Genomic DNA, 55395 nt, shown 5'->3' on the forward strand with positions numbered 1-55395 from the left:
GCGCCTGCTTCAAATTCTCGACATGTTCGTTAAGGCCCGCCGCAGCCTCCCAGTACTCGTCCATGTACTTCTCCTTCGTAGGGTGCAATTCGCTCAATCGTGTTCCTGAGCCAGATCGATCAGTTCACTCTCGAAAAGGTTGCGCAGCATCTGCAGGGAAAGGGGTTCAACGATCTCTCCCACATGGTGGGTAATTCGCACGCTGGCCCCCGAACGTTCCAGCACTTGCACCAGATTCAGCAGCCTCTTCTGCTGTGAAAGTACCCCGTCTTCGTCGGACATTTCTAGCGAAAAATCTTGTGTGTCGACATGGACCACAGGCTCTGTAGTACCGATCCTACGAATTAACACCGATATGCTTTCTTCTGAAAAACCTCGCAACAGTTTGACAATGCTTGGCGTGTGGTCGGCGTGGGTGATGGCAATGGCGTACTCGGACATGCGCACTTAACTCGCTGGTGTAAACGTGATTTCAAAATAGTGGCAGAAAGCCTTGAACCCCTGGCGCGTGCCACGGTCCCACCCCAAGCCTGTTACCCTTGGCGGCTAACTCTCTCGTTTTGCCATAGGAACAGCGGGGCTATCAGACCATTGCACGTCGACGCGTGCCAGCAATCAAAGGAGCATTTCGTGGGAAGAACCCCATCCAATGAAACACCCGGGCATTCTCAGCCAGTGACCATCGATGGCATTCCAGCTCCAAGCGGTGAAGTAAACCTGATCGACACCGACTATGTCGTCGGCCAGGACAATTTCAAGGGCGAGTTTTCCTTCTCGCTGGATATCCACGGCAAGGTGTTCCTCATCTCGGCCGCCACCATCTTCCTGTTCGTCATCCTCACCCTGGCGCTGCAGAACGAGGTCGAGCCGATCTTCAGCGCCATGCGCAGCTGGCTCACCGCCAACCTGGCCTGGTTCTTCATGAGCACCGCCAATATCTTCGTGGTGCTGTGCCTGGGGCTGATCGTGTCGCCCTTGGGTAAAGTGCGCCTGGGCGGTCGCGAAGCGGTGCCGGACCACTCCTATGTGGGCTGGTTCTCGATGCTGTTCGCCGCCGGCATGGGCATCGGCCTGATGTTCTACGGCGTCGCCGAACCCATGTCGCACTTCTCGGCGGCCATGGGCGGGGTGAACCTCGATGCGGCCGGTGTGCGCACCGACTGGGCGCCGCTGGGCGGTGCTGCGGGCAACCCGCAGGTGGCGGCAGACATGGCCATGGCCGCGACCATCTACCACTGGGGCCTGCACCCGTGGGCGATCTACGCCATCGTGGCGCTGTCGCTGGCCTTGTTCACCTACAACAAGGGCTTGCCGCTGTCGATCCGTTCGGTGTTCTACCCGCTGCTGGGTGAGCGGGTGTGGGGCTGGCCGGGGCATATCATCGATATCCTGGCGGTGTTCGCCACGCTGTTCGGCCTGGCCACGTCGCTGGGCATCGGCGCCGAGCAGGCGGCGGCGGGGCTGGAGTACCTGTTCGGGATCCCCTCCACCAATGTCAGCAAGGTGCTGTTGATCATCGGCATCAGCATCATCGCCCTGGGGTCGGTGCTGGCCGGCATGGACAAGGGTGTGAAGATGCTGTCCCAGGTGAACATGGCCCTGGCGCTGCTGCTGTTGGTGTTCATCATCGTGGTGGGGCCGACGCTGGCGATCTTCACCGGCTTCTTCAGGAACCTGACCTCGTACCTGCAGTACCTGCCGGCGCTGTCCAACCCGGTAGGGCGCGAAGACGCCGAATTTACCCAGGGCTGGACCGCCTTCTACTGGGCCTGGTGGATCAGCTGGTCGCCGTTCGTGGGCATGTTCATCGCCCGTGTCAGCCGTGGGCGCACTGTGCGCGAGTTCCTGATTGCGGTGCTGCTGGTGCCGTCGCTGGTGTCGGTGCTGTGGATGACCACGTTCGGTGGCACCGCCATCGATCAGACCGTGACGCAGCAGTTCAGTGGTGTGACGGATGCGGTGCTGGAACTCAAGTTGTTCGCGATGCTCAGTGGTCTGCCGCTCAAGGAAATCACTTCGTTTATCGGGATCGTGCTGGTGGCGGTGTTCTTCATCACCTCGTCCGACTCCGGTTCCCTGGTGATCGATACCATTACCGCAGGCGGCAAGGTCGATGCACCGGTGCCACAACGTGTGTTCTGGGCAGTGATGCAGGGGGTGATCGCGATTGCCCTGCTGCTGGGCGGCGGGTTGATTGCGTTGCAGGCCATGGCGGTGTCGACCGGCCTGCCGTTCGCCCTCGTGCTGCTGCTGGGTTGCGTGTCGCTGGTCAAGGGGCTGATGTCCGAGCCGCGGGGGTGACGCGCTACCTCACGTAGCGGTCAATCCCACAACCGGCCCACTTCAACCCCGGCCTCTGACCGATGCGCCACCTGTGCCTGCAACAGCTCGGCTGTTGCCAGTGCATCGGTGAGCGCGTGGTGCGCATGGTAGGGCGGCAGGTGATAGCGCGCGCGGCTGTCGGCCAGGCGAATCGACACCGGCGCGCGGCGCAGCAGCCGGTCCATCCAGCTGCGACCATTGCGGTGCACCAGCGCCTCGAGCTGCATGGTGTCGATCACCGGAAACTGCAGGCCTTCACCCAGGTGGCGGCGCACCGCATGCTCAAGAAAACCACGCTCCAGGTTGCGGTAATGCACCACCATCACCTTGCCGGCCATGGCGCTGAGCAGGGCCTTGAGCACATGCGGCAGGGCCGGTGCATGGCGGATGTCGCTGTGGGTGATGTGGTGGAAGGTGATCGACGTTTCGCTCAGTTCGGCACGCGGCTTGACCACCCAGTAACGCGCCTCGCCACAGCGGATACGCTGCAGGCTGAAGGGCATCAGGCCGATACTCACGATGCCGTCCTTTTCGGCATCCAGGCCGGTGGTCTCGACGTCCAGCGCCAGCAACGGCACCTCTTGCAGGGGCGTCTGTGCTGCCACCGCGCCGGCTGCGTAGAACCCTTGCAGCAACGGATGGCGCGCCTGCTGCGCCAACGCCTGGAAACGTGCCCGCCAGTCGATGCGTTCGCTATCGCGCAGCATCATCGTGTGTGCCGCACGATGCCGGGGTAGCGAAAGCGCAGGAATTTCTGCGCATGGCTCAGCACCTGGAACGCCTCCTTGAGGTTGTGCCGCTCACTGCTGGAGAAGCGCTCGGGCTCTATGTAGTTGTCTGGTTGCTGTCCCTGTTCAATCGCATCGGCCTGGTGACGGATACGCACCATCGACAGGAATTCCAGCGCATAGCGCAAATGTTCGATGGCCGCCGGTTGCATCAGCTTGGTCGCACTGATCGCCTCCAGCCGGTCAACCGAGTTCTGCGCCGTACTGGCGCAGGCCAGCGCATGCACGCGGATCAGGTCGGTGAGCGGCGCGGTGCCGCGGCCCTTGAGGTTGATGATCTGTTTCTGGCGCCCATCGGTCTCCATCACGAAGGTGCGAAAGAACCCCAGCGGCGGCGTACGGTTCAAGGCATTGCGCGCCATGGCGGTCAGGAATGCCGGGCTGGCACTGGACTTCTGCGCGCAGAGTGTCTGTAGCGCCTGCACCAGTTCCAGCTCGCCGTACACGCCGTCAAGGTCGAAAAAGATGCTGCTGTTCAGCAGCGTGGCCGCGTTGGGCTTGTCGATCCACTGGGTGAAATAGGCCTTCCACACGCGCAGCGGCTGGCGCCACTGGTTGTTGGTGGCCATGATCCCGCCTTTGCAGTAGCTGTAGCCGCAGGCGGCCAGCCCGTCGCTGACAAAGGTCGCGAGCTTGAGGAAGTAGCCGTCGTGCTGCACCGGGTCGAAGCTGTCGTCGAGCACCAGGGCGTTGTCCTGGTCGGTGACCAGCAGTTGTTCGTCCCGCGCCATCGACCCCAGCGCCATGAAGCAGTAGGGCACCGGTGGCGGGCCCAGGTCGCGTTCGGCCAGTTCCAGCAGGCGTTGGGTGAAGGCGCGCCCGATGCCGGAAATCGCACTGCCGATCATGTGCGCGGTGGCGCCGTCGCGCACCATGCGGATGTAGGTGCCGCGCAGGTCGCGCAGCAACGAGCGCAACCCGGCCACGCTGTGCTGGTTGGAAATGCTGTTGACCAGGTACAGGCTGCTCTGGGATTCGTGGCGGATGATGTCCGACAGGTTGATCAGGCCCAGGGTGCGCCCCTTGTGCAGCACCGGCAGGTGGTGGATGTTGCGCCGCAGCATGCTCAGCATGGCTTCGAACACCGAGTCGTTGGCCTGGATCACCACCGGCTCGCACGACATCACCGTACTGATGGGCAGGCTGCTGCTGAGGTCGGCGGCCAGCACGCGGGTGCGCAGGTCGCGGTCGGTGACCAGGCCCAGCAGTCTGTCGGGGGCGTCGGGCACGGGTTCCAGCACGGCCACGCACGACACGCTTTCGGCTGCCATCAGGCGTGCGGCGTCCAGGATCGAGGTGTCCTGACTGACCGACACCAGGCTGCGCGACAGCAGTGTGCGCGCCTTGAGCTGGATCAGTTCGCTGGCTCTGCCCTGGCTTTCGACTGCGGACTTGAGGCGCGAATGCCCCTCGGCTTCGACGAATTCGGCAAAGCTGTCGTGCTGTTCGCACAGCTCGGCAAACAGGTCGGCGGGGATGAAGTAGATCAGGCTGTCTTCCAGCGCCTTGGCCGGGAAGCGCACCTTGTTACTGCGCAGCAGCCCGGCCTGGCCGAAGATGTCGCCTTCGCCCAGGCGGTTGTAGAGCTCGCCGTTGCGCCGGTAGATCTCCACCGCGCCGCTGCGCACGTAATGCAGGTCCTGGATGCTGCTACCGGCCTCCAGAATGCTGCTGCCGGCCTTGAAGTAGCTGACCTGGATACGCTGCGCAATGCTGCCCAGGGTCTCCTCGGGCAAGGCGTCGAAAGGGGCGAAACGGTGGAGGTGATCGCGAACCTCCAGAAGCTCGATCTGCATGCTGCCTCGTTGTTGGTGTGAACGTCAGGGGTATGGAGCTCAGGGGCGCATCAACGGTTCGATGCCAATCCAGGATTTTTTCGGGTGATGGCACAGCGTCAGCGGCGCCACAGTAACCGACTGGCCTTCGATTTCCAACGTGCCCAGGTTGATCGTCCAGCGGCTGTCAGCATTGAAGTCAGGGGTGTTGAACGCGACGTAGACCGAGCCATAGCGGCTGTTGTTGGTGATCTTGGGGATACGCCGGTGGACCTCGTCGCTGTTGATGTCGAAGGGTGAAGGGCGCACGTACGCCGGGCCGGAGAGCGGGACGTCATTGTTGAGGGCGCCCAGGTAGACATCCGGTCGAGCCGCCAGGCGCGTGCCGTTTTCGAAGGTGAGGTAGGCGGTACGGCTGTCATACAGCATCGGCACCGGTGGTTCACCCGAACGCCCAGGCTTGAGCGGTTGCTGGCGGTCTTTGTTGAAGCCGATCAGTTGGACATAAAATTCGCGGTCTGGCGCGTCATGCGCGCTGAAATGGCCCTGCACATAGGGGCGCTCACCCCAGGTCAGCGCATGGTCGTACAGGTAGGCGTACAGGTAGAAGGTCTTGATGCCGTGTGCCGTCGGCACCTCCAGTACCTGGCGTTGCTGGCACAGGTCGGCGTAGGCCGGGCGTTCGCGCGGGTAGGGCACGCAGGCGCCGAGCAGGGCACACAGCGTCAGCGCAATGGGCAGGCCGTTGAGGGGGCGGCGTAGTGGCAGCATGACGGGCATCCTTTCCTTCAATGTGTGCAATCGGTATCTAAGCACAGACCCGACCGAGGCCGCACGTTTGTGCGCCGCGCTTGCTCACGACGAAGCAATCCCCCTAAAATGATAATACTTCCCATTCATGTCGATGAGCTTACGCCATGTCGAGCCACGATCCTGTACTGCACGAGCAGGTCAGCAGAATCTACCAGGAGCAGCACCGCTGGTTGCGCAGCTGGTTGCGCCCGCGGGTGGACTGCCAGCACCTGGCCGCCGACCTGGTGCAGGACGTGTTCGTGCGCATCCTCGGTACCCAGGATGCGTCGAGCAAGCTGCGCTCGGTGCGCGAGCCGCGTGGCTACCTGGCGACCATTGCGCGGCGCATGATGATCGATCACTTTCGGCGCCAACGTCTGGAACGTGCCTGGCTCAAGGCGTTGGCCGAGCGCCCGGAAGCCGAGGACATTTCTCCCGAGACGCGCCTGATGCTGCTCGACACCCTGTGCGAGCTGGATGCGATGCTGGGCGCGCTGGGCGAGAACGTGCGCAAGGCGTTCCTGCTCTCGCAACTGGACGGCATGACGTACAAGGCGATTGCCCAGGCACTCGGGATCTCGCTGATGAGCGTCAACCGTTATATCGCCAAGGCTGTGCAGCACTGCATGGTCTACAGCCTGCAGCACGAGCTCTGACATGGCCAGCCTGACTGCCGAGCAACTGGCCGCACTGGAGCAGGCGGCACACTGGTACACGCGGCTCAACGACACAGACGCCACTGCCCATGACCGCGAGGCCTGGCAAGCCTGGCTCGGTGCTGCGCCCACGCATGCCTGGGCCTGGCAGCAGGCCGAACGCCTGCAGCAACGCCTGCACCGGTTACCGGGCGCGTTGGCCGAACGCACCCTGGGCCTGGCTGGTGAGGAACGTCGCGCCAAGCGGCGCAGCGTGCTCAAGGGCCTGGCGCTGTTGCTGGGTAGCGGCACGCTGGGCTGGGGGGGTTACCGTGAGGCGAAGCAGGGGCCGTGGTTTGCCGATTACCGCAGTGCAGTGGGCGAGCGTCTGCCGGTGACCCTGGCCGATGGCAGCCAGTTGCTGCTCAACACCGACACGGCCGTGGATGTGATCTTCGATGCGGGGCAGCGCCGCGTGCTGCTCAGGCAGGGCGAGGTGATGGTGACCACGGCGGCGGACCCGCAGCGCAGGCCGTTCAGCGTGCACACCACGCAGGGCACTGTGCGCGCACTGGGTACGCGGTTTTCGGTGCGCGACGCAGGCGCCTGGGCCCAGGTCGCGGTGTTCGAACATGCGGTACAGATCACACCCGAGCACGGCTCGGCGCAGCGGGTCGAGGCCGGGCAGGGTTGTCGCTTCGATCGCCAGCAGTTGCAGGCGCCGCAGGCCCTGGACTACGCCAGCGGTGCGTGGAGCCGTGGCCTGCTGATCGCCAACGACCAGCGCCTGGATGATTTTGTCGCCGAGCTGGGGCGCTACCGCCAAGGCTGGTTGCGTTGCGATCCGGCGGTGGGGCACCTGCGTATCAGCGGTACCTTCGCGCTCGGCGACAGCGAGCAGATCCTGCAGGCGCTGGTGGACGCCTTGCCGATTCGGGCGCAGCGGCGTACACGGTTCTGGGTGACCCTGACTGCGGCATAGTGCTATTGCGAAAAATAATCGACAGCAGCTGGTATTTATTCCCGATCTCGTTCGACTCATGGGAAGTGGCCTATCTGTGCGGCCTGGCAACCAGACGAGAACGACATCATGACGTACCACCTTTTGCCCCGACCCAGCCCCTTGTGCGCGATGCTGGGTAGAACCTTGCTGTGCTCGGCGTTGATACTGCCGGCGCTGTTGCCCGCCAGCGTCAACGCCGAGCCTGCAGTCACGCAGCGCTTTGACCTGGCCCCGGATGACCTGGGCAGGGCGCTCACGCGCTTTGCTGCCGAAGCCGGGGTGGTGCTGTCATTCGATGCCAGCCTTACCCGCGGCCGCCAAAGCGCCGGGCTGCACGGCCACTACGCTGTGGCGGCCGGCCTGAGCCAACTGTTGCAGGGCAGCGGCCTGCACGCCGTGCGAGACGGCAGCGGGCGCTATCAGCTGGTGCCGGTCAGCGCGGCCGCTGGCGCGGTGGCGCTAGGCGCCACCACCGTCAATGCCGAGCACCTGGGTGCCAGCACCGAAGACACCGGTTCCTACACCACGGGTACCATGCCGAGCGCCACCAAGCTGGCCCTGACGGCGCGTCAGACCCCCCAGTCGGTCTCGGTGATTACCCGCCAGCGCATGGACGACCGGGGCATGCAGACCTTGCACGATGTGGTCAAGGACACCCCGGGCCTGACCCTGGCCAACGACGGTCCGGAACGGCCGACCTATTACGCCCGTGGCTTCACGGTCGACAACATTCTGTATGACGGCCTGCCCACCACCGTGTCGAGCTACACCGCCCGCGACACCATTGCCGCTGCAGACACCGCGATGCTCGACCACGTCGAAGTGGTGCGCGGTGCCACTGGCCTGATGACAGGCTCCGGCAGCCCGTCGGCCGCGATCAACCTGGTGCGCAAGCGCCCTACGCGCGATCCCCAGGCCAGCATCAGCCTGGGCGCCGGCAGCTGGAACAACTACCGTGGCGAGCTGGATGCCTCCAGCGCCCTCAACGACAGTGGCAGTGTGCGCGGGCGGGTGGTCAGCAGCTATCAGGTCAAGGACAGCTTCCAGGACGTGGTCAACAAGGAGCACAGCCTGTTCTACGCGATCACCGAAGCCGACCTGAGCGATTCGACCACCCTGACCCTGGGCGCGTCCAACCAGAACCTGAACAACAACACCGCCTGGGGCGGCGTGCCCACGGGGGCGGACGGGCGCGACCTCAAGTTGTCGCGTTCGACCTACCTGGGCAACGACTGGGGCCGCTGGGACCAGGACAACAACACGCTGTTCACCGAGCTGGAGCAGCGTTTCGACAACGACTGGAAGCTGCGCCTGGCCGCTACCAAGCGCTGGTCGAAGCTGGACCTGTTCGCCTCCTATGCCAGCGCCGGCATGGGCGATACGTTCAATCAGATGACCGGCAAGTTCCGTTACGAAAACGACCAGACCAGCTACGACCTGTATGCCAGCGGGCCGTTCCAGTTGCTTGAGCGCGAGCATGAACTGGTGGTCGGGGCCAGCAATCGTCGCGAGACGTTCGAGGGCTATGGCACCACGGTGCTGACGGCGTCGGCGATCGACATCCACAACTGGAACCCGCACATCACGCCCAAGCCTGCGGTCGACATGGGCGCCTGGCAGCAGCAGAGCGAGACCGAACAGACCGGTGCCTACCTGACCGGGCGTTTCAGCCTGGCAGACCCGCTGCACCTGATCCTGGGTGGGCGTCTGGACTGGTATGACTACCAGATCGAAAGCAAGGGCAGCCCCAGGCAGACCGACAAGGTTACCCGTAATGTCACGCGTTATGCCGGCCTGGTCTACGACCTGAATGACACCTATTCGGTGTACGTCAGCTACACCGATATTTTCAGCCCGCAGGGCGTGGTCGATACCCGCAACGCCCCGATCAAGCCGATCACGGGCAAGAACTACGAGGCTGGGATCAAGGGCGAGTTTTTCGACGGTGCGCTCAATGCCAGTGCGGCGGTGTATCGCATCGACCAGCAGAATCGTGCCTCGATCACCACGGTCGGCTGCCAGGCACCGGCGGGTGTATCGTGCTACGTGGCGTCCGGCGAGGTACGCAGCGAAGGGCTGGAGCTGGAGGTCAATGGTGCACTGACGCCCAACTGGCAGTTGGCAGCGGGCTACACCTACAACGCGGCCAAGTACCGCAAGGATGCGATCGCGAGCAATGAGGGACGGTTGTTCAACAGCGACCTGCCGCGGCACCTGTTCAAGCTCAACACCACCTATACCTTGCCAGGTGCCCTGCAGCGCTGGCGCGTGGGGGGCGGCCTGACCAGCCAGAACACCACCTTCAACCAGGGCGAGGGCTATCGCATCGAGCAGGAAGGCTACACGCTGGTCGACCTGATGGTCGGGCACCGGCTGACCGAGAACATCGACCTGCGCCTGAACGTCAACAACGTGTTCGACAAGAAGTACTACCAGACCATCAACAGCAACACTTGGAACGCGTTCAACGTGTACGGCGAGCCACGCAACTTCATGCTGTCGGCCAAGTACACGTTCTGAGCCCGTGCCCTGTGGGCGCAATCAGGCGCCGAGAATCAGCTTCCGGCGCCAGTAAAATCGGTGTGCGCGGTGTATCTGATGCACCGCAGCACCTGCACTGCGCAGAGGAGTGCTCAGCCTCGGCAAGCGACTAGAACGCCAGCTTGTACCCGATCAGCAGCAACATCGCCGCCAGGCAAGGGCGCAGCACGTTGTCGGAAATGCGCCCGGTCAGGTGGCTGCCGATGTAGATGCCCGGCAACGACCCCAGCAGCAGGTAGCCCAGCAGCGACCAGTCCATGTTGCCCATGCTGGCATGGCCCAGGCCGGCCACCAGGGTCAGCGGCACGGCGTGCGCAATCTCGGTGCCCACCAGGCGGCGGGTGACCAGGTACGGGTACAGCAGAAACAGCGCCACGGTGCCCAGTGCACCGGCACCGATGGAGGTCAGCGATACCATCACCCCCAGCACCACGCCCGTCACGACCGTGAGGACGCTCAAGGTGCGATCGCTCAGGTGATAGTGATCACCGGCATGCTTGCTGGCGAAGGCCTGCAACCGCGATTTGAACAGGATCGCCAGGGCCGTGAGGATCAGCACCACCGCCAGGCCCTGCTTGATCACGCCATTGAGCGCCTGGGTGTCGGTGTGCAAGGTGCTGAGGAACCACAAGGTCAGTGCTGCCGCCGGCACGCTGCCAAGCGCCAGTTGCCCGGTGATCTTCCAGTCGATGTTCTTTTGCTTGCTGTGCACCCAGACACCACTGGCCTTGGTGATCGCCGCATACAGCAGGTCAGTGCCCACGGCAGTCGCCGGGCTGATGCCGAACCAGAGCAGGATCGGGGTCATCAACGAGCCACCGCCCACGCCGGTCATGCCGACGATGAAACCCACGATCAGGCCTGCGATGGTGAAACCAAAAGAACCTACATCCATAATTACCTAAACACCCAGCGAGCCCGTGATCGGATGGCAGCCAGCATAAAGGTTTTTTTATAGCCAAATAGACTTGTTCGTTATTAGTTTATAACCATAACGCAGGCTTTCGCGGCAGCCACCGACCGCTTGCGCGGTCGATGACAAGGGGGGCGGGGTCAGATCTTGAAGCTGTCGACCAGTTGCTTGAGGCGGCCGGCCTGACGCGACAGGTCGTCGCAGTGCTTGAGCGTGTCGTTGAGGTTGGTCACGCCTTGCTGGTTGAGCACGTTGATCTGGGTGATGTCCAGGTTCAGGCTCTCGACCACGGCGGTCTGCTCTTCGGTCGCGGCGGCCACCGACTGGTTCATGCCGTCGATCTCGCCGATGCGCTGGGTCACGCTGGTCAGGCGCTCACCGGCCTGGTTGGCCACGTGCACGCTCTGTTCGCTGGAGACCTGGCTGGCGTTCATGTTGTGCACCGCCTCGCGCGAGCCGACCTGCAGCGTGGTGATCATCTTGTGAATCTCTTCTGCCGATTCCTGGGTGCGGTGGGCCAGGTTGCGCACCTCGTCGGCCACCACGGCAAAGCCGCGCCCGGCTTCACCGGCACGGGCGGCTTCGATCGCGGCGTTGAGCGCCAGCAGGTTGGTCTGCTGGGAGATGCCCTTGATCACGTCGAGGATCTGCCCGATGTCGTCGGTGCTGGCGTTGAGTGTTTCGATCTGCTGGCACGATTCGCTGATCTTCTGCGACAGGGCGGTCATCGCGCTGATGGTTTCCTGCACCACCTGGCGGCCGTCATTGGCCTGGTCGCTGGCGCCGCTGGCATGCTGCGAGGCATCGGCGGCGTTGCGCGCGATTTCCTGGGTGGCAGCGCCCAGTTCGTTGATCGCGGCGGCCACGCTGTTGGTGCGCAGGCTCTGCTCCTCGGAGCCGATGATCGACGCATTGGAGGCGCTCATCACGCGCTCCGACAGGTCGTGCACCTGGCGTGTGGCCGAGGCCACTTCCGAGATCGAGGCATGGATACGCTCGACGAACTGGTTGAAGGCACCGGCCAGTTCACCGAATTCGTCCTTGTTCTCCACGGTCAGGCGGCGGGTCAGGTCGCCTTCGCCCTGGGCGATGTCCTGCATGGCGCGGCCCATGGTGGTCAACGGACGCATCAGCACCGGAATCAACAGGCTCAGCAGGCCGGCGATGGCGGCCACGGCAATCAGCATGGCAATGATCGCCGAGGTACGGAACTGGCTGAGTGCGGCGTAGGCCTTGTTCTTGTCGATGGACAGGCCGATGTACCAGTTGGCAGACGGCAGGCCGCTGACCGGGGCGAACGAGATGATCCGCTCCTGGCCGTTGAGGGTCATGTCATGCACGCCTGCGGCCACTTCCAGGTTGCTGCCCGGATAGATGTCCTTGAGGTTCTTCATCACCTGGTCCTTTTCGGGACTGACGATCATCTGCCCGCTGCGGTCGACCAGGAACGCATGGCCGATGCCGCCGAAGTCCACGGCATTGATGATCTCCACCAGGGTGGCCAGGCTCAGGTCGCCACCGACCACACCGAGCAGCTCGCCCTTGCTTTTGACCGGCATCGCGATGGTCACCACCAGGCCGCCGACGGCCGCCATGTAGGGCGGGGTGAGCATGGGCTGGCCGGCGGCGACGGCGGCGGTGTACCACGGGCGCTGGCGCGGGTCGTAGCCGTCGGGCATTTTTGTGTCCGGGCGCTGGGTGAACACACCATTGGCCTGGCCGACGTAGGTGAACTGGAAGTTGGAGGTGAATGCGGGCTGGTCGACCAGGCCCGGGAAGTCGGCTTGCGCGCCCTGGTGGGCGACGTTCTGCGCGAGGTTCTCCAGCACCAGGATGCGCCCGCTCATCCAGTTCTGCACGCTGCTGGCGGTAAGCGCGCCAGCCTGGTTCACCGACGACTCGATGTTCTGGCGAATGGTATTGCGTTGCAGGTAGTCGTTGTAGAGGGTGAACAGTGCAAATGCCAGAACCACTACCGCGCAGGCGCTCAGCAGGATCTTGTGGCGGAATTTCAGGTTCATGTTTCGAGACCTTTAGCCAGAAAGGAGAAGTGACGGCTTCACGAGTCGGGACCTTGTGGGTCTCACCATCGCGTAGAGCGCGCAACTGACCTTGTAGGTATCGGCTGTAGGGTCGAAATATTTATGCACCACATTGATGCAGTTCGTCGGAAAAAAAGGTCAGTTGGTGCACCCGTTCCTGGGCCGCGCGCTGCAGGGGCTGGTGTTCGGCTTGCCGACGTCGGCGTTGGTGCAGGCTGGCGCCTGAACAAGGCGAAGCTTTTGCTTCTGGCCTCACGTCCAGCATAGAATGATAGGAATTCTCATTCGTACCCCTGGTCGCCCATGTCCAAGCCCGATCCCGCTTTGCGCAAGCAGGTCAGCCGTATCTATCAGGACCATCACCGCTGGTTGCAGGGCTGGCTGCGTCCGCGTGTAGACTGCCGGCACCTGGCGGCGGACCTGGTGCAGGATGTGTTCGTGCGGGTACTCAGCGCGCCGGATGCCGGTAACCGGCTGGAAGCGGTGCGCGAACCGCGCGGTTACCTGGCCACCATCGCCCGGCGCCTGATGATCGACTATTTTCGCCGTGCACGCCTTGAGCGCGCCTGGCTGCAGGCCCTGGCCGAACAACCCGAGGCCTTCGAGATCTCGGAGCAGGAGCGCCTGATCCTGCTGCAGACCCTTTACGAAACGGACGCCATGCTCGCGGGCCTGGGGCGCAAGGTGCGCCGGGCATTCCTGCTGTCGCAGCTCGACGGCATGACCTACAAGCTGATCGGCCTCGACCTCGGGGTCTCCGAGGTCACCGTGACCCGCTATATCGCCAAGGCCTTTCATCACTGTACGCTGTACAACCTGCAAGCCGAATCGTGAACCCCATGGCAACCCTCGACCCTCTCCAGCGCGCGGCGCTGGAACAGGCTGCGCTCTGGCGCGCCCGCCTCAATGCCGATGCGGTTGGCGATGCCGACCAGCAGGCCTGGCAAACCTGGCACGACGCCCACGAACAGCACCGCTGGGCCTGGCAGCAGGTGGCCCAGGTGCAGCAGCGGCTGGGCCACCTACCTGCCGGTCTGGCCGGGCGCACCCTGGACCTGGCCGGGCAGCAGGCTGCGATGGGGCGCCGGGGGGTACTCAAGGGCGTGCTGTTGCTGGCCGGCACCGCTGGCCTTGGCTGGGCGGGTTACCGCGAGGTCAGGTACGGGCCGTGGACCGCCGACTATCACACCGGGATCGGCAAGCGCCAGGCGCTGACCCTGGCCGATGGTACGCAGCTCGAACTCAACGGCAACACTGCGCTGGATGTGCGCTACGACAACCAGCAGCGCCTGCTGGTGCTGCGCCAGGGCGAGGTGATGATTACCAGTGCGCCGGACCAGGCCGAGCGTCCGCTGCGGGTACAGACCGTCAACGGCACCGTCGAGGCGCTGGGCACACGTTTTCTGGTGCGCCGCGACAGTGATGGCAGCACCACGGAGCTGGCGGTGTACCAGGGGCACGTGGGCGTGTTGCCCCGCGACGGCGTGGGGGGCGCCATGGTCAATGCGGGTGATCAGGTGCGTTTTGCTCACCCCAGATTCGTGCTGGGATCGCCGCTTGAGCCCCACCGCGATGCCTGGCGCAAGGGCCTGCTGATCGCCAACGACCAGACGCTCGGGGTGTTCATCGCGGAGTTGCGACGCTACCGCCTTGGCTGGCTCAATTGTGCCAATCAGGTGGCCGATCTGCGCATCAGCGGCACCTTCAAACTCGATGACACCGAGCAGATCCTGCGCGCCATCGGCAAGACCCTGCCGGTGCATGTCGAGCGGCGCACGCGCTACTGGGTAAGCATCGAGCCGCCCAGGGTGTAAAAATAATTTTTACGCAAATGATAGGTATTCGCTGTTTCGTTCGACTTCTGAAATGCAGGCGTCATGGCCTGACTGCCAACCAGAAGAGAAACGAACGATGATGACCCGTACCCCGGGCGCGGCAAGGCTGCGTACCACGCTGTTGTGCTCCACCCTGCTGTGGCCCCTGGCTTTGCCGGTGGTCAGCTATGCCGACAGCGCAACCCCGAGTGAATACAACCTGGCCCGCGGCGACCTTGGCCAGGTGCTCAACGGCTTTGCCGCCCAGGCCAGCGTGGTGCTGTCGTTCGACCCGCAGCTCACGCAGGGCAAGACCAGCGCCGGCCTGCACGGGCGCTACAGCGTCGAGCAGGCCTTGCAGGCATTGCTTGCCAGCAGCGGGCTGGTTGCCCTGCGTGAAGACGACGGGCGCTACAGCCTGGCGCCGCAGCCAGAGGCGGGCGCTGCGCTCAACCTGGGTGTGACCGAGGTCACCAGCAACCAGTTGGGCACCATCACTGAAGACAGCGGTTCCTACACCCCGGGTACCATCGCCACCGCCACGCGGCTGGTGCTGACCCCGCGCGAAACGCCGCAGTCCATCACCGTGGTCACCCGTCAGCACATGGACGACTTCGGCCTGAACAACATCGACGACGTGATGCGCCATACGCCGGGCATCACCGTGTCGGCGTTCGACAGTGACCGCACCAGCTATTATGCCCGTGGTTTCTCGATCAACAATTTCCAGTACGACGGCATTCCTTCCACGGCGCGCAACGTCGGCTATTCGGCGGGCAACACGCTGAGCGACATGGCCATCTACGACCGCGTCGAGGTGCTCAAGGGCGCCACCGGCCTGCTCACCGGAGCCGGTTCGCTGGGGGCGACCATCAACCTGGTACGCAAGAAGCCGACCGCCGACTTCAAGGGGCATTTCACCCTGGGCGCCGGCAGCTGGGACAACTACCGCAGCGAGATCGACGTGGGCGGGCCGTTCACGGAAAGCGGCAATGTACGTGGGCGGGCCGTGGCGGCCTACCAGGACAAGCACTCGTTCATGGACCACTACCAGCGCAAGACCAACGTGTACTACGGCATCCTGGAGTTCGACCTGAGCCCCGATACCCTGCTGACCGTGGGCGGCGATTATCAGGACAACAAACCGGAGGGCTCGAGCTGGTCGGGCAGCATTCCGCTGTTCGATGCGGCGGGCAACCGCAACGACCTGCCACGCCATTTCAACAACGGCGCGAAATGGAGCAACTGGAGCCAGTACACCCGCACCGTGTTCGCCAGCCTTGAGCACCACCTGGCCAACGGCTGGGTCGGCAAGGCCCAACTGGACCACAAGATCAACGGCTACGACGCGCCGCTGGGCTCCATCCAGGGCTATTACCCGCGTGCCGACGGCACGGCCAGCATCTACTCGGCCAAGTATACCGGCGAGACCGTCAGCAACTCGGCCGACCTCTACATGAGCGGGCCGTTCGAGCTGTTCGGGCGCGAGCATGAACTGGTGGTCGGTACCTCGTTCGCTCAGTCGCACTGGGAAGGCAAGGGTTGGTGGAGCGCCAAATACCCCAATGGCAACAACGTCGACTACGGCAGTTGGGACGGCGACATCGACGAACCGGATTGGGGCGCACAGACCCAGACCGTGGATGACCGCGTTCGCCAGACCGGTACCTACCTGACCACGCGGCTGCACCCCACCGATGACCTGACCTTGATTCTGGGTGCCCGCCTGGCCAACTACCGCATCAATGGCTTCACCTCCAACGGTCGCGAGGACGATCGCCTGCTGCCCTACCTGGGTGCGGTGTACGACCTGACCGACAACCTGTCGCTGTACACCAGCTACACCGATATCTTCATGCCCCAGGATGCCTGGTACCGCGACCGCAACAATCGCCTGCTCGACCCGGATGAAGGGCAGAACTACGAAGTGGGCCTGAAGGGCGAGTTCCTCGACGGGCGCCTGAATGCCAGCCTGGCGTACTTCGAGATCCACCAGAGCAGCCGTGGCGAGGCGGATGTGGACTACAACAGCAAGCCGACCAACCCGGCGATCGAGTATGCCTATGAGGGTATCAAGGCCAAGACCAAGGGCGTCGAGGCAGAGATTTCCGGCGAACTGGCCGAAGGCTGGCAACTGCAGGGCGGTTACACCCACAAGGTGATCCGCGACGACCAGGGCGCCAAGGTGTCGACCTGGGAGCCGGAGGATCAGGTCAGCTTCTACACCAGCTACAAGCTCAAGGGCCCGCTGGATCGCCTGACCGTCGGCGGTGGCGCGCGCTGGCAGGGCAAGGGCTGGCAGGTGCTGGTGAACGACAAGAAGAACCGCAAGGAAGAGTTCGCCCAGGACCCCTACTGGCTGGTCGACGTGATGGCGCGCTACCAGATCAGCGAGCAGCTGTCGGCCACGCTCAACGTCAACAACGTGTTCGACAAGGCCTACTTCACCAACATCGGCTTCTACAACTCGGCCTCCTATGGCGACCCGCGCAACGTGATGGTGACTACGCGCTGGGATTTCTGAGGCGCGTGTCCTGAGGCCTCAGGCCTGCCGTTGTGCCAGGCAGGCCTTGTGGATCGCGTCCCAGCATTCGTAGCTCCACAGGCGGATCCAGGTGACCTTCCACAGGCGGTCCCAGTGCCGGCGCAGCGGGTTGCGCCGGCGTGCTTGGAGCAGCTCCTCGATCTCTTCATTGAGCGATACGGGTTCGAAGCCGGTCCACACCGGCGGCACCGGCGCCACGACGTTGTAGTAGCAGACCGGTGCGACTTCTTCGTAGAAGATGTGCTTGAGCTCGGCCAGGTCGAAGGGCTCCAGTTCGCGAGCGATCCAGGCGTAGTCCACCCAGCTGTCGACGAAGGACTCGGAGAGCAGGGCGCGAACGCGGTGGCGTTGTTCGAGGGTCACGGTGAAGGCTCTGGCAGCGATGCCCGATGCTGCGCGGTTTGCCGCTTGCCGGTCAAGCGCGGTGCGCCTTTCGCTGGCAAGCCAGCTCCCACAGGTACACCACTGGCCTAGAGAGCGGTGACACACCTGTGGGAGCTGGCTTGCCAGCGAAGGGCACGCCACCCTTTCAATCCAGGCTCAGCTTGGCCTCGATGCGGTCCAGATGTTGATGCATCAACTGCAACGCCGCCTCGCTGTCGCCATCTTCCAGCGCATCCACCAGCGCCGCGTGCTCCTGCCACGCGCAGTGCTCGCACGGCTGGGTCTCATACTGGGCGATGATCAATGACGTCATCGGCACCAGCCCGTTGAGGAACCGCGTCAACGGCGCATTGTTGGCCATCTCCGCCAGCTTCAGGTGAAACTCGCCACCCAGCCGGATCGCTGTGCAACGTTGGCCCTGCTCATGGTGCTTGCGCTCGCGTGCAATCAGCTCGCGCAACTGGCGAATGCGCGGTGCACTGGTGCGACGTGCCGCCAGGCCGATCAGGGTGGTCTCGGCCAGGCGCCGTGCACTGAGGATCTGCCGCGCCTGCTGCGGGTCTGGCGCGGCCAGCTTGGCTGTGTGCGCCGGGCGCTGCACCACCACCTGCTGATCGGACAGGCGCCCCAGCACCCGGCGGATCACGGTGCGGCTCACGCCGAACGCCTCGCCCAGCGCGTGCTCGGTCAAGGCCGTGCCCGGTGCCAGGCGCTGTTCGAGAATGGCGTCGAACAGACGCGGGTAGATCTCGTCAGCGCTCAGGCGCTGCTCGCCAGCGGCCAGCAGTGCAGGCAGGGCGGTGCCGATAGGGGTGGCAGGGCAGGCGTTCATGGTCGCTCTCCTGGGTCAGTTGCCCGGATGTTCATCCGGGATGGTCAATTCGATGCCCATGCGCAGGCCTTCCTGCAGGATGTGCCGGCGCATCTGCGCGCTGGCCTGGGCGCTGTCCTTGTTGCGGATGGCACGCACCACCGCCTCGTTCTCCTCCAGACGGGCGGCCAGGTGCTCGGGCGAGTTGCGCAGCACCTGGGCGCTCTGCTTGAGGGCATTGCTGGTCTGCTGCACCACGCTCTGGAAAATCGGGTTGGCGGTCAGCGCGAACAGCTCCTCGTGAAAGGCGATGTAGGCGCTTACCCCGGCTTCGCTGTCGTTGGCGTCGAGGGCCTCGCGCATGTCCATCAGGGTCAGGCGCAACTGGCCGATTTCCTTGCTGCTGATCGACTGCGCCACCAGCCCGACAATGAACGGCTCCAGCGTGTAGCGCAGTTGCAGCACGTCCTCCAGGCTGGCCCCGGCCACCGCGGCTGGTGCCTGCACCAGTTCCAGCGTGCCGGGTTCGAGTACCAGCACGCCTTTGCCTGGCATGGAGCGCACCAGCCCCAGGGTTTCCAGCACGGTCACCGCTTCACGCAGGCTCGGGCGGCTGATGCCCAGTTGCTCGGCCAGCTCGCGCTGCCCCGGGAGCATCTCGCCCGAGCGCCATTGGCCACGGGCCAGCGCCTGGCGCAGTTTTTCCACTACCGCATTCACTACCGTCGATGAGGTAATCACTGTTCGCTCCCTGAGAAGACACGCATACGTTGTTACCTAGAAATCCTGTTGGTGGGCGGGGGTGGGGGCGGGGGTTGGCAGCTTGCGCGCCTGGAAACTGAAGCCTTGCTTGCCGTTGAGCACGTTGTTGGCACGCTCAAGGTCGATGTCTTTCTCCCAGCGGGCGATGGCCACGGTGGCGACGCAGTTGCCGATCAGGTTGGTCAGTGCGCGACCGATACCCATGAACCAGTCCACCGCCAGCACCAGCACCAGGCCCACCACCGGGATCGCCGGTACCGCAGTGAGGGTGGCCGCCAGGATAACCAGCGCCGAGCCGGGGATGCCGTGGGCGCCCTTGGAGGTGATCAGCGACACCAGCAAAATCGTCAGCAGGTCGGTCATGGCCAGCGGCGTGCCGGTGGCATTGGCGATGAACACGATGGCCAGGGTCAGGTAGATCGAAAAGCCATCAAGGTTGAACGAGTAGCCGGTCGGGATCACCAGGCCGACGGTAGAACTGCCGATGCCCAGGTGTTCGAGCTTGCGCATGATCTGTGGCAGCACGGCATCGGAGGAGGCGGTGCCCAGCACGATGCTCAGCTCTTCACGCATGTACTTGAGGAACGGAAACAGCTTGAGCCCCGACACGCGCATCACCGTGCCCAGGATCACCAGCACAAAGCCTGCACAGGTCACGTAGAACAGCGCTACCAGGCCGCCCAGGTGCTGCAGCGAGTCCAGGCCATATTTGCTGGTGGTGAAGGCGATGGCGCCGAACACGCCGATCGGTGCCAGGCGCACGATCATGCCCATGATACGGAAGATCACGTGGCTCAGTTCGTTGATCAGGCGGGTGATGCCCGAGGCGGCTTCACCTACCAGGTTCAGCGCGCTGCCGAACAGCACCGCGAACAGCAGCACCTGCAGGATGTTGTTGTCGGCAAAGGCGCCGATCACCGAGTTGGGGATCAGGCCCATGAGGAAGGCCGCGGTGCCCTGGATATGCTGGCCACGCTCGGCCAGTGCGCCGGCATCGGCGGTGGACAGCTGGTCCAGGTGGATATTGGCACCGGTACCGATGCCGGAGGTAAAGGCCAGCACCAGGCCCAGTACCAGTGCGATGGTGGTCAGTACTTCGAAATAGATAACGGACTTGAGGCCGATGCGGCCTACTTTCTTCAGGTCGCCAGCGCCGGAAATACCGCTGACCACTACGCAGAACACAATCAGCCCGATGAGCATCTTGATCAGCTTGATGAAGCCGTCGCCCAGGGGTTTGAGTTGCATGGAAACTTCAGGAAAGCTCAGGCCGCAGGCGATGCCAAGCATCAGGCCGAGCACTACTTGCAGGAAGATCGAACGCGAGCACCATTTGAGCATGGGAGGGATCTCTGGTCGGTGGTCCGTACTGCTGGCGGGGTGAGCCGAGCGACAGACTTAATTATTGTGGTCTTACCGGTATGTCCAGTGCAGGCGCAGTGTAGGCGCGCGTTTTGCGGGTTTGCAAGCGCTTTAGGGATGAGTGGGTATAAATTGGTTTTACCGGTCTGACCAGTTGCGGGTCGAGGGTGCGACAAAAGCGTTTCAAGCGGCTCAAACACGCGCCTGTCACGCTTTTGCGGGGGCGGTGGTCACGGCTTGGACAGGGCCAGATCTACCGCCGCAATCAGTTTTCCCAGGTCCTTGGGCAGGGCTTTGTGAATGACACCGAACAGGTAGGCACGCTGCTCGTCCGCATTGTCCAGGTCCGTGAAAAAGGCATTGAGCTTGACGCCAAGCACGTCGGCAAAATTGATCAATGCTTCGACACTGGGGGTGTAGCTGCCGGTTTCAAAGCGGCTGATGGTCTTGGGGTCAAAACCGGTTTTTTCGCCAAGCTCAGCCTGAGTAAGCCCGGCTACCTTGCGGTAGCGTCTGATGGCTGGACCCAAACTTGATATATCCATCGTCGATTCCCATTTAGAATCAAGAACTTAACGATAAATTTCGAGATTAGACAACGTCACTATTCATCACTAAACCTTGCAAAAGGTGATGGGATTCGTAGAATCCCTTGTTAGGACCGAATTTCAGGCACAAGGTTGCAAAGCCAGCAGGCTAGGCTTTGTCGTGCACCCCATGGAGCTTTACAGTGCGTCTCAATCTGCCGGTAACGGCTGTCGAACAAACCTTTCCCGAGCACCAGCGGCTGATTTCGGCCACCGACACCACCAGCAACATTACCTACTGCAACGCTGAATTTGCCGCCATGAGCGGTTTCAGCCAGGCCGAGTTGATCGGCAGCAGTCACAACCTGGTGCGTCATCCCGACATGCCGCCTGCGGTGTTTGCGCTGATGTGGCAGTACCTCAAGGCCGGCCAGAGCTGGATGGGGATCGTCAAGAATCGCTGCAAGAACGGCAACTTCTACTGGGTCAGTGCCTACGTCACGCCGGTGCTCGAAAACGGGCGCCTGGTGGGCTACGAGTCGGTGCGCGTCAAGCCTACCCGCGACCAGGTGCAGCGCGCCGAAGCCTTGTATGCGCGCTTGCGTGAAGGCAAACCTGCCGTGGCGCTCGGGCGCCGCGTGGTCGCGCAGGCCCAGGTGCTGGTGGTGCCGGTGCTGGCCGCTGCACTGGCGATCGGTGCGCAGTACTGGGTGCCCGGCCTGCTTGCCCATGGCATCACCGCGGGGCTGTTCGCCGCCGTGGGCCTGTGGGGCCACAGCCGCCTGCGCCACCAGTTGCAGCAGATCGTGCAGAGTACGCCAGAAACCTTTTCCGACCCGATCAGTGCGCTGACCTACAGCGACGAGCTGGGCCCGACCGCGCAGTTGCAGATGATCCTGATCAGCGAAGAGGCGCGCCTGAAGACCGCGCTGACCCGCCTGAGCGACCTGGCCAACCAGATGGCCGTGGCCGCCACCGACTCCAGCCGGCTGTCGAACACCACCGAGTCGGCGCTGCTCGAGCAGCGCGCCGAAACCGACATGACCGCCGCCGCGATGACCGAGATGGCGGCATCCATCGCCGAAGTCGCCGTGCATGTGCAACAGACCGCCAGTGAAGCCGGCACCGCCAACCTGTTGGCCGAGCAGGGCAGCCAGGTGGCCGGTACCTCGCGTGAGGCCATCCAGCTGCTGGCCAGCACCGTGACCGAGATCAACCAGGCTGTCGGCCGACTGGCCGGGCAGACCCAGGACATCATGCTGGCTGCCAGTGTGATCCAGGCCATTGCCGACCAGACCAACCTGCTGGCGCTCAACGCCGCCATCGAAGCGGCGCGCGCCGGGGAACAGGGTCGCGGTTTTGCGGTGGTAGCCGACGAGGTGCGCGCACTGGCGGGCAAGACCCGTCAGTCGACCCAGCAGATCCAGGGCATTATCCAGACCCTGCGCAGGGGGGCCGAGGAGGCGGTGAACATCGCCAACCTGGGTATCCAGGAGGCCGAGCAGGGCGTGGCCCAGGTGGTCGAGGCGCAACAGGCCTTGCAAGGGATTCGCCAGGCAGTGGAGCGCATCACCGACATGACCCAGCAGATGGCCGCCGCCTCGCAAGAGCAGTCGCATGTGGCCGAGGACGTGTCGCGGCAGATCAATCGGGTGGCCGGCACGGTGCAGAAGACTGCCGACAACGCCAATGCCGCGGCCACGCGCGGGGGTGAGCTGGAGCATATTTCTTCCGGCCTGCGTGCCCTGGTTGAACGCTTCAACCGATAGCCGTCAGGGTGGTAACGCATCATGGATGACAATTACCGCGCGGCCGTCGATGCGGCCGCGATCTTTTCCGAGACCGACCTGAGCGGGCGTATCACCTACGTCAACCAGCAGTTCTGCAGTATCTCCGGTTACAGCCAGGAGGAGTTGCTGGGGGCCAACCACCGCATCCTCAATTCCGGCCTGCACGGGCGCGAGTTCTTTGCCGGCATGTGGCAGTCGCTGGTGGCCGGCAAGGTGTGGAAGGGCGAGATCTGCAACCGTGCCAAGGACGGTTCGCTGTACTGGGTCGACAGCACCATGGTGCCGCTGCTGGATCCGGCCACCGGCAAGGTGCGCAAGTATGTGTCGATCCGTTTTGACGTGAGCGAGAAACGTCAGCTGCTGCACACCCTGCAGTGGCGCGTGGGGCATGACGTGCTCACCGGCTTGCCCAACCGTGCGTACCTGTCCGACCTGCTGAACCAGGCCCTGGAGTTCTCCCGCACCGAGCGCTCGGCGTTGGCGGTGTGCATGCTTGACCTGGATGGCTTCAAGGCGGTCAACGATGGCTACGGGCACTCCAGCGGCGACCTGTTGCTGGTGGAAGTGGCCGCGCGCCTCAAGGGCATCCTGCGTGGCGGTGATGCGGTGGCGCGTCTTTCCGGCGACGAGTTCGTGCTGATCCTGCGCCATGTCGAAAACCACGCGCAGTTACGCACGGTGCTGGGCCGTGTGTTGTCGGCGGTGGCGGCGCCGTATTCGATCCGCGAGCAGCAGATCAGTGTCAGTGCCAGTATCGGTGTGACCTTGTACCCGTCCGACAATGATGATGCCGATACCCTGCTGCGCCATGCCGACCAGGCCATGTACGTGGCCAAGCAGAGCGGGCGTAACCGCTTTCACCTGTTCGACGTGTCGCTGGACCAGGAGGTCAAGGCCACGCACCAGACGGTTGAGCGTGTGCGCCGTGCCTTGAAAGGCGGCGAACTGCGCCTGTTCTACCAGCCCAAGGTGAACATGCGCAGCGGCGCGGTGCTCGGTTTCGAGGCCTTGTTGCGCTGGCAGCACCCGCTGCGGGGGCTGGTGCCACCGGCGCTGTTCCTGCCGCTGGTGGAGCAGACCGACCTGATCGTGGACATCGGCGAGTGGGTCATCGAGCAGGCGATGGCGCAGCTGCAGCAGTGGCAGCAGGCCGGGTATCGCTGGTCGGTGAGCGTGAACATCGCGGCGCGCCATTTTCAGCGCGCCGACTTTGTCGAGCGCCTGCGCCTGTTGCTGGCGCGCCATGAGCGCGTGGCGCCACGCATGCTGGACCTGGAGATCGTCGAGTCGGTGGCGATCGAGAACATCCAGCGGGTCAGCGAGTGCCTGGAGGCCTGTCAGCAGTTGGGTGTGCAGTTTTCGCTGGATGATTTCGGTACCGGCTACTCCTCGTTGAGCTACCTCAAGCGGCTGCCGACGCAGACCATCAAGATCGACAAGTCATTTGTGCGCGACATTCTGCATGACCAGGACGACCTGGCGTTGACGCGGGCGGTGATCGGCCTGGCGCGGGCGTTCGGGCGCCAGGTGATTGCCGAGGGCGTGGAGACGGTCGAGCACGGCGAGTTGCTGATGGGGCTGGGCTGCGAGGTGGCGCAGGGCTACGGGATTGCCCGGCCGATGCCGGCGGCTGAGGTGCTGGGCTGGGTGGGCGGGTATGTACAGCCGCATGAGTGGGTGGTGTCGGCGCAATCTGTCTGAGGCTCAAGGGCCCCTTCGCTGGCAAGCCAGCTCCCACAGGTTGTGTGATCGGTACAGAACCCTGTGGGAGCTGGCTTGCCAGCGAAGGGGCCGGCGCTGTTGACGAAAATTCGCGATTACAACTGTGGCGCCGTGTTCTTCACCACTGCCAGCTCCGGGTGCGCCACCAGCTTGTCGATGTGCAACTCGTCGTTGTTCATCCACGTTTCGGTCAACACCCGGTAATGCTCCATGTCGCGGCAACGCATGCGCAGGCTGTAGTCGAAGTGCCCGCTGATCAACTGGCACTCCAGCACCTGCGGGCACGCCTTCATGCAGGCCTCGAAGGCGCGTTGCGCCGAGCGCCCGCTCTGGTTGGACAGCGCCACCAGCACCAGCAGGGACAGCCCCGGCGACACCATCTGCACATCGATGATTGCACCGTAACCGCGAATCACCCCGCGCCGCTCCAGCTTGCGCACCCGCTCCAGGCACGGCCTGGGCGTCAGGTGCACCAGTGAAGACAGTTTCTCGTAGGTGATGCGCCCGTTATGGCGCAGCACATCGATGATGGCTTCGTCGATACGGTCCAGCGGCGGCGTGGCGTGCGAACGGTTGGCCTTGGTTTCCATGATGGTGTTGATTCACTTCAAACGGTTGGAGAGAAATTGCTGCAGGCGTTCGCGCTGCGGCTGGTCGAGCCTCTGCGCGCCGCCCTGTTCTTCGCCCGGCCCTGATGCAGGAACAGCACCTGGCTCGACACCTGGCGGGCAAAGCCCATCGCGTGCGTGACCATGAGCATGGTACGGCCTTCCTCGGCCAGCGTCTGTATGACTTTGAGCACTTCGCCGACCCGTTCCGGGTCCAGTCGTACGGCCGTAACCGGTGCACGGCCGTTGTCGGTGGCGCGACGACGCGGTTCAGGCGCGTTTCTTCTCTACGGCCTGAAGCGCTGGCTGAAGCAGGGCGAACAGGTTCTTGGGGTTGTCGAGGTCGGGTACCAGCGCGATCTCGTGGCCGATCTCCAGGGCCTTGGCCGCGTCGAGCACGTAGCGCAGGGCCGAGTAGTCTTCGATGGCGAAACCGACCGAGTCGAACAGCGTGACCTGCGCGTCGTGCTCGCGGCCGGCCACCTGGCCATTGACCACTTGCCAGAATTCGGTGATCGGCGAGTCGGCGGGCATCTGCTGGATCTCGCCTTCGATACGGCTTTGCGGCTCGTACTCGACGATCACCCGTGCCGCGTCGACGATGTCGCGGTGCAGCTCGGTCTTGCCCGGGCAGTCGCCGCCCACGGCGTTCAGGTGCATGCCGGGTTCGATCATGTCGGCGGTGAGGATGGTGGCGTAGGCCTTGTCGGCGGTCACCGTGGTGACGATGTCGGCGCCGCGTACTGCCTCGGCCACGGACCCGGCCAGCACCACCTTGATTGCCGGGAAGGCGCGCAGATTGGCCGCCAGCTTGGCGGTGGCCTTGGGGTCCAGGTCATACAGGCGGATCTCTTCGATACCCAGCAGGGCATGGAAGGCGATGGCCTGGAACTCGCTCTGCGAACCGTTGCCGATCAGCGCCATGCTGCGGCTGTTGGGGCGTGCCAGGTAGCGGGCGGCCAGGGCTGAGGTGGCGGCGGTACGGATCGCGGTGGTCAGGGTCATCTCGCTGAGCAGCAGCGGTGCGCCGGTGTCGACATCGCCCAGGGCGCCGAAGGCCATCACCGTGAGCATGCCGTGCTGGGTGTTCTTCGGGTGGCCGTTGACGTACTTGAAAGCATACAGGTTGGCATCGGAGGCCGGCATCAGCTCGATCACCCCATCGGGCGAGTGGTTGGCCAGGCGCGCGCATTTTTCGAAGTCGTGCCAGCGCAGGTAGTCCTCGCGGATGTACTCGGCCATTTCACCCAGGCAGGTGGTCAGGCCCTTGCGTGCTACCAGTTGGCTGAGGTCGTTAACGTCGATGTAGCGGGTCATGATGTGCTCCTTCTTGTAGGCGGTTCAGTGGCGCACGGGCAGGTTGCCTGCACCGAGGCCCGCACCCGGGTGGCGAATGGCTCTATTGTCGATGCGGTGGCGTTGCAATCCCCGCTGAAGCACGCTGGGTGCTCAGCCGGGACAAGCTGAAAAGCGGGGATTGGCAGCCGAATCGGCTGCGAGGTTTCACGTTGCAGGCAACCCTTGCGCCTGCAGTCGCTTGTAGAGCGTGGTGCGGCTGACGCCGAGCTGGCGCGCCAGTTGCGAGACATTGCCGTTGGCGGCCTTGAGCAGCGTGGCCAGGTCATCGGTGGGGGCGGTGGCGGGCGAAGACGCCCCCGGCAGGTCGACGAAGAAACTGTCGGGCAGGTGCTCGAACCTCACCGGTGCGCGCCCGGCCAACGCCAGGGCCACCTGCAACACGCTCGCCAGCTGGCGCAGGTTGCCCGGCCACGGGTGCTCCAGCAGCAGCGCCAGCACCTTGTGGCTGAGCACGCCGGGCTGCCCCGGTTCGCGGTACTGCTGGCACAGTCGCTCGATCAGCGCGCGCCGGTCGCTGCGTTCGCGCAGCGGCGGCAAGGTCAGGCTCAGCCCGGCGATACGGTAGTACAGGTCCTGGCGAAACAGGCCTGCACGGACCTGGTGTTGCAGGTCGTGGTTGGTGGCCGAGACCACACGGATATCCACCTGGATCGGCTCGCCACCGCCCAGTGGCTGAATGCAGCGCTCCTGCAGAAAACGCAGCAGGCGCGCCTGGGTCGGCAGCGGCATGTCGCCGATTTCGTCGAGAAACAGGATGCCGCGGTCGGCCTTGCGAATCAGCCCCGTGCTGCCCTTGTGGTGGGCGCCGGTGAACGCGCCTTTTTCATAGCCGAACAACTCCGATTCCACCAGCTCGGCGGGGATGGCGGCACAGTTCACCGCCACCAGCGGGTGCGCAGCGCGGCTGCTGGCCTGGTGCAGGGCATTGACGAAGACCTCCTTGCCGACCCCGGTTTCACCGTGGATCAGCAGCGGCACGTTCTTCTCCAGCAGCAGCGTAGCCTGGCGCAGCGCCTTGCCGATACGCGGGTCGGTGTCGGCGGGCGGTGCCTGGGCAGGGCGTGCGGTGGGTGCAGCGAGCTGGCAATGGAAGCGGTTGCGTTCGGCCACCTGCACCGCGAACGCGTGCGCCGGCGGGTTGGCGAGCAACTGGCCCAGCGGGGTCTGGAACAGGTGCTCCACGCTGGCGTGCAATGGGCTTTGCCCGAGCAGGCTGTCGGCCCGCCGGTTGGCCGCGCGCACCGTGCCCTGGGCATCGAACAGCAGCAGCCCGGCCCATTGGCTGTCGAGGTTGTTGGGCCCGGTATTGAAGCTCAGTTGCCAGCACTGGCCGGCGTAGCCGCGCAGGATCAGGCGGTTCTCCAGGCTCTGGCTGAGCATGCGCACCAGGCCCAGGGTCTGTGATGAGGGTAGATAGCTGTCGCTGGACACGTCGAGCACGCCGATCAACTGGCGTTCGCCGTCGAACAGCGGCGCTGCGGCCCCGGCCATGAAGCGGTTGAGTGTGAGGAAGTGCTCGTCATGCCCCACGTGCACCGCCTGGCGGCAGGCCAGGGCCGTGCCGATCGCGTTGGTGCCCACGCCCCGTTCGAGCCAGCAGGCGCCAGGCATGAAGCCGCTGGCCTGGCGCGGGTCCGGGCAATGCCGGGTGCCCCAGGTTTCGAGCAGATGGCCCTGGGCGTCGCTGAGCATGATCAGGTAGCTGGAGCGCCCGAGCAGATGCGTGAAGCCTGGCAGCACTTCGTCGCGGGTGGTGTGCAGCAGCAGGTGCTGGCGTTCCAGCAACGTGCGCAGTTGCTGTGCCGAGGCGCTGCCGAAATCCGGCAGTGAGTGGTGGTCCAGGCCAAAGGCCCGGCAACGCGCCCAGGACGCCTGGATCAATTGCGTGTGGGTCGCGGCAGCAGCGGCCATGGGCCTGTCCTGTGTGAAGGCTGTGTGGTTGTTGTTGTGCGGCGTGGATCGAGCCGCCAGCGTTTATCCAGTGTTGTTCAGTCCTGTTCGTTGTCAATTTCCGGGTGTTCAGTTGTTCAGCGCGGGTTGTTCATTTGTGTTCATCGGCGAACCTGCCCTGGCCGCAGGCACACGTAAACCTGAACCCTTTCAAGGCCTTGCGCGCTGAACACGGCGCTGGCACGAATCTGGCTGTACTGCAGCGCCCGCCCAACAACAAGAAAAGGGTCGCCCATGTCGCTCACGCTGGAGCACGTCAGCCGTACCGTCGACGGCCAGGTCTGTATCGCCGATGCCTGCCTGAGCTTCGAGCCCGGCTCGTTCAACGTCCTGCTCGGCCGCACCCTGGCCGGCAAGACCAGCCTGATGCGCCTGATGGCCGGGCTGGATCGGCCCGACCACGGACGGGTGCTGATGAACGCTGTGGATGTCACCGGGCGGCCGGTGCGCCAGCGCAATGTGTCGATGGTGTATCAGCAGTTCATCAACTACCCGACGCTGAATGTGTTCGAGAACATCGCCTCGCCGTTGCGCCAGGGCCGTGTCAGCGAAGACGAAATCCACCAACGGGTGCAGCGCACCGCTGCCATGTTGCGCATCGAGAAGTACCTCGAACGCTATCCGCTCGAGCTGTCCGGTGGCCAGCAGCAGCGCACGGCCATGGCGCGGGCGCTGGTCAAGGACGCTGAACTGATCCTGTTCGACGAGCCACTGGTGAACCTGGACTACAAGCTGCGCGAAGAGCTGCGCCAGGAGATGCGCGAACTATTCGCCATGCGCCACTGCATTGCCGTGTACGCCACCACCGAACCGAACGAGGCCCTGGCGCTGGGCGGTACCACGACGATCCTGCATGAGGGCCGCATCGTGCAGAGCGGGCGGACTCCGTACGTGTACCACCAGCCCTGCAGCGTGCTGGCCGCCGAGCTGTTTTCCGAGCCGCCGATCAACCTGATGCCGGGGCGTATCGCCGGCAACGAAGTCAGTTTTGCCGGGGTGGTGCACTTTGCGATGAATGCCGACCTCAAGCGCATCGGCGATGGCAACTATCGCTTCGGCGTGCGCCCCAGCCATATCAGCCTGGTGCCGTCCAATGACGATGACCTTGAGCTGGCGGTGCAGGTGCAACTGGCCGAGATCAGCGGTTCGGAAACCTTCCTGCATGTGCGCAACGAGCAGTTCAGCCTGATCCTGCACCTGCCGGGCGTGCACGAGTACGGCGTGGATACGCCCATTCGCATCTATATCCCGACCCACAAGCTGTTTGTCTTCGCCACCGACGGCGCGTTGATCCAGGCCCCGGGCGTGCGTGAAACGAGGGCTGCCTGATGGCCGAGATCCGCCTGCAGCACCTGGCGCACAGCTACAGCAAGCACCCTGGCAACGACGACTATGCGCTGCGCGAACTCGACCATGTGTGGGCACAGGGCGGCGCCTACGCGCTGCTGGGGCCGTCGGGCTGCGGCAAGTCGACCTTGCTCAACCTCATCTCCGGGCTGCTCACCCCGTCCCAGGGCCAGGTGCTGTTCGACGGCAAGGTGGTCAACACGCTGTCGCCGCAGGCGCGCAATATCGCCCAGGTGTTCCAGTTCCCGGTGGTGTACGACACCATGACGGTGTACGACAACCTGGCGTTTCCCTTGCGCAACCAGGGTCACGACGAGGCACGGGTCACCGCCAAGGTGACGGAAATCGCCGAGGTGCTGGAGTTGGGCAGCGTGCTGCACAAGAAGGCGCGCAACCTCAGTGCCGACGAGAAGCAGAAGGTGTCCATGGGCCGCGGGCTGGTGCGCGATGACGTGTCGGCGATCCTGTTCGACGAGCCGCTGACGGTGATCGACCCGCACCTGAAGTGGAAGTTGCGGCGCAAGCTCAAGCAGATCCATGAGCAGTTCAACATCACCATGATCTACGTGACCCACGATCAGTTGGAGGCCTCGACCTTCGCCGAGAAGATCGCGGTGATGTACGGCGGGCAGATCGTCCAGTTCGGCACCCCGCGCGAGCTGTTCGAGCGCCCGCGCCACACCTTTGTCGGCTACTTCATCGGCAGCCCCGGCATGAACCTGATCACGGTGCAGGCGCAGCCCGGCGGGGTCGGCTTTGCCTCGACCCACCTGCCGCTGTCGACCACGCTGCAGGCGCAACTGGCGCACCTGTCGGCGGCCCGGGTGCAGGTGGGTATCCGCCCCGAGTTCGTGCAGGTGTGGGATGCGCCGTTCGAGCAGGCTTACCGCGCGCGGGTGGTGGATGTCGAAGACCTCGGCACCTACAGGATTCTTACCCTGGACCTGGACGGCGCGGCACTCAAGGTGCGCCTGGGCGAGGATCGCGTGGTGCCCGAGGGCCAGGCCTGGGTCAGTTTTCCGGCGCAGTGGCTGATGCTGTATGTCGATGATGTGCTGCTGGAGGCCCAGGCATGAACAAGGTGCACAACAACAAGGCCTGGTGGCTGGTGCTGCCGGTGTTCCTGCTGGTGGCGTTCAGCGCCGTGGTGCCGATGATGACGGTGGTCAACTACTCGGTGCAGGACATTTTCGACCAGTCCAGCCGCTACTTCGTCGGCGCCGACTGGTACCGCCAGGTGTTGCAGGACCCGCGCCTGCATGACTCGCTGCTGCGTCAGTTCGTGTACTCCGGGTGCGTGCTGCTGATCGAGATTCCGCTGGGCATCGGCATCGCCCTGAGCATGCCGAGCAAGGGGCGCTGGTCGTCGTTGTGCCTGATCGTCATGGCCATCCCGCTGCTGATTCCATGGAACGTGGTCGGCACCATCTGGCAGATCTTCGGGCGTGCCGACATCGGCCTGCTCGGTGCCACGTTGAACCAGCTGGGCATCAACTACAACTATGCGGCCAACACCATGGATGCCTGGGTCACGGTGCTGGTGATGGACGTGTGGCACTGGACCTCGCTGGTGGCGCTGCTGTGTTATTCGGGGCTGCGCGCGATCTCCGACGTGTACTACCAGGCGGCGCGCATCGACCGTGCCTCGGCCTGGGCGGTGTTCCGGCACATCCAGTTGCCCAAGCTGAAGAACGTGCTGCTGATCGCGGTGATGCTGCGCTTCATGGACAGCTTCATGATCTACACCGAGCCGTTCGTGCTTACCGGCGGCGGGCCGGGCAACGCCACCACCTTCCTCAGCCAGACCCTCACGCAGATGGCCGTGGGGCAGTTCGACCTGGGCCCGGCGGCAGCGTTTTCGCTGGTGTACTTCCTGATCATCCTGCTGGTGTCGTGGCTGTTCTATACCGCCATGACCCATGCCGACAAGCACTAGGAGGGCATGATGAGTCTGCGCAAGAGCGTGCCCCTGCTGCTGTACATCGTGTTCCTGCTGGTGCCGATCTACTGGCTGCTGAACATGTCGTTCAAGAGCAACACCGAGATCCTTGGCGGGCTGACGCTGTGGCCGCAGGACTTCACCCTGGCCAACTACCGGGTGATCTTCACCGACGCCAGCTGGTACAGCGGCTACATCAACTCGCTGTACTACGTATGCCTGAATACGGTGATCTCGCTGAGCGTGGCGCTGCCGGCGGCCTATGCGTTCTCGCGCTATCGCTTCCTGGGCGACAAGCACCTGTTCTTCTGGCTGCTGACCAACCGCATGGCGCCGCCGGCGGTGTTCCTGCTGCCGTTCTTCCAGCTGTATTCCTCGATCGGGCTGTTCGACACGCACATTGCCGTGGCCCTGGCCCACTGCCTGTTCAACGTGCCGCTGGCGGTGTGGATCCTGGAGGGTTTCATGTCCGGGGTGCCCAAGGAAATCGACGAGACTGCCTACATCGACGGCTACAGCTTCCCGCGTTTCTTCGGCAGGATTTTCATCCCGCTGATCGGCTCGGGCATCGGTGTGACGGCGTTCTTCTGCTTCATGTTCTCGTGGGTCGAGCTGCTGCTGGCGCGCACCCTGACCTCGGTCAACGCCAAGCCGATCGCCGCGGTGATGACCCGCACCGTGTCGGCCTCCGGTATCGACTGGGGCGTGCTGGCGGCGGCGGGGGTGCTGACCATCGTGCCGGGCATGCTGGTGATCTGGTTTGTTCGCAACCACGTGGCCAAGGGCTTTGCCCTGGGCCGGGTGTGAGGAGAGCGCCATGGACTGGATGGCTTGGACCCTGCCCACCGCGCTGTTCTTCGTGGCCATCGGCGTGTTGCTGGCGGGCATGACCGTGCTGGAGTTGCGCCGGCCCTGCGTGGAGCGTCGCGGCTTTCTGCCGATCGCGACCACGCGGGGCGATCGCCTGTTTATCGGTCTGCTGGTCAGCGCCTACCTGCATCTGCTGGTGATCGGCGTGACCGACTGGAACCTGTGGGTGGCCTCGCTGCTGTCGCTGGCCTGGCTGTTGGTGGTGATGCGTTGGGGTTAGCCGAGCGGTTCGGCGCGGCTCCAGGGAAATTCAATCGGGAGATCACTATGTTCGACAACAACAAGAACCGGCGACATGGCATGACCCTGGCCGCCTTGCTGGTGCTTGGCAGTTTTACTGCCAGCGCCTGGGCCGATGCGTACGAGGATGCGGCGAAGAAGTGGATCGGCAGCGAGTTCAAGCCCTCCACCCTGACGCCCGAGCAACAGCTTGCGGAGCTCAAGTGGTTCATCAAGGCGTCCGAGCCGTTTCGCGGCATGAAGATCAACGTGGTGTCGGAAACCATCGCTACCCACGAATACGAGTCCAAGGTGCTGGCCAAGGCCTTCAGTGAGATCACCGGTATCAAGCTGACCCACGACCTGCTGCAGGAAGGCGATGTGGTGGAGAAGCTGCAGACCCAGATGCAGTCGGACAAGAACATCTATGACGGCTGGGTGAATGACTCTGACCTGATCGGCACGCACTTTCGCTATGGCAAGACCGAGTCGATCACCGACCTGATGGCCAACGAAGGCAAGGACTTCACGTCGCCTACGCTGGATCTGAAGGACTTCATCGGTATCTCCTTCACCACTGCCCCTGACGGCAAGATCTACCAGCTGCCCGACCAGCAGTTCGCCAACCTCTACTGGTTTCGCGCCGACTGGTTCGAACGCCCGGAGCTGAAGGCCAGATTCAAGGAGAAGTACGGCTATGAGCTGGGCGTGCCGGTGAACTGGTCGGCCTACGAAGACATCGCCAGGTTCTTCAGTGAGGACGTCAAGGAGATCGACGGCAAGCGCATCTACGGGCACATGGACTATGGCAAGAAAGACCCGTCGCTGGGCTGGCGCTTCACCGATGCGTGGTTCTCCATGGCGGGCGGCGGCGACAAGGGCCTGCCCAACGGCTTGCCGGTGGACGAGTGGGGCATACGCGTGGAGGACTGCCACCCGGTGGGGTCGAGCGTGACCCGTGGCGGTGACACCAATGGCCCGGCGGCCGTGTATGCGACGCAGAAGTATGTGGACTGGATGCGCGCCTACGCGCCGCCCGAGGCGCAGGGCATGACCTTCTCCGAGTCGGGCCCGGTGCCGGCGCAGGGCAACATCGCCCAGCAGATCTTCTGGTACACCGCATTCACCGCCGACATGACCAAGCCGGGCCTGCCGGTGATGAACGCCGATGGCACGCCGAAATGGCGCATGGCGCCGTCGCCCAAGGGGCCGTACTGGGAGGAGGGTATGAAGCTTGGGTATCAGGACACCGGCTCCTGGACCTTCCTCAAGTCGACGCCCGAGAAACAGCGGTTGGCGGCGTGGTTGTACGCGCAGTTCGTCACGTCCAAGACGGTATCGTTGAAGAAGACCATCGTGGGCCTGACGCCGATTCGCGAGTCGGACATCAATTCGCAGGCCATGACCGACCTGGCGCCCAAGCTGGGTGGGCTGGTGGAGTTCTACCGCAGCCCGGCGCGGGTGCAGTGGACACCGACCGGTACCAACGTGCCGGACTATCCGCGGTTGGCGCAGTTGTGGTGGAGCCATATTGCCGAGGCGGCCAGTGGCGAGAAGACCCCGCAACAGGCGCTGGACGGGTTGGCCAAGGACCAGGATGCGATCCTGGCGCGCCTGGAGCGTTCCAAGGCGCAGCCCAATTGCGGGCCGAAGCTCAATGCCGAGCGTGATGCGCAGTACTGGTTCGACCAGCCGGGGGCGCCCAAGCCCAAGCTGGCCAACGAGAAGCCGCAGGGTGAGACGGTGAGCTACAGCGAGCTGCTCAAATCCTGGGAGGCTGCGCGCAAGTAAGGGACGAGCCCATCGCGGGCTTGCCCCGCGATGGGGCCATCAAGTTCGAGTCAAAAAAAACGGCACCCCAAGGTGCCGTTTCTCATGCCGCTACCAGAACCTTACTTGTGCAGCTCTTCAGCCGCATACAAGGTGTTCTCCAGCAGGCATGCGCGGGTCATCGGCCCGACACCACCTGGCACTGGAGTAATCCAGCCGGCGCGGGGCAGGGCGGTCTCGTAGACCACGTCGCCCACCAGCTTGCCGTCGTCCTGGCGGTTGATGCCGACGTCGATCACGATCGCGCCTTCCTTGATCCACTCGCCCTTGACCAGCCCCGGCTTGCCGGCAGCAACCACCACCAGGTCGGCACGGCCGACGTGGCCGGCCAGGTCCTTGGTGAAGCGGTGGGTGACGGTCACGGTGCAGCCGGCCAGCAGCAGTTCCATCGCCATCGGGCGGCCCACGATGTTGGAGGCGCCGACCACGACCGCGTTCATGCCGTACAGGTCCTGACCGGTGCTTTGCAGCAAGGTCATGATGCCTTTAGGGGTGCACGGGCGCAGCAGCGGGATACGTTGCGCCAGGCGACCGACATTATAAGGGTGGAAACCGTCCACATCCTTGTCCGGGCGAATGCGCTCCAGCAGCAGCGAGGCATCCAGGTGTGCCGGCAGTGGCAGTTGCAGCAGGATGCCGTCGATGTTCGCGTCATCATTGAGGCGATCGATCAGCTCGGTCAGGGCCTGCTGGGTGGTGTCGCTGGGCAGGTCGTAGGCCTGGGAGATGAAGCCGACCTCTTCACAGTCTTTACGTTTGTGCGAAACATAGACTTGAGAGGCAGGGTCGCTGCCCACCAGGATCACTGCCAGGCCGGGGGTGCGCAGGCCTTGCTCGCGACGCTGCGCGACACGTTGGGCGATCTGCTGGCGCAGGCTGGCGGCGATCGCCTTGCCGTCGATAAGTTGTGCAGTCATGACGCGTGATTAACCATCGAGAGGGAATAAAAAGAGCGCGCATTCTCGCATGACCGGGGGCCAGGGCAAAGGCGCTTGGTCTGGCAATTCCCCTAACCCCTTAAATAAAATGAATTTTTTTCAAAAAGGTGTTGACGACTTTGCCGCTCGTCTATAACATTCATCGCACTTGTCGGGCAGAGCCTAGCACTGGTTAGCAAGGTCAGGCAGAATGAGTGGTTTTGATAGCTTGTTCGGTTGGACTGAAAGTTAATTTGTAATCTTCACGGAAAGCAGATTAAATATGCGCCCGTAGCTCAGCTGGATAGAGCATCCGCCTTCTAAGCGGATGGTCGCAGGTTCGAGTCCTGCCGGGTGCGCCATTACAGGCAGCTGGCACAAGTAAAAGCAGTAAAGCAATATGGTGGGCGTAGCTCAGTTGGTAGAGCACAGGATTGTGACTCCTGTTGTCGTGGGTTCGATCCCCATCGTCCACCCCATATTCTAAAAGGCGCCCGATGAAAATCCGGCGCCTTTGCTTTAAAAGCTTCAAGCGGACGTGGTGAAATTGGTAGACACACTGGATTTAGGTTCCAGCGGCGCAAGCTGTAAGAGTTCGAGTCTCTTCGTCCGCACCATAGATGCTTTCACCGCCCTTCGTTGAAGTGCGTTAAAGCCCGGAATAAGCCGCCTTGAGCGGCTTTTTTCGTTTCTGGGCTTTCACCTCGATTCGCCCCCTTCCTGAATTTTCTAGTACATTCCTCAGTACACATCGAGTTCGACCTATCCGGGATGTACTAAATGCCTCTATCTGACACGGCCGTCAGGCAGTCCAAGCCCAAGGACAAGCCCTTTACGCTCAACGACAGCGATGGCCTGGCGCTCTACGTTTCCCCCAATGGCACCAAGGCCTGGCACTTCCGTTTCTCCTGGCACGGCAAGCAGCCCCGCATTTCACTGGGCACCTATCCCGAGCTGACATTGCGTGAGGCGCGTGAGCTGCGCGACAAGGCTCGCTCACTTGTCGCCAAGGGTATCGACCCGCGTGCTGATCGCCGGCAGTCGCAGTACGAAGCGGGCGCCCGGGTAGAGAACACCTTCGAGGCTGTGGCCAACCGTTGGCACAGCTTCAAGGCGCAGCGCCTGACGGACGCGAAGAAGGGAAGTGCGGCCCAGTCCCGCCGTTATCTGGACAAAGACCTCATCCCGGCTTTGGGCAAGTACCCGATTGCTGACATCAAGCGTGCCGATGTACTGAAAACGGTGCGATCGATTGAAGGGCGTGGCGCGCTGCACGTGGCCGAGAAATGCAGGGGCTGGTTGAACGAGATTTTTCGCTACGCCATTGCGGAGGGTGTTAACGAGATCAACCCCGCTGCTGACATCGACATCGTCGCTGCAGTGCAGCCGCCTGTTCAGCACAACCCTTACCTGAAACGTGAGGAAGTAGGTGAGTTCCTCCAGAAGGTGCATGCCTCGAAGATGTCTGTCCTGACGAGCAGCGCGATAAGGCTGATGGTGCTGACAGGGGTGCGTACGATCGAGATCCGGAACGCTTCACCTGGTCAGTTCGATATGGATGAGGCCATTTGGCGCATACCGCCGGAAGGGGTCAAGCAACTGCGAAGCCGTGTGCGTACGGAGAGTGGGGAGATTCCTCATTATCTGGTCCCGCTTTCCCGTCAGGCCGTCGACCTGGTGCGCCAGGTGCTACAGATCACCGGCCGTTGCAAGCTGCTGTTCACTGGTCGAAACAATCCAGGCCAGGTGATGAGCGAAAACACCATCAACGTGGCCATCAAGCGGCTGGGTTATCAGGGCAAGCTGACCGGTCACGGGATTCGCGGCACGATTTCGACGGCGCTCAATGAGATGGGTTACAAGGGGGAGTGGATCGAGGCGCAGCTCTCACATGCCGACCCCAACAAGGTGAGGGGGTCGTACAACCATGCGGAGTATGTCGAGCAGCGCCGCGAGATGATGCAGGATTGGGCTGACTACATCGATACGCTGGAGCCAGTGCAGGCAGAGGCATGAAGTCGGGAGTGCTGAATTCTATTCAGGGCCCATTCTTGCACCTCGGAGCGTACCCAGGCGACGCTCCTGCCGCCCAGCGCAACCTGTCTCGGGAACGCGCCTTCATTCACCATCTTGTAAATGGTCGTGGTGCCCATGCCGGTGATCTGGCGTACTTCAGGCAGGCGGATGAATTCGATGGTATTGGTCATTCTTGAGTCTCCTGCAGGTGCAGCTCGGCATTGATTGCTTGGCGCTGTTTGCTGCACTTTCGATGATTACCATGGGCTCGCGACATGCCGCATACGTCGCAGATAATGTTGAGGTCGAGCTTGCGCATTCGACGTTTGGGCTTCTGGCAGTGAATGCGGGATGAGCGGATCATTCGGTCACCTGCTCTGACACATTCAAGCCCTCGCAAAGGTGGCACGCGACAGTCGGTGAGTCGGGCAGGTCAGTGCTCTCTAGGCCAGTGCCATCGCAGACGCTGCATAGATCGGGCTGTCCGAGAAACTTCACGGATGACTCCCATGGCTCGCCCTGCCATGTGTTGGTTCGGGGTGAGCTCGGATAGGCATATGTTTGTTTGCCCGTCATGCAGTTTTTGACGCGCAGTTGGTGGCCATCGCGGCTGTAACTGAGTACGCGTGCGTTGAACGCTCCACGGGAGTGATGGATCTTTACCAGGCAACCTTTGGGATAGACTTCCTGGGTGAACTTGAGCTGGGCGTCTGTTGCCAGCTTTGCGGCAAGATCCAGCTCCAGCATTTTCGTTCTCTGGTGAGTGTTCATACTGTCGACTCCAATTGAGAGACGCTGAGCCCCACTGCAACCGGCCGCACCCAGATCGGCATACTGCTGAGCATGAAGGTTTCGCCTTGGGCGGCGAGGAGCAGGGTGGTGCCCATCACGTGTGCTATCGCCTCGGCCGCGTCTGGTGGTACCGCGTTACCGATCCGCTCTCGCCATGCCTGGTCACTGAGGCCGTCCAGCTCGAACTGCTCCTCTGGCTCAACCAGGCTTTGAATCGCTGCCAGCTCAAGCGTGGTGAACGGTCGGTGCCAGGTGCCATCTAGGCTGGTGATGATGCAGGTCAGACGATCATTGGCGGCCGGCACCCGTGGGTCAGCGACGCTCCAGCGGCCGTTGTCTTGCCGTGCACTCGCCGACACAGCACCGGCCTGGCCGTTCCAGTCGACTACCCCGTAATGCCCGCCATGCAGGTAGGCGTCACCTTTGACCCGGCGCATTCCTGGTCGCGGGTCCTGCACTGCAAATGCGCCTTGCCCCGTGGTGCTACCGGCAATCACTGTGCCTGCGGCGTTGTCATAGGGCGTCACCAGGTACTTGCCGAATCCACTGCCTGCGCGCCTAGGGTCCGCCACGCTGAACGTGCCTTGCCCGGGCGACTTCACACCGATCACCGCTCCGCTTGTATCGCCCCAGCGGCGCACGCCGTATTGCTGGTACTGCAGGGCGCCAGCCTTCGAGCGCGGGTCTGCGATCGAGAACGCGCCGTTGGTGGGGCTGGACCGGCCGGCGACTGTGCCGATCGATCGATCCCACTGGTTCACGCCCAGGTAGCCTGAGTAGGCTTGCGGCACGATGATGAGGTCGCGCAGGTAGCCGTCCTCGATCTCCAGGTCATTGAGGCTGCGCCAGTCCTTGCCCGCTTCGACCAAGGCAAGGCGTACCCAGGTCTTCCACTGCAGCGCCGGGACTCGATGCATCGGCCCAGCGGCTTCGACATCGCCGGCCAGCGGCATGCGGCCGAGGATGTCGCCCACGGCGCGCAGGCTCTTGTGCTCAGGCTCATACAGGAAGGGCGGCACCTTCTCGATGTGGCGGGCGACCAGCAGGAAGCGCTTGCGGCTCTGTGCCAGCCCGCCGATCACGCCGCAATCGTGGGTGGTCTCGGCCACGGCATAGCCAAAGCTGGAGAGCAGGCTGTTGATCTGGTCGAGCAGGTGCCGGCCGCGTGATGCCAGGCGGGGCACGTTCTCGAACACCAGCAGCGGCACCGGGTCGTCGGCCCATGCCTCGCCGAAGAGCCAGATGCAGCGCAGCGTCAGCTCGTTCAGTGCCTGGTACTTGGGCGTCAGGCTCATTCTCTCCGACAGCAGGCCACTGGCCCCCTTGCACGGCGAACTTATGAACACCGCGTCTGGTCGCTGGCCACCTGCAGCGCGGCGGATGTCCTCGGGCGTGGCCTCTCGCCAGCTAAGTGGCGGCTCTTCCCCATGAAAGCGGGTGTATTGGTCGCGGGTGAAGAGGTCCAGCAGGGTGCCCTTCACACCGCTCAGTCGTTCGAAGTCCGCCAGCCCGGCCGGGTCAACGTCGACGCCGCCAATGCACTGCCACTCTGCCTGCAGATTGCCCACGATTGGCTTTGACTTGTTGAAGCCCTTGGCGCCGCCGCCCAGGCCACAGCACAGATGGAAATGCTTCAGTACGTGCTTACGCATGGGCACCTCCAGGCTGCTTATACCCCTTGGCAGGCTGCGCGTGCGGGCGACCTGAAGCGATCAGCGTTGTGTCAGCAGGCGCTGCCCAGCGCAGCCTTTCGTGGGGTAGATGCGATGTTTCGGGGCGGCTGAAAGGGTCAATAATGCCTGCTGCTGCGCAGCAGAGGCTCTTTGTTTCGTGTGCGGTGACGCTGGCTTGATCACGGAGCAAAGCGGGTTCAGCGCCGTGCGCAGTCAGGACTATCGAGGTGCCGCTTTCCACCGGTGTCACGATCTGCGTCGGTCCCTGGTCGGCGGTGTGAGGGTGTCCTGCGCAGGGCGCACCTACGAAAAGCAGGCCGGTGTAGTGGTGGGCTCGGATCATGCGGCTTGCTCCTGGTCCAGAGGCTGAATCAGCGCGGCCATGGACAGAGCCTGCTCGCGAAGTGTGCGGGCATCCCGCTCGAGCTTTTTGCCGGTCTTGAATGCACTGAACGTTTCGGCAGCAATGCGCAGGTTCTCCGCGATCTGCAGCAGTACCTGGTGGTGCTCGCTTTTCAGTGCGTTGCTCAGCTTCAGCTTTTTGCAATGCAGGTCCAGAAGTTGCTTCTCGGCACGAAGCGAGCACAGGGACGCCTCGAGGTCCTGAATCGTTGTCTGCTGGCCGGCGTAGGTTTGTGCTTTGCCGTAAAGGGTCCCCTGTCGTAAGCCGATCTTGTAGGCATAGGCAAACAGTCCTGCGACGGACACACAGATGATGATCAGGGCAATGATCTGTTCGTGAGTCATGGGTATTGCTCCTAGTGGTGTGCGGGCCGGTGGTGGCGGCCCTTGCTTGGGTTACTGCTGTTGCTCTTGCTCTGCTAGCTGGCGTGCCTGTTCTTCGTCGGCCTTGTGGGCTCGAATGTCGATCAGGGCGGCCACGTGGCGAATGTGGGCGAACTTTTGCGCTTTACGGCTGGTGTCCAGCGTGGTGACGGGTAACTGAATGCGCCCGCTGTTCAACTGCTCCGTGAAGGACTGCTCATTGAGGTTGCGGAAGTACTGCACGCGCACCTTGTCCAGTGGGATCAGTACGTCGCCGAAGGTGCGGTAGAGCAGTTCCACCGTTATGGGCTCCGGTGCGGGCAGCAAATGCAGGTTGGCTTGAATGCTATTGCTCATCAGGCTTAGTGCTCTTCTTGAACTTGTGGCGTGACGGGTGGTTCCAGGTGATCTCGCAGTGTTTACGCACCAGGTCCTGCAGGTGTGCGGGCACTTCAAGGAGCGCAGCGTTGCGCTCCTCTCGGGTCCGCAATTCGAGGATCTGACGGGCGTATTGTCTAGGCCGCATCATCTCGGGAGCCCTTCGCTGCAGGTGGGTGTTGAAGGTCCAACTGATCAGCCAGCCACTGAATGCCGTCCGGCCTCACGCGTGTGGACTTGCTGTACTGCATGCCCACTGTCGGGTGGTACCAGCTCCCTTCTTTCTCGCGCAGATAGAGGCGATCTCTGTTGGGGAAGCGAGGCAGGTTGTGCTCGTCGAGCAACTGCTTTTCGAACATCAGCTCGATGAGCTTGGGGCGGGTGATGCCGAGTTCTTTGGCCGCTTGGGCAAGGGTGCGATCCATGATGGCCTCCTAGGCTGCCTGCTCGGCTGGGGTGGCAGAACGAATGAATGCATCAAGTTTCTTGCCCATCACTTCCATGGCTTGGGCCTCGCTGCCCCGTGCCGTGAAGGTGCTTGTATGAGGTCGGCGGGTGCCGATCGACAGGATTGATGTCAGCAGGTGGTCAGGGGTTCGACTGCGGTGTACTGCGAGCTGTACGGGAGCCTGTAGCCCGACGTCGAGGCTCAGCACGCCCCCTTTGCGTACCAGCTCGCGCAGTTGCTCAAAGCGCTCGGCCCCCAGGTGCTGTTCAATCGGGAGGTGGGGCGGCGTGATGCATGGCAGCAGGCCCTCGGCGGTATCGATGTTGCCGTTGGCGATGCCTTCGACGAACTCGGCAATGCGGTGGTGAATTTTCGGGTCGTTTTGCGAAAGGGTCAGGGAGTGACGTGCCTCGAGCATGTCAACGGTGAACGTCGTGCTGCTCGTCCAGCGTTCAACATGCAAGCGAAAGCTGAGGCGCTGCCGGTGCAGCAGCGAGCTGAGCGTGTGATTGAAGGCGCCGTTCAGGTTGGCCTGGGCGGCGAACAACTGCAGGGTGCGATAGTCGACCTTGAAAGCGCTCATGCTGCACGGCCTCCGTCGTTCGGATCGAAAGGGCGGGCGGTGGAGAGCATTGGGCGGCGCTTGGTGGTGACAAACGCGCAGCCGCTTTGCAGGGCAAGACGGCGAACTTCAAAGATCAGAACAGTGGTAGCAGCGGCCGGGTGGACGTGCAAGGTTGCTGTGGTGTGCATGGTGATGCCTCACTCTGTGGTGGAAGAGTGAGGTAAATATCACGCAGCGTGCTTTTTGTGTCAATACGAATCGTGATTATTTTTCGGGCGCGCTGTGTAAAAACCGTGATGACTTTAGGATGCCGCCCACAAGGTGGATCTCTGTAACGTCGGTTTCGGCAATATGAATCGGTGGGTGTCCCGCATTCACACTGTCGAGTCGATACATGCCGTCGCGAAGATAGATGAACTCTCTGATCATCGTTTTGCCGGCTGAGGTGCGGACCACCACCTCATCGCCGCTGTAGAAGTCCTTGTTCGGTTCGATCAGCACGAACTCCCCATTTTTAATCCGGGGAAGCAGGCTATCACCTGTCACTCGAAGCCCGTAAGCGTCTGGATCATCGCTGTGGATGTTGAGGTATCCGCTGCTTTGGTTCGAGGGCAGGTGCAAGGCTTCAAAGTAGCCTTCATCGGCCAACTGGGCATTGCCGACGACACGCACGCTACCATCCTTGGCCCACCCTACATTGCTACTGACGGGCTGGCCTTTGTCTTTCGATCGCCCGTACTCGCGGGCAAGGTGATCTTCTGACCTTACTCGCCCTTGGATTGCGTCAGGTAGAGAACTGATCTCCGAACGATCTTTTCCCGCTACAAGGTCTGGCAGCGAAATGCCCAGTGCGCCAGCAAGCTTCTCCAGGTCCTGGAGGTTCGGTTGGCGGGTGCCTTTTTCGTAATTGCCAATACGTGACTGGGATTCCCACCCGCACGCCAAGGCCAAAGCCTGCTGGCTCATGCCTTTGGCTTTACGTAACTGCTTGATGCGATTGCCTAGTGTGTTCATGTGATTTTTTTACCACGCATTGGCGGCCATTTATCGCACTTTACGTGTTGAAAAGTTCACGATACGTGCTTAGTATGGCCGCGACTCAACGGAGGATCTTGAAAATGAACCGTATTGCTGCGAATCGAGATAAGGCCGGTATCAGGCAGCGCGACCTGGTCGCTGCACTTGGCTGGACCCAGACGCGTCTCAGCAACTATGAGGCAGGGCGTCGAGTACCGGGCCTTGCTGAGTGCCGGGCGATCATTGCTGCTCTTAACAAGCTTGGAGCGCCTTGCTCGCTTGATGACGTGTTTCCGCCTGAGACGAGCGTTCACCGGGCAGCTTAGAAAAAAAGGCGACCCTAAGGTCGCCCAGTTTCCCCCGGTAATACCACCACAGTGCTACCGGGCCGCGTGAAAGGTAAGCGGGCACACCACATGCAGCCGCTCACCCCGATCGCGTTACCCAGGCACGGATGCCTGGGTGTTGCCGCCTTTCTCCACCACAGATAGGGCGGCTGTTGCGCCAGAGGCTGTCGACGGATCGACGCCTCGGCACGGTGCCGGTTTGGTCTGTAGGACCGTTCCGGCGTTTGGGCCCTTTCAAGCCACGCGGCAAATGTATCACCACTACATGTCGCTGGCACTGGCAACCTATAAGGATTAATGCCATGAGCCGAACTGCTCTGAGTTGTGTCGAGCGCGCCAAGCGGGAAGTCTTGCCGCTGGATCTGGCGCTGTACCACGCCGTACGTGATTACCCAGGTGGAGCTGCTGCAATAGCCGGTGCCACCGGCCGTAATGCCACCACGATGCAGCACAAGCTTTCGCCGACCCATCCTACCCATGTGGTCAACATTCAGGAGTTCTGCGAGATCCTGGAGATGACCAAGGACCGCCGTATTCTTGATGCCGTGCATGCGATGGTTGGCGACACCATCTGGCAAGAGCTTTCTGACGCTTACACCGAAGACATGCCAGAGACCTTGACCATGGGTATCGCGAAGTTCTTCCGTCAAGTGGCCGATCTGTCAGAGAGCTGGGCACGCAACATCGGCGACGGCATGGTCGACGATCGGGAGTTGGCCGAAATGCAGCAGTTGGTGTTTCGAGGGATTCAGGGGTTGCTGGGGATGTACAACCGCGCTCGGTACGTGAATCAGACGACTCGGGGAGCTGGCCGTGGCTGACATTGCTGATTTTGCCAATGATCTGGTTCAGGAGGGTATCGACCACGCGCTCGCAGCTCGTAACGCTCTCAAGCCCGTCGTAATGGCGCGTTCCTTTATGTTCTGCGACGCCTGCGAAGAGCCCATCCCAGAGGCCCGCCGCTTGGCCAGCCCAGGCTGCACGCAGTGCACAGGATGCCAAACATTAGCGGAGCAGCTGGAGGCGCGCCATGCTCGATGAAGTACTGAATCAGTTTGCCGATTATGGACTGGAACCCTTGCAACCGCTGACCTATGGAAAGCTGACGCGTTGCAAGACTTCTCAGGACAAGGGCAAGGAAAAGAACGGTTGGTATGTGGTGCATGAGCACCACACCGAGAAAGGTGAAACGCTGATATTTGGTAGTTTCGGGGACTGGCGTTCAGGCGAGTCGCTGAAGATCAAGGTCAAGCCCGGGCGGATGACTCAAGAAGAACGCGACGTCATGCGTGCGAGGCAAGAGGATGCTAAGCGCAGAGCGGCAGAGATTGCCGCCAACGCGGCCCGCCGAGCGGCTAGTCGTGCGTCAGGTATGTTTGAGCGCATGCCGACGAGGGGGCGCAGTGCCTATCTTGACCGAAAGCAGATCGTGGGTTTTGGCTTGCGATACGCTCCCCGCTCGGGGGCAGTGTTGGTCCCTATGCACAATGTCCGCGATCAGATCGTCGGCCTGCAGGTGATCTATCCCGATAAGCAGACCGACACGGGCCGGGACAAGACGTACTGGCCCTATGGTATGTCGAAAGAGGGTGCCTTTCACTTGATCGGCCCTCACCCTGAACCAGGGGAACCTGTACTGATCTGTGAGGGATATGCGACTGGAGCGAGCCTTCACATGGCGACTTCGTTGACAGTCGCTATTGCTTTTGATGCCGGTAATCTCATGGCGGTCGCCAAAGCGATGCGTGAGCGTTTCCCTGGTCGCCCTGTGATTCTCTGCAGGGATGATGACTGGAAAACCACTCGGCCAGGTGGTGAGCCTTGGAACCCCGGAAGGGAGCGAGCCGATAATGCGGCTACCGTAGTTGGCGGCCAGGTTGTCTGGCCGATTTTTTCGGGTGAGCGTGAGGTCAAGTGGACCGACTTCAATGATCTGCATTGCGCCGAGGGTTTGGATGCTGTGCGCCGCCAGGTGCTGGCGGTGGTAAAGCCTCCAGCAGCAGGCGGGTGGCGGGATCAGCTTGCGCGAACTGAAAGCGGCATGCTGATCGCGCACATGCAGAATGTTGAGTTGATACTGGCCAACGATGAGCGCTGGGTCGGGGTGATCGGCTTCAGTTCGTTCAGCTCGAAGATCATCAAGCTGAGGGTGCCACCGTATGGTGGTGGCGTCGGTGACTGGGCAGACATTGACGACATGCTAGTGATGAAGTGGCTGGCTCAGCAGTACAACCTGAGGGTCAAGGCAAGCCATGTGATCGAGGCGGTCAGCGTTGTGGCCCACGATCACGCCTTTCACCCTGTACGTGACTACCTGAACAGCCTTGAATGGGATCGCGTTCTGCGCCTTGATAGCTGGCTCACCGAGATCATGGGTGTCGAGCCGACTGAATACAGTTCAAAGGTCGGCAAGCGTTGGATGGTATCGGCAGTGGGGCGTGTCATGCAGCCAGGGTGCAAGGCTGACTCGGTGATGATCCTTGAGGGCGCCCAGGGCGCCGGTAAGTCGACGGCCATGAGCGTGCTCGGCGGTGACTGGTTCATGGATACACCCTTTGCACTGGGTGATAAGGATGGCTTCCAGGCTATCCGGGGCAAGTGGATCGTCGAACTGGGTGAGCTGGACAGCTTCAACAAGGCTGAATCGACGAAGGCCAAACAGTTCTTCTCCGCATCTACTGACACCTACCGTGAGAGCTACGGCCGCAGAACAATGGACGTGCCACGCCAGTGTGTTTTCGTGGGTACGACCAACCAGGATGAGTATCTCAAGGACGCCACGGGCAACAGACGTTACTGGCCGGTTGCTTGTACCAAGGTCGACCTGGAGCAATTGCGGGAGATTCGCGACCAGCTATGGGCTGAGGCGATGTTCTGCTACCAGTCGGGGGATATCTGGTGGGTCAACCGTGATGAGGCGCCGCTGTTCGCTGAGGCGCAGGAGGAGCGGTTTGTGGTCGATGAATGGGAAGGCCCAATCTTGACGTGGTTGGAAGAGTCTCAGATCGGCGAAACGGCCACCGGTAGCGAGATTCTGTCCGGCGCGTTGAAGTTGGACTTTGGGCATTGGGGTAAGCCTGAGCAGATGCGCGTCGGCGCCATCATGCATCGACTTGGATGGCGTAAGGTGCGGCAACCAGCACTGGCCAAAAGCGGCGTTCGACCTTGGGCATACAAAAAGCCAGCTGACTGGGGCAGATCTTCGGCCTTACTTGTGGCACCAGTCGAGGAGCCTTGCTTTGATTAAAGCTATCGATTCCCTACTACAAGTTTGGGCCCAGGAGCTGCATAGCGATCTTTCTAGCGGTGGCATGGCTGGGGGCAACATGGTTGCCATGATGATGGAGAGCAACGGCCAATTGATTCGTGGCAGGCGCGCAAGCAAAGCTCCCTTGGAAAGCTCCCTCGACATCGAGTTGATAGTCACCAAGCATCTTGATTCGCACCTGGCAACGGTCGTGCGTGAGCACTACTGCAGCTTCGATTCCAATATGATGCTGCGGTACGCCCATTGCGGTTGCGGGCGAGACACGTATTATCAGCGTCTGCATGAAGCGCACCTAGTCATCTTCTGTGCATTGGCTGGGGTCGCGGCGTGAAGCATGCCGTGGCTGTACCCGCCCTAGTCCCACCGTCCGGCCTTGTCCGACTATCAATCGTCGCAGTCGGACGGGCGAATACCCCGCAGTTGCTGGGCTGTCCGACTGTCCAGCCTCGCGCCACCCCGTGCGTGCATGTGAGCGTAGCGTGAGTACATGCGCGCAGGGGCGCGCAGGCGTGCCTTCAGGTTTTCTCTCTTTATGCGAGAAGGAACTAAAGAAGGTAGGACAGCAGGACAGCCCCCGATTCTAAGGGCCTATAGTTGTCCTGCCTGACTCAAGAAAGGCGAGACAGGTAGGACAGCGCAGAAGAGCTTAAGCCGGGTGAGGGATATTCACCGACATTCGCCAGATCAAGCGCAGACATTCGCCGGGTGGCAGTAAAGTGGTATTGCTGCCACCGGAATCGACCTGTAAAAAGTACCCATCTTCGATAGGTGCGGGCGTAGTAAGCGTCTCGCACACCACACCAAACCCGGCCATCGCGCCGGGTTTTTGCATTTTGGGGGAAGTGATGACGAGCGAGCAGCAAACGTTGATTGATATGCCGATCTGGATGGTGATCGTGCTGTCCCTGGTCGGTGGTGTGTCAGGGGAGATGTGGCGAGCAGACAAGGCCGGTGTTCGGGGCTGGGGGCTGGTGCGGCGCATTGCATTGAGGTCGGGCGCCTGCATCGTCTGCGGCTTGTCGACCATGATGCTGTTGTACTCGGCGGGGACTTCCATCTGGGCGGCCGGCGCCTTCGGATGTTTGACCGCGATGGCCGGCGCTGATGTTGCCATCGGGTTGTACGAACGCTGGGTTGCCAAGCGGCTGGGCGTCTGCGACATCCCGCCCTCGAGCGGCAATGCCGGGCAGTGAATCTGGCTGCAGCCCAGGACCGGCGGGGACCCTGGCGGTTTTTGCTCAGTACGGGGCAGGAAACCCGCGGGACTTTGTTAGTGGCAGGTTCACCAGCTTAGTGAACTGCGGTGAACTGGTGAACACCCCGTATTCATTGGGTGAACTGGACGTTTCGACATGACGATAATCAGCAAGTCGGAGTTCGCAACACGGCGCGGCTGGGCAAAGTCGTATGTTTCCAAGCTGGCCAAACAGGACCGGCTGGTGCTGACCGAGGATGGTAAGGTCGACCTGGAAGCAACCGAAGCCCTGCTGGCCGACTCGGCAGACCCCAGCAAAGCGGCCGTCACAGCTCGGCACGAAGAGGCGCGGATTGACCGCGACGTTCGCAGCCAGCTGGTACCGGCTGCCGAAGCACCTGCGGTGCAGGCCCCAGGCAAAGGTCCGGATTTTCAGAAGGCCCGCGCACACCGCGAGTACTACCTGGCCCAATTGGCCGAGGCCGAATTCCACAAGGTCCAGGGCAACCTGGTCGAGCGCAAGGCGGTGGCCGATGCGGCCTACGGCGCCGGGCGCATGGTGCGGGACCTGGTCTTCGGGTTGCCGCCACAACTGGCGCCAGAGTTGGTTGCAATGACCGACCCCTGGCAAATCGAAAAGCACCTGACGGGCGCCTTCCGTCGTGTCTTCGAAGACGCGGCGCGAATGAGCACGTCGGACCTTGAACAAGCCATAACCCAGAGCTGAGCCTATGCCCACCGGATACGCAAACGGTGCCGAGGTGTACCGCGAAGCGTATTGCCGTGGGCTGAAGCCCGACCCCGAGTTGTGGGTGGATGAATGGGCGGACGAGTACATGCGGATCCCGCGTGATACCGGCGCCGCCGAGCCCGGCAAATACCGCACGGAGCGCACACCGTACGCACGTGAACCCATGCGCTGCCTGTCACCGAGCCATCCCTGTAAACGGGTGGTCACCATGGTGGCCTCGCAGCTGATGAAAACTCAGATCGCCTTGAACTGGATCGGCGCGCTGATCCACATGTCGCCGTCCAACATCCTGACCCTGCTGCCAAGCTTGAGCCTGGCCAAGCGTGTGTCGGCGCGGCTCGGCAAGACCATCAAGGCCACCCCGGTGTTGTGCGAGCGTGTTGCCTCGCCACGTTCGCGGGACTCACGCAACACCATGGACACCAAGGAGTTCGAGGGCGGCTCGCTGTATGCAACCACTGCGGGCTCTGCGGCTAACCTGGCCGAGCTGTCAGCGCGCTTCGTGTACGGCGACGAGATTGACCGCTGGGACGTGGACGTTGACGAGGAGGGCGACCCGATCGAGCTGGCCGAGACCAGGGGCAGTACCTTCGGCCGCAATGCCAAGTTCTACTTCTCCAGCTCACCGACGATCAAGGGTGCATCACGCATTGCCGATCTGTTCGAGACCAGTGACCAGCGTCACTACTACGTGCCGTGCCCGACCTGCGGACACATGCAGACCCTTGAGTGGGAGCGCCTGCTGTACTCGCAGGACTTGAGCACTGTGCATTACCAGTGCGCTGGGCCGACCTGCGACGTGCTGATTGAGGAGCACCACAAGGGCGAGATGCTCACCCGAGGTGAGTGGCGCTCGCACGCTGACGGTGACGGCGAGACGGTGGGCTTCCACCTCAATGCGTTGTATGCCCCGCTGGGCTGGCAGGACTGGGCCTCGCTGGCCAAGCAGTACGAAAAGGCCAAGAAAGCTCAGGAGCGTGGCGACCTGGAACCCATGCAGGTGTTCTACAACACCCGTCTGGCCAAGGTGTGGGACAGCGCGCAAGAGCAGACCAAGGCCGAAGCGCTGCAAGCCCGCGCCCTGCAGGAAGACTTCGTGCTCGGCACCCTGGCGGTGGGTGTGCTTTCGCTGACCGCTGCCGTCGACGTTCAGGCCAACCGGCTTGAGATGATCACCATTGGCTGGGGGGTCGGCATGGAGCGCTGGGTGGTCGATCACCAGGTGATCATGGGCGACCCCTCGGACGACCGCACCTGGGCCGCCCTCGACGAGAAACTCAAGGAACGCTATCGGCATCCCTGTGGCGTCAGCTTGGCGATCCTCGCCACCGCGATCGACTCTGGCGGTCACCATACCCATGAGGTGTACCAGTTCTGCCGTATCCGGCGCTGGCGCAATGTCTTTGCGGTGAAGGGGGCGAGCAAGTCCGGCAAGCCGGTGATTGCACAGCGCCCGTCCCTGGTCGACGTGACTTGGAAAGGTCAAACCGAACGCAACGGCGCTGAGCTGTGGATCGTCGGTACCGACACCGCCAAGGACTGGATCTACAACCGTTACCCCGTCGAGACGGGTCCAGGCGCCTTGCACTTCGCCAAGGACTTGCCTACGGACTTCTTTGATCAGTGCGTGGCTGAGCGCAAGGTCGCGCGGTACGTGAAGGGGTACAAGCGGATCGAGTGGGTCAAGGGCAAGGCGGATCGCAACGAAGCACTTGACCTGATGGTGTACAGCTTGGCGATGGCCCATTACCTGGGCCTTCACCGCTACGGCGAGCACGACTGGGCCCGGATGCGCCAAGCCCTGGCCCAAGCCAATCTGTTCGACGATTCCGCCCAGGCACCCGCAGCTGCTGAACGAGATGTGCAGGCAGAACCTGATGCTCCACAACCGGTACCGCGACCGCAGCCAGTCGCCGTGGCGCCGAGCCCAACACCGCGCCCCGCCCCGCAATCCATGCAACGCCGCGCTTCCACCAGCGGCTACCTGAAGAGACGCTGATATGGCCTATACCCAGAAGCACCTCGACGCTGTTGAGGCGGCGATCGCACGCGGCGAGAAAACCGTGCGCTATGCCGATCGCACCGTGGAGTACCGTTCCGTTGATGAGCTGCTCCAGGCCCGTGACGTAATCCGCACCAGCCTTTCAAATGCCACCGGGCCTCGCTCGCGTGTCGTTCGACTGAGTCACGGAGGGAAGGGCCTGTGAGTACTCGCTATCCGACGCTGACGCGCTCGGGGTTCCTGCTGCCGGAACGGATCAAGGCCAGCTATGAAGGCGCCGCCGAGGGACGGCGATCGTCGAGCTGGGATGCGCCCGATACCGGGGTCAACAGCCTGATCATGCCGGCCCTGCGCAACTTGCGCTCGCGGTCGCGGGCAGCGGTACGCAATGATCCGTACGCAGCAAATGCGATCGACCGCCGGGTCAGCAACCTGATCGGAACCGGCATCACCCCGCAGCCCCGCTTGAAAGACAAGGACCTGCGCTCGCAACTGCAGGAGTTGTGGGAAGACTGGGTCGATGAGTCGGACGCGGATCAGCTGACCGATTTCTACGGCCAGCAGACGCTGGTGGCGCGCACCGTCGAGCAGTCAGGCGAGTGCTTTGTGCGTATCCGGCCGCGCCGGCTGGAGGATGGTCTGGCGGTGCCACTGCAACTGCAGTGCCTGGCACCTGAGTTCGTGCCGCACGACAAGTTCGAGCTGACGAAGGACGGCAACATCATCCGCGCCGGCATCGAGTTCAACAGCCAGGGGCAGCGGGTTGCGTACTGGTGCTATCGGTCGCACCCCAGCGACATGGCTGCCCTGAACGCAGGCTACAACATCCTGGTGCGAGTGCCTGCCAGCCAGATGCTGCACATCTTCGAGCCCGTTGAGCCCGGCCAGCTTCGCGGGGTTCCACGCCTTGCGCCAGTACTCAAACGGTTGCGCAGCCTGGACAACTATGACGACGCGGTGCTGTTCCGCCAGGAGGTGGCCAATCTGTTTGCCGGCTTCATTCGCAAACCAGCCAGCGATGGACCGCCGATGCTCGATCCGGTGACCGGGGCACCGATCAAGACCGGTTCTGACGGGTTCACGCCGATGGTGGCGCTTGAGCCTGGGACGATGCAGGAGCTGCTGCCAGGTGAAGAGGTTGAGTTCTCCAAGCCCCCCGATGGCGGTAACAACTACCCCGACTTCATGCGACAGCAACTCATGGCTGCAGCGGCCGGTGCAAGCCTGCCGTACGAGCTGATGACAGGCGATATGCGTGGCGTCAATGATCGGACAATTCGCGTCGTGCTCAACGAGTTTCGCCGCCGGCTGGAGCAACTGCAGTTCGCCGTCTACGTCCACCAGTTGTGCCGGCCTGTACGCGCAGCATGGTTGGACATGGCAGTGCTATCCGGTGCGCTCGATCTGGCGGACTACGGGCAGCGCCGCCGCGAGTATCTGCGGACCCGCTGGGTGCCGCAGGGCTGGGCCTATATCCAGCCGGTGCAGGACGTTCAGTCACGCGCCATGGAGATCAACGCGGGCCTGACTTCACGCAGCGAGATGTGCCTGCGTTCCGGTACCGACGCCGAGATCGTCGACCAGGAGAACGCCGCCGACGCGGCCCGCGCCCAGGCGCTTGGCCTGAATTACAGCACCTTGTCGTCCATCGATGAGGAACCCGACGAGAAGGAGAAACCATGAAACCGCTGTTGCCGTTTCGCATTTTCAACAAGGCCAAAACCGCTTTGCCGGTCGAGGATGAGCACTGGTACAGCATCAAGGCTGAGGCCCGGCCCGAACAGACTCTCATCGAAATCTACATCTATGGTGAGATTGGTGGGTGGGGCATCACGGCCAGCCAGTTCATTCGGGACCTCAGGGCGCTCGACGACGGTGTATCGCCTGTGGTCGTCGCCTTCAACACCATCGGCGGCGACCTGTTCGATGGTTTGGCGATTCACAACGCACTGAGCCGCCTGGGTGAGCGCTGCACGGCGCGCATCGATGCGTTGGCAGCCAGTGCCGGCGGCATTGCGGCTTGCGGTGCGCACCGTGTGGTGATGGCATCCAATTCCATTCTCATGGTGCACAACCCCTGGACCTATACGGAGGGGGATGCTGAGGACCTGCGAAAGGTCGCCGATGTGCTCGACCAGACGCTGGAAGCCATCATCGCGGCCTACAAGGCCAAGGCGCCGGACATTGATGACGCCGAGCTGCGCCGCCTGGTGAATGATGAAACCTGGCTGACGGCACAGGAAGCCTTGGCCCTGGGCCTTGCCGACGAGGTGAGTAACGGGGTCGAGGTCAAGGCGTGCCTCGGCCAGGGCGCTGCCATGCAGCGATATCGACAGACGCCCAAGGCCCTGATCAAGCAGCTCAACGAGTCTGCTGCCGACCCAGAGACGCCTCCGGCTATTCCGGACGATCCTGCCCCCGGTGATCCTCCTGAGCCTGTGGCGGGCGATTCAGCCGCGCTCGCCCTGATGATCACGCAGGCCTGTACCAAGGCTGGGATCAGCAACCTGGTCGAACCTTTGATTGCTTCCACCAAGCTGGCCGACACCACCACTGTGCAGGCCGCATTGACGCGTGCAAAAGCGGTGCGCGATTTGTGCGTGGCCGCGCGACTGCCCGAGCTGACGGGTGAGTTCGTGAAGGCCGGTCTGGATGCCCAGGCCGTGCGTGCTCGGCTGTTCGACAGGCTGGTCGGGTCCGGCAAGGGCTTCGAGATCGACAACAGCCTGCCACCTGCCGACGACCTGCCGGAAAAGGTCAAGGCGCAACTCCCCAACCCTAACGCTATCTGGGCTGCCCGCCGGCAGGCCACCAACAAAGGAGCACGACCATGAGCAACATCCATCGCGAAACGGTGCACGCCGGTGAGTTTCTGCTGAGCGAAGGTGCAGGCAAGATCTCCCGCGAGGCGATCAGCGTCGTGGCCGGCCCGGCCCTCATCGCCGGCCAGGTACTCGGCCTGGTGACCGCGACAGGTGAGTTTGCACCCTACGATCCGGAGGCCGAAGACGGTAGCGAGAACGCGGCCTGCATCCTGTTCGCTTCCATCGGCGAGTCTGAGGTCGCACGGCCTGGCCGAGCAGTGGTTCGGCTGGCCGAGGTGACCGAAAGCCTGCTCACCGGCCTGGACCTCGACGCCGAAAAGGCCCTGGCGACGCACTACATCATCGTTCGCTGAAGCGATCACAACTTTCCCCGAACCCCGCCCTGAGCGGGGTTTATGCTTTCTGGAGTATCCCCATGGCCGACATCGCCATTTTTCAGGACGACGCATTCGGCGTTGCCGCACTCACCGCCGCAATCAATGAGCAGGAGCTGGTACCGGGTCGACTGGCCGCACTAGGCCTGTTCGAAGAGGAGGGAGTCACGACCCTGACCGTGCAGATCGAGAAAGACGGTGACAAGCTGGCCCTGGTACCTGCAGGTGAACGTGGTACCTCGGGGCTGGTCGTCACTGGCAGCAAGCGTGTTTTGCTGCCGTTCAACACCGTGCACCTGCCACAGCGCTTTGCTATCCAGGCCGATGAGATCCAGGGCATTCGTGCCTTCGGCACCCAGACTGAGCTGCAGGCCGTGCAGGATGTGGTGAACAAGCGCCTGGATAAGGCGCGTCGTCAGTTGGATACGACCCACGAGTTCCACCGCATGGGCGCGTTGAACGGCAAAGTGCTTGATGCCGATGGCAGCTCGGTTCTGCTGGATATCTATGATCGCTTCGGCGTTCAGCGGCGAACCCTCTCGATGGGGCTGAACGACCCTGAAACGAATATCCAGGTGCAGTGCGTCGACGCGTTGGACATGCAGGAAGACTCGCTGGGCAGTGTGACCACGACTTCCTCGCGAGCTTTCTGCGGCAAGACGTTCTGGAAAAAGCTGATCGCGCACCCCTCGGTGGTCGAGACCTATAAGTACAGCGAACAAGCCGCATCCTTGCGAGCGGATGGTCGGATGTCGTTCGAATTTGGAGGCATCAGTTGGGAGCGCTACCGTGGCAAGGTAGGTAGTGTCGCGTTCATTGCCGACGATGAAGCGCGCCTGGTACCCGAGGGCGTGCCGGAAATGTTCTTGTCGGTGTATGCCCCAGCCGACTATATGGAAACGGTCAACACGCAGGGCCTGCCTTACTACAGCAAGCTCGAGCCGATGCCGTTCGGCAAGGGTGTTGCCGGTGAGGCTCAGTCCAACCCGCTGCATATCTGCACCCGGCCAAGTGCAGTCATTCACCTGAAGCTCTGATCATGAGCTTTCGAGATCTGATCGGCACAGTGGATGAGGCGGTGTTCGAGGCGCTCGGTGACACGGCATTCATCGAGGGGCGCGAAGTGCTCGGCATGTTCTCCGTGCCGTGGCTACAGCCCAAGCTGGGCAAGATCATCACTGCCTTGCGCGAGCCGCATCTGGTGGTGCGGGTTGGTGATTCCGAGGAGGTCGCGCCTGGGCAGGTCGTGCGCATCGAGTTACCTGAGTACGACGGCGGTGGCACGTACACCTTGGTGCGTGTCGAGCCGGGTGGTGATGGCCTGGTCGCCCTGGTGCTGAGGCTCAAACCGTGAGCGTCGGCAGTTACACCAAGCAGTCAGCCGGGGGCGGGATGATCACCCTGCAGACTTC

The 55395-nt window shown here is 62.7% G+C and carries 54 protein-coding genes, 3 tRNA genes and 4 pseudogenes (2 of these 61 running past the window's edge); 35 read left to right on the forward strand and 26 right to left on the reverse strand.

What is annotated here, in order from left to right:
• Together KUO17_RS10400 and KUO17_RS10405 are read right to left on the reverse strand one after the other, a co-directional pair.
• Positions 1–64: the 5' portion of a hypothetical protein gene (locus tag KUO17_RS10400; protein ID WP_217975480.1), read on the reverse strand. The gene continues 122 nt to the left of window position 1, outside the view; only the first 64 of its 186 coding nucleotides appear in the window; it begins with the start codon at positions 62–64; its stop codon lies off the left edge, out of view.
• Between the two features lie 29 nt (positions 65–93).
• Positions 94–441 (reverse strand): hypothetical protein, encoded by a 348-nt coding sequence (locus KUO17_RS10405; protein WP_217975481.1) that lies wholly within the window; start codon positions 439–441, stop codon positions 94–96.
• A gap of 189 nt (positions 442–630) precedes the next feature.
• Between KUO17_RS10405 and KUO17_RS10410 the strand changes: the two genes are divergently transcribed.
• Positions 631–2301, forward strand: coding sequence for a BCCT family transporter (locus tag KUO17_RS10410; RefSeq protein WP_217975482.1), 1671 nt, complete (start codon positions 631–633; stop codon positions 2299–2301).
• A 20-nt stretch (positions 2302–2321) separates the two neighbouring features.
• Here KUO17_RS10410 and KUO17_RS10415 read toward each other — a convergent pair whose 3' ends face one another.
• From KUO17_RS10415 to KUO17_RS10425, 3 genes are read right to left on the reverse strand one after another with little or no spacing between them, the layout of a single operon-like run.
• Complete coding sequence (locus tag KUO17_RS10415) at positions 2322–3032, reverse strand: 3'-5' exonuclease (protein ID WP_217975483.1); 711 nt, start codon at positions 3030–3032, stop codon at positions 2322–2324.
• On the reverse strand, positions 3029–4906 hold the full coding sequence (locus KUO17_RS10420) for a DUF294 nucleotidyltransferase-like domain-containing protein (RefSeq protein WP_217975484.1): 1878 nt from the start codon (positions 4904–4906) through the stop codon (positions 3029–3031). The genes KUO17_RS10415 and KUO17_RS10420 overlap by 4 nt, the downstream gene beginning before the upstream one ends.
• A gap of 39 nt (positions 4907–4945) precedes the next feature.
• Positions 4946–5656, reverse strand: coding sequence for a hypothetical protein (locus KUO17_RS10425; RefSeq protein ID WP_217975485.1), 711 nt, complete (start codon positions 5654–5656; stop codon positions 4946–4948).
• 146 nt (positions 5657–5802) lie between these two features.
• On the opposite strand from KUO17_RS10425, the gene KUO17_RS10430 reads away from it, so the two are divergent.
• The 3 genes from KUO17_RS10430 (at position 5803) to KUO17_RS10440 (ending at position 9835) form a co-directional block, all read left to right on the forward strand.
• A complete protein-coding gene (locus KUO17_RS10430; RefSeq protein ID WP_217975486.1) occupies positions 5803–6333 on the forward strand; it encodes a sigma-70 family RNA polymerase sigma factor in 531 nt (176 codons plus the stop codon).
• A 1-nt stretch (position 6334) separates the two neighbouring features.
• Positions 6335–7294, forward strand: coding sequence for a FecR domain-containing protein (locus KUO17_RS10435; RefSeq protein ID WP_217975487.1), 960 nt, complete (start codon positions 6335–6337; stop codon positions 7292–7294).
• A 108-nt stretch (positions 7295–7402) separates the two neighbouring features.
• Positions 7403–9835, forward strand: a complete 2433-nt coding sequence (locus KUO17_RS10440; protein WP_217975488.1) for a TonB-dependent siderophore receptor — start codon at positions 7403–7405, stop codon at positions 9833–9835.
• A gap of 130 nt (positions 9836–9965) precedes the next feature.
• On the opposite strand, the gene KUO17_RS10445 is transcribed toward KUO17_RS10440, so the two are convergent.
• The 3 genes and pseudogenes from KUO17_RS10445 to KUO17_RS27130 all read right to left on the reverse strand — a co-directional run.
• Positions 9966–10751: a sulfite exporter TauE/SafE family protein gene (locus tag KUO17_RS10445; protein WP_217975489.1), complete on the reverse strand. Its 786-nt coding sequence runs from the start codon at positions 10749–10751 to the stop codon at positions 9966–9968.
• Between the two features lie 158 nt (positions 10752–10909).
• Complete coding sequence (locus KUO17_RS27125; RefSeq protein ID WP_420801214.1) at positions 10910–11695, reverse strand: methyl-accepting chemotaxis protein; 786 nt, start codon at positions 11693–11695, stop codon at positions 10910–10912.
• Between the two features lie 117 nt (positions 11696–11812).
• Positions 11813–12790 (reverse strand): annotated as a pseudogene (locus KUO17_RS27130) (cache domain-containing protein); the annotation flags it as partial.
• A 324-nt stretch (positions 12791–13114) separates the two neighbouring features.
• Here KUO17_RS27130 and KUO17_RS10455 point away from each other — a divergent pair.
• The 3 genes from KUO17_RS10455 (at position 13115) to KUO17_RS10465 (ending at position 17149) form a co-directional block, all read left to right on the forward strand.
• The gene (locus KUO17_RS10455) at positions 13115–13645 is read left to right on the forward strand and encodes a sigma-70 family RNA polymerase sigma factor (RefSeq protein WP_217975491.1); all 531 of its coding nucleotides are present in this window, start codon (positions 13115–13117) and stop codon (positions 13643–13645) included.
• 5 nt (positions 13646–13650) lie between these two features.
• Positions 13651–14625: a FecR domain-containing protein gene (locus KUO17_RS10460; RefSeq protein WP_217975492.1), complete on the forward strand. Its 975-nt coding sequence runs from the start codon at positions 13651–13653 to the stop codon at positions 14623–14625.
• A 100-nt stretch (positions 14626–14725) separates the two neighbouring features.
• Positions 14726–17149: a TonB-dependent siderophore receptor gene (locus KUO17_RS10465; protein WP_255263517.1), complete on the forward strand. Its 2424-nt coding sequence runs from the start codon at positions 14726–14728 to the stop codon at positions 17147–17149.
• A gap of 18 nt (positions 17150–17167) precedes the next feature.
• Here the strand turns inward: KUO17_RS10465 and KUO17_RS10470 are convergent, their stop codons facing one another.
• From KUO17_RS10470 to KUO17_RS10490, 5 genes are all read right to left on the reverse strand, one after another.
• Positions 17168–17533, reverse strand: coding sequence for a DUF7079 family protein (locus tag KUO17_RS10470; RefSeq protein WP_217975494.1), 366 nt, complete (start codon positions 17531–17533; stop codon positions 17168–17170).
• A 166-nt stretch (positions 17534–17699) separates the two neighbouring features.
• The gene (locus tag KUO17_RS10475; protein ID WP_217975495.1) at positions 17700–18386 is read right to left on the reverse strand and encodes a GntR family transcriptional regulator; all 687 of its coding nucleotides are present in this window, start codon (positions 18384–18386) and stop codon (positions 17700–17702) included.
• Positions 18387–18401: 15 nt separating this feature from the next.
• Complete coding sequence (locus KUO17_RS10480) at positions 18402–19106, reverse strand: FadR/GntR family transcriptional regulator (RefSeq protein WP_217975496.1); 705 nt, start codon at positions 19104–19106, stop codon at positions 18402–18404.
• A 36-nt stretch (positions 19107–19142) separates the two neighbouring features.
• On the reverse strand, positions 19143–20468 hold the full coding sequence (locus KUO17_RS10485; protein WP_217975497.1) for a C4-dicarboxylate transporter DctA: 1326 nt from the start codon (positions 20466–20468) through the stop codon (positions 19143–19145).
• Between the two features lie 251 nt (positions 20469–20719).
• Complete coding sequence (locus KUO17_RS10490; RefSeq protein ID WP_217975498.1) at positions 20720–21034, reverse strand: helix-turn-helix domain-containing protein; 315 nt, start codon at positions 21032–21034, stop codon at positions 20720–20722.
• A gap of 185 nt (positions 21035–21219) precedes the next feature.
• Between KUO17_RS10490 and KUO17_RS27135 the strand changes: the two are divergent.
• The 3 genes and pseudogenes from KUO17_RS27135 to KUO17_RS10500 form a co-directional block, all read left to right on the forward strand.
• A pseudogene (locus tag KUO17_RS27135) lies at positions 21220–21549 on the forward strand (PAS domain-containing protein); the annotation flags it as partial.
• A 177-nt stretch (positions 21550–21726) separates the two neighbouring features.
• Positions 21727–22785: a methyl-accepting chemotaxis protein gene (locus tag KUO17_RS10495; protein WP_425274846.1), complete on the forward strand. Its 1059-nt coding sequence runs from the start codon at positions 21727–21729 to the stop codon at positions 22783–22785.
• Between the two features lie 21 nt (positions 22786–22806).
• Positions 22807–24507 (forward strand): putative bifunctional diguanylate cyclase/phosphodiesterase, encoded by a 1701-nt coding sequence (locus KUO17_RS10500; RefSeq protein ID WP_217975500.1) that lies wholly within the window; start codon positions 22807–22809, stop codon positions 24505–24507.
• Positions 24508–24623: 116 nt separating this feature from the next.
• Here KUO17_RS10500 and KUO17_RS10505 read toward each other — a convergent pair whose 3' ends face one another.
• The 4 genes and pseudogenes from KUO17_RS10505 to KUO17_RS10520 all read right to left on the reverse strand — a co-directional run bounded on the left by KUO17_RS10505 (position 24624) and on the right by KUO17_RS10520 (position 28406).
• Entirely contained in the window at positions 24624–25118 is a 495-nt protein-coding gene (locus tag KUO17_RS10505; protein WP_163943881.1) for an Lrp/AsnC family transcriptional regulator, read from the reverse strand.
• 12 nt (positions 25119–25130) lie between these two features.
• Positions 25131–25354 (reverse strand): annotated as a pseudogene (locus KUO17_RS10510) (histidine/lysine/arginine/ornithine ABC transporter ATP-binding protein); the annotation flags it as partial.
• A gap of 52 nt (positions 25355–25406) precedes the next feature.
• Positions 25407–26453 carry an ornithine cyclodeaminase gene (locus tag KUO17_RS10515; RefSeq protein WP_217975501.1) on the reverse strand — a complete coding sequence of 349 codons (1047 nt, stop codon included), beginning with the start codon at positions 26451–26453 and terminating at the stop codon, positions 25407–25409.
• Positions 26454–26639: 186 nt separating this feature from the next.
• Positions 26640–28406: a sigma-54-dependent Fis family transcriptional regulator gene (locus tag KUO17_RS10520; protein WP_217975502.1), complete on the reverse strand. Its 1767-nt coding sequence runs from the start codon at positions 28404–28406 to the stop codon at positions 26640–26642.
• Positions 28407–28679: 273 nt separating this feature from the next.
• Between KUO17_RS10520 and KUO17_RS10525 the strand changes: the two genes are divergently transcribed.
• The 6 genes from KUO17_RS10525 to KUO17_RS10550 are packed head-to-tail and all read left to right on the forward strand — an operon-like array spanning position 28680 to position 34611.
• On the forward strand, positions 28680–29774 hold the full coding sequence (locus KUO17_RS10525) for an ABC transporter ATP-binding protein (protein ID WP_217975503.1): 1095 nt from the start codon (positions 28680–28682) through the stop codon (positions 29772–29774).
• On the forward strand, positions 29774–30868 hold the full coding sequence (locus KUO17_RS10530) for an ABC transporter ATP-binding protein (protein ID WP_217975504.1): 1095 nt from the start codon (positions 29774–29776) through the stop codon (positions 30866–30868). Before KUO17_RS10525 ends, KUO17_RS10530 begins: the two co-directional genes overlap by 1 nt.
• The gene (locus KUO17_RS10535) at positions 30865–31728 is read left to right on the forward strand and encodes a carbohydrate ABC transporter permease (RefSeq protein ID WP_217975505.1); all 864 of its coding nucleotides are present in this window, start codon (positions 30865–30867) and stop codon (positions 31726–31728) included. Before KUO17_RS10530 ends, KUO17_RS10535 begins: the two co-directional genes overlap by 4 nt.
• 9 nt (positions 31729–31737) lie before the next feature.
• Positions 31738–32538, forward strand: coding sequence for a carbohydrate ABC transporter permease (locus KUO17_RS10540; RefSeq protein WP_217975506.1), 801 nt, complete (start codon positions 31738–31740; stop codon positions 32536–32538).
• Positions 32539–32548: 10 nt separating this feature from the next.
• The gene (locus tag KUO17_RS10545; RefSeq protein WP_217975507.1) at positions 32549–32821 is read left to right on the forward strand and encodes a DUF2160 domain-containing protein; all 273 of its coding nucleotides are present in this window, start codon (positions 32549–32551) and stop codon (positions 32819–32821) included.
• 47 nt (positions 32822–32868) lie between these two features.
• Positions 32869–34611 (forward strand): ABC transporter substrate-binding protein, encoded by a 1743-nt coding sequence (locus KUO17_RS10550; RefSeq protein WP_217975508.1) that lies wholly within the window; start codon positions 32869–32871, stop codon positions 34609–34611.
• A 101-nt stretch (positions 34612–34712) separates the two neighbouring features.
• Here KUO17_RS10550 and folD read toward each other — a convergent pair whose 3' ends face one another.
• Positions 34713–35567, reverse strand: a complete 855-nt coding sequence (gene folD / locus KUO17_RS10555) for a bifunctional methylenetetrahydrofolate dehydrogenase/methenyltetrahydrofolate cyclohydrolase FolD (protein ID WP_217975509.1) — start codon at positions 35565–35567, stop codon at positions 34713–34715.
• A gap of 285 nt (positions 35568–35852) precedes the next feature.
• Between folD and KUO17_RS10560 the strand changes: the two genes are divergently transcribed.
• The 4 genes from KUO17_RS10560 (at position 35853) to KUO17_RS10575 (ending at position 37583) form a co-directional block, all read left to right on the forward strand.
• A tRNA-Arg gene (locus KUO17_RS10560) sits at positions 35853–35929 on the forward strand.
• Positions 35930–35970: 41 nt separating this feature from the next.
• Positions 35971–36046 (forward strand) — tRNA-His (locus tag KUO17_RS10565).
• A gap of 53 nt (positions 36047–36099) precedes the next feature.
• Positions 36100–36184 (forward strand) — tRNA-Leu (locus KUO17_RS10570).
• A 163-nt stretch (positions 36185–36347) separates the two neighbouring features.
• Entirely contained in the window at positions 36348–37583 is a 1236-nt protein-coding gene (locus KUO17_RS10575) for a tyrosine-type recombinase/integrase (RefSeq protein WP_217975510.1), read from the forward strand.
• Here KUO17_RS10575 and KUO17_RS10580 read toward each other — a convergent pair.
• The 8 genes from KUO17_RS10580 to KUO17_RS10615 form a co-directional block, all read right to left on the reverse strand.
• The gene (locus KUO17_RS10580; RefSeq protein WP_255263519.1) at positions 37544–37774 is read right to left on the reverse strand and encodes a helix-turn-helix transcriptional regulator; all 231 of its coding nucleotides are present in this window, start codon (positions 37772–37774) and stop codon (positions 37544–37546) included. The two genes, KUO17_RS10575 and KUO17_RS10580, sit on opposite strands and share 40 nt — an antisense overlap.
• 169 nt (positions 37775–37943) lie before the next feature.
• Positions 37944–38354, reverse strand: a complete 411-nt coding sequence (locus KUO17_RS10585) for a hypothetical protein (protein WP_217975511.1) — start codon at positions 38352–38354, stop codon at positions 37944–37946.
• Positions 38351–40027 (reverse strand): DNA cytosine methyltransferase, encoded by a 1677-nt coding sequence (locus KUO17_RS10590; RefSeq protein ID WP_217975512.1) that lies wholly within the window; start codon positions 40025–40027, stop codon positions 38351–38353. Before KUO17_RS10590 ends, KUO17_RS10585 begins: the two co-directional genes overlap by 4 nt.
• Positions 40028–40387: 360 nt before the next feature.
• Positions 40388–40795 (reverse strand): hypothetical protein, encoded by a 408-nt coding sequence (locus tag KUO17_RS10595; RefSeq protein ID WP_217975513.1) that lies wholly within the window; start codon positions 40793–40795, stop codon positions 40388–40390.
• Between the two features lie 51 nt (positions 40796–40846).
• Positions 40847–41170, reverse strand: coding sequence for a pyocin activator PrtN family protein (locus tag KUO17_RS10600; RefSeq protein WP_217975514.1), 324 nt, complete (start codon positions 41168–41170; stop codon positions 40847–40849).
• Positions 41171–41328: 158 nt separating this feature from the next.
• Complete coding sequence (locus tag KUO17_RS10605) at positions 41329–41616, reverse strand: phage antirepressor KilAC domain-containing protein (RefSeq protein ID WP_217975515.1); 288 nt, start codon at positions 41614–41616, stop codon at positions 41329–41331.
• Positions 41617–41625: 9 nt separating this feature from the next.
• Positions 41626–42222, reverse strand: a complete 597-nt coding sequence (locus KUO17_RS10610; RefSeq protein ID WP_217975516.1) for a hypothetical protein — start codon at positions 42220–42222, stop codon at positions 41626–41628.
• A 246-nt stretch (positions 42223–42468) separates the two neighbouring features.
• The gene (locus tag KUO17_RS10615; protein WP_217975517.1) at positions 42469–43218 is read right to left on the reverse strand and encodes an XRE family transcriptional regulator; all 750 of its coding nucleotides are present in this window, start codon (positions 43216–43218) and stop codon (positions 42469–42471) included.
• A 104-nt stretch (positions 43219–43322) separates the two neighbouring features.
• Between KUO17_RS10615 and KUO17_RS10620 the strand changes: the two genes are divergently transcribed.
• From KUO17_RS10620 to KUO17_RS10690, 15 genes and pseudogenes are all read left to right on the forward strand, one after another.
• Positions 43323–43547 (forward strand): helix-turn-helix transcriptional regulator, encoded by a 225-nt coding sequence (locus KUO17_RS10620; RefSeq protein WP_217975518.1) that lies wholly within the window; start codon positions 43323–43325, stop codon positions 43545–43547.
• 323 nt (positions 43548–43870) lie between these two features.
• Complete coding sequence (locus tag KUO17_RS10625) at positions 43871–44389, forward strand: phage regulatory CII family protein (RefSeq protein ID WP_217975519.1); 519 nt, start codon at positions 43871–43873, stop codon at positions 44387–44389.
• Between the two features lie 10 nt (positions 44390–44399).
• Positions 44400–44609 (forward strand): annotated as a pseudogene (locus tag KUO17_RS10630) (TraR/DksA family transcriptional regulator); the annotation flags it as partial.
• Positions 44599–46815 (forward strand): VapE domain-containing protein, encoded by a 2217-nt coding sequence (locus KUO17_RS10635; protein WP_217975521.1) that lies wholly within the window; start codon positions 44599–44601, stop codon positions 46813–46815. The pseudogene KUO17_RS10630 and the gene KUO17_RS10635, both read left to right, overlap by 11 nt.
• Positions 46808–47167, forward strand: coding sequence for a PA0613 family protein (locus tag KUO17_RS10640; RefSeq protein ID WP_217975522.1), 360 nt, complete (start codon positions 46808–46810; stop codon positions 47165–47167). Before KUO17_RS10635 ends, KUO17_RS10640 begins: the two co-directional genes overlap by 8 nt.
• 514 nt (positions 47168–47681) lie before the next feature.
• Positions 47682–48029: a phage holin family protein gene (locus tag KUO17_RS10645; RefSeq protein WP_217975523.1), complete on the forward strand. Its 348-nt coding sequence runs from the start codon at positions 47682–47684 to the stop codon at positions 48027–48029.
• 159 nt (positions 48030–48188) lie between these two features.
• The gene (locus tag KUO17_RS10650) at positions 48189–48758 is read left to right on the forward strand and encodes a terminase small subunit (RefSeq protein WP_217975524.1); all 570 of its coding nucleotides are present in this window, start codon (positions 48189–48191) and stop codon (positions 48756–48758) included.
• Positions 48759–48762: 4 nt separating this feature from the next.
• Positions 48763–50781: a phage terminase large subunit family protein gene (locus tag KUO17_RS10655; RefSeq protein ID WP_217975525.1), complete on the forward strand. Its 2019-nt coding sequence runs from the start codon at positions 48763–48765 to the stop codon at positions 50779–50781.
• Position 50782: 1 nt separating this feature from the next.
• Entirely contained in the window at positions 50783–50989 is a 207-nt protein-coding gene (locus KUO17_RS10660) for a phage head-tail joining protein (RefSeq protein WP_217975526.1), read from the forward strand.
• The gene (locus tag KUO17_RS10665) at positions 50986–52467 is read left to right on the forward strand and encodes a phage portal protein (RefSeq protein ID WP_217975527.1); all 1482 of its coding nucleotides are present in this window, start codon (positions 50986–50988) and stop codon (positions 52465–52467) included. Before KUO17_RS10660 ends, KUO17_RS10665 begins: the two co-directional genes overlap by 4 nt.
• Positions 52464–53618 carry a head maturation protease, ClpP-related gene (locus KUO17_RS10670; protein WP_217975528.1) on the forward strand — a complete coding sequence of 385 codons (1155 nt, stop codon included), beginning with the start codon at positions 52464–52466 and terminating at the stop codon, positions 53616–53618. Before KUO17_RS10665 ends, KUO17_RS10670 begins: the two co-directional genes overlap by 4 nt.
• The gene (locus KUO17_RS10675) at positions 53615–53962 is read left to right on the forward strand and encodes a head decoration protein (protein WP_217975529.1); all 348 of its coding nucleotides are present in this window, start codon (positions 53615–53617) and stop codon (positions 53960–53962) included. Before KUO17_RS10670 ends, KUO17_RS10675 begins: the two co-directional genes overlap by 4 nt.
• A 62-nt stretch (positions 53963–54024) precedes the next feature.
• Positions 54025–55020, forward strand: a complete 996-nt coding sequence (locus KUO17_RS10680) for a major capsid protein (protein WP_217975530.1) — start codon at positions 54025–54027, stop codon at positions 55018–55020.
• A 2-nt stretch (positions 55021–55022) separates the two neighbouring features.
• Positions 55023–55337, forward strand: coding sequence for a head-tail joining protein (locus KUO17_RS10685; RefSeq protein ID WP_217975531.1), 315 nt, complete (start codon positions 55023–55025; stop codon positions 55335–55337).
• A protein-coding gene (locus tag KUO17_RS10690; protein WP_217975532.1) for a hypothetical protein crosses the window boundary here: on the forward strand, positions 55334–55395 show its beginning. The gene runs 601 nt beyond the window's last position; 62 of the gene's 663 nt are visible here — the first part of the coding sequence; the start codon lies at positions 55334–55336; its stop codon lies beyond the right edge, outside the window. The genes KUO17_RS10685 and KUO17_RS10690 overlap by 4 nt, the downstream gene beginning before the upstream one ends.

Source organism: Pseudomonas aegrilactucae (assembly GCF_019168305.1).
Classification (GTDB): Bacteria; Pseudomonadota; Gammaproteobacteria; order Pseudomonadales; family Pseudomonadaceae; genus Aquipseudomonas; species Aquipseudomonas aegrilactucae.

Bases quoted from the DNA above. Each gene is read 5' to 3' on its own strand.
- KUO17_RS10405 (WP_217975481.1), bottom strand. From the start codon at position 441: ATGTCCGAGTACGCCATTGCCATCACCCACGCCGACCACACGCCAAGC.
- KUO17_RS10415 (WP_217975483.1), bottom strand. From the start codon at position 3,032: ATGATGCTGCGCGATAGCGAACGCATCGACTGGCGGGCACGTTTCCAG.
- KUO17_RS10420 (WP_217975484.1), bottom strand. From the start codon at position 4,906: ATGCAGATCGAGCTTCTGGAGGTTCGCGATCACCTCCACCGTTTCGCC.
- KUO17_RS10425 (WP_217975485.1), bottom strand. From the start codon at position 5,656: ATGCTGCCACTACGCCGCCCCCTCAACGGCCTGCCCATTGCGCTGACG.
- KUO17_RS10430 (WP_217975486.1), top strand. From the start codon at position 5,803: ATGTCGAGCCACGATCCTGTACTGCACGAGCAGGTCAGCAGAATCTAC.
- KUO17_RS10435 (WP_217975487.1), top strand. From the start codon at position 6,335: ATGGCCAGCCTGACTGCCGAGCAACTGGCCGCACTGGAGCAGGCGGCA.
- KUO17_RS10440 (WP_217975488.1), top strand. From the start codon at position 7,403: ATGACGTACCACCTTTTGCCCCGACCCAGCCCCTTGTGCGCGATGCTG.
- KUO17_RS10445 (WP_217975489.1), bottom strand. From the start codon at position 10,751: ATGGATGTAGGTTCTTTTGGTTTCACCATCGCAGGCCTGATCGTGGGT.
- KUO17_RS27125 (WP_420801214.1), bottom strand. From the start codon at position 11,695: ATGAGCGCCTCCAATGCGTCGATCATCGGCTCCGAGGAGCAGAGCCTG.
- KUO17_RS10455 (WP_217975491.1), top strand. From the start codon at position 13,115: ATGTCCAAGCCCGATCCCGCTTTGCGCAAGCAGGTCAGCCGTATCTAT.
- KUO17_RS10460 (WP_217975492.1), top strand. From the start codon at position 13,651: ATGGCAACCCTCGACCCTCTCCAGCGCGCGGCGCTGGAACAGGCTGCG.
- KUO17_RS10465 (WP_255263517.1), top strand. From the start codon at position 14,726: ATGACCCGTACCCCGGGCGCGGCAAGGCTGCGTACCACGCTGTTGTGC.
- KUO17_RS10475 (WP_217975495.1), bottom strand. From the start codon at position 18,386: ATGAACGCCTGCCCTGCCACCCCTATCGGCACCGCCCTGCCTGCACTG.
- KUO17_RS10485 (WP_217975497.1), bottom strand. From the start codon at position 20,468: ATGCTCAAATGGTGCTCGCGTTCGATCTTCCTGCAAGTAGTGCTCGGC.
- KUO17_RS10490 (WP_217975498.1), bottom strand. From the start codon at position 21,034: ATGGATATATCAAGTTTGGGTCCAGCCATCAGACGCTACCGCAAGGTA.
- KUO17_RS10500 (WP_217975500.1), top strand. From the start codon at position 22,807: ATGGATGACAATTACCGCGCGGCCGTCGATGCGGCCGCGATCTTTTCC.
- KUO17_RS10505 (WP_163943881.1), bottom strand. From the start codon at position 25,118: ATGGAAACCAAGGCCAACCGTTCGCACGCCACGCCGCCGCTGGACCGT.
- KUO17_RS10515 (WP_217975501.1), bottom strand. From the start codon at position 26,453: ATGACCCGCTACATCGACGTTAACGACCTCAGCCAACTGGTAGCACGC.
- KUO17_RS10520 (WP_217975502.1), bottom strand. From the start codon at position 28,406: ATGGCCGCTGCTGCCGCGACCCACACGCAATTGATCCAGGCGTCCTGG.
- KUO17_RS10525 (WP_217975503.1), top strand. From the start codon at position 28,680: ATGTCGCTCACGCTGGAGCACGTCAGCCGTACCGTCGACGGCCAGGTC.
- KUO17_RS10530 (WP_217975504.1), top strand. From the start codon at position 29,774: ATGGCCGAGATCCGCCTGCAGCACCTGGCGCACAGCTACAGCAAGCAC.
- KUO17_RS10535 (WP_217975505.1), top strand. From the start codon at position 30,865: ATGAACAAGGTGCACAACAACAAGGCCTGGTGGCTGGTGCTGCCGGTG.
- KUO17_RS10540 (WP_217975506.1), top strand. From the start codon at position 31,738: ATGAGTCTGCGCAAGAGCGTGCCCCTGCTGCTGTACATCGTGTTCCTG.
- KUO17_RS10545 (WP_217975507.1), top strand. From the start codon at position 32,549: ATGGACTGGATGGCTTGGACCCTGCCCACCGCGCTGTTCTTCGTGGCC.
- KUO17_RS10550 (WP_217975508.1), top strand. From the start codon at position 32,869: ATGTTCGACAACAACAAGAACCGGCGACATGGCATGACCCTGGCCGCC.
- folD (WP_217975509.1), bottom strand. From the start codon at position 35,567: ATGACTGCACAACTTATCGACGGCAAGGCGATCGCCGCCAGCCTGCGC.
- KUO17_RS10575 (WP_217975510.1), top strand. From the start codon at position 36,348: ATGCCTCTATCTGACACGGCCGTCAGGCAGTCCAAGCCCAAGGACAAG.
- KUO17_RS10580 (WP_255263519.1), bottom strand. From the start codon at position 37,774: ATGACCAATACCATCGAATTCATCCGCCTGCCTGAAGTACGCCAGATC.
- KUO17_RS10585 (WP_217975511.1), bottom strand. From the start codon at position 38,354: ATGAACACTCACCAGAGAACGAAAATGCTGGAGCTGGATCTTGCCGCA.
- KUO17_RS10590 (WP_217975512.1), bottom strand. From the start codon at position 40,027: ATGCGTAAGCACGTACTGAAGCATTTCCATCTGTGCTGTGGCCTGGGC.
- KUO17_RS10595 (WP_217975513.1), bottom strand. From the start codon at position 40,795: ATGACTCACGAACAGATCATTGCCCTGATCATCATCTGTGTGTCCGTC.
- KUO17_RS10600 (WP_217975514.1), bottom strand. From the start codon at position 41,170: ATGAGCAATAGCATTCAAGCCAACCTGCATTTGCTGCCCGCACCGGAG.
- KUO17_RS10605 (WP_217975515.1), bottom strand. From the start codon at position 41,616: ATGGATCGCACCCTTGCCCAAGCGGCCAAAGAACTCGGCATCACCCGC.
- KUO17_RS10610 (WP_217975516.1), bottom strand. From the start codon at position 42,222: ATGAGCGCTTTCAAGGTCGACTATCGCACCCTGCAGTTGTTCGCCGCC.
- KUO17_RS10615 (WP_217975517.1), bottom strand. From the start codon at position 43,218: ATGAACACACTAGGCAATCGCATCAAGCAGTTACGTAAAGCCAAAGGC.
- KUO17_RS10620 (WP_217975518.1), top strand. From the start codon at position 43,323: ATGAACCGTATTGCTGCGAATCGAGATAAGGCCGGTATCAGGCAGCGC.
- KUO17_RS10625 (WP_217975519.1), top strand. From the start codon at position 43,871: ATGAGCCGAACTGCTCTGAGTTGTGTCGAGCGCGCCAAGCGGGAAGTC.
- KUO17_RS10635 (WP_217975521.1), top strand. From the start codon at position 44,599: ATGCTCGATGAAGTACTGAATCAGTTTGCCGATTATGGACTGGAACCC.
- KUO17_RS10645 (WP_217975523.1), top strand. From the start codon at position 47,682: ATGACGAGCGAGCAGCAAACGTTGATTGATATGCCGATCTGGATGGTG.
- KUO17_RS10650 (WP_217975524.1), top strand. From the start codon at position 48,189: ATGACGATAATCAGCAAGTCGGAGTTCGCAACACGGCGCGGCTGGGCA.
- KUO17_RS10655 (WP_217975525.1), top strand. From the start codon at position 48,763: ATGCCCACCGGATACGCAAACGGTGCCGAGGTGTACCGCGAAGCGTAT.
- KUO17_RS10660 (WP_217975526.1), top strand. From the start codon at position 50,783: ATGGCCTATACCCAGAAGCACCTCGACGCTGTTGAGGCGGCGATCGCA.
- KUO17_RS10670 (WP_217975528.1), top strand. From the start codon at position 52,464: ATGAAACCGCTGTTGCCGTTTCGCATTTTCAACAAGGCCAAAACCGCT.
- KUO17_RS10675 (WP_217975529.1), top strand. From the start codon at position 53,615: ATGAGCAACATCCATCGCGAAACGGTGCACGCCGGTGAGTTTCTGCTG.
- KUO17_RS10680 (WP_217975530.1), top strand. From the start codon at position 54,025: ATGGCCGACATCGCCATTTTTCAGGACGACGCATTCGGCGTTGCCGCA.
- KUO17_RS10685 (WP_217975531.1), top strand. From the start codon at position 55,023: ATGAGCTTTCGAGATCTGATCGGCACAGTGGATGAGGCGGTGTTCGAG.